Origin of the sequence: Aeromonas sp. R2-2 (genome assembly GCF_040908355.1) — a bacterium.
Taxonomy (GTDB): Bacteria; Pseudomonadota; Gammaproteobacteria; order Enterobacterales; family Aeromonadaceae; genus Aeromonas; species Aeromonas veronii.
The window spans coordinates 1-57,671 of sequence record NZ_JBFODQ010000028.1 but is presented as its reverse complement, the minus strand read 5'-3'; the positions used below and the strand labels follow the sequence as shown (position 1 = coordinate 57,671).

Below are 57,671 nucleotides of genomic sequence, written 5' to 3'. Positions count from 1 at the left end.
TGTGGCAAGTCCACCTTTTTTGCACTGGTACGGGGCGAGCTGGCCATCGACAGCGGCACCTTCAGCCTGCCCGCTGGCTGGCAGATCGCTGGTGTCGCGCAGGAGACCCCGGCGCTCGACTGCTCCGCGCTCGAGTACGTGATCGACGGCGACAAGGAGTTCCGTTCGCTGGAAGCCCAGCTGGCGCAAGCCGAGCAGGATGACAATGGGCTGCTGGTGGCCGAGCTGCACGGTCGCCTCGATACCATAGGCGCCTACAGCATTCGCGCCCGCGCCGCCGAACTGCTGCACGGCCTCGGTTTCAGCGACGAGCAGCTCGGCTCGCCGGTGCGCAGTTTCTCCGGTGGCTGGCGCATGCGCCTCAACCTCGCTCAGGCGCTGCTCTGCCGCTCCGATCTGCTGCTGCTCGATGAACCGACCAACCACCTGGATCTCGATGCGGTGATCTGGCTGGAGAAGTGGCTCAAGGGCTATCAGGGCACGCTGGTGCTCATCTCTCACGACCGCGATTTCCTCGATTCGGTCATCAGCCGCATCATCCATATCGAGAACGGCAAGCTCAACGAATACACCGGCGGCTACTCCGACTTCGAACTGCAGCGCGCCGAACAGCTGGCCCAGCAGCAGTCCATGTACGAGAAGCAGCAGCGGGAGATGTCCCACATGCAGGCGTATGTGGATCGCTTCCGCTACAAGGCCTCCAAAGCCCGTCAGGCCCAGAGCCGCCTGAAAGCCATGGAGCGGATGGAGAAGATTCTGCCCGCCCACGCCGACTCGGAGTTCAGCTTCGAGTTTCGCGAGCCGTCGGCCCTGCCGACCCCGCTCATCGCCATGGAGAACCTCTCTGCCGGTTACGGCGACAAGGTGATCCTGGAGAAGATCAAACTCAATCTGGTACCGGGTTCGCGCATCGGTCTGCTCGGTCGCAACGGCGCCGGTAAATCAACCTTTATCAAGATGCTGTCGGGCTCCAACCCGCCGCTCTCCGGCAAGCTCGAAGTGAGCGCCGGGGTGAGCATCGGCTACTTCGCCCAGCATCAGCTGGAGACCCTGCGTCTCGATGACTCCCCGCTCGATCATCTGGCCCGTCTCGCGCCGGACAAGACCGAGCAGGAGCTGCGCAACTATCTGGGCAGCTTCGGTTTTCACGGTGACAAGGCGCTCGACAAGGTGGCGCCCTTCTCCGGTGGCGAAAAGGCGCGGCTGGTACTGGCGCTGATCACCTGGCAAAAGCCGAACCTCCTGCTGCTGGATGAACCGACCAACCACCTGGATCTGGAGATGCGCCACGCCCTCACCATGGCGCTGCAAGGCTTCGAAGGGGCCATGGTAGTGGTCTCCCACGACCGTCACCTGCTGCGTACCACCACAGATGACTTCTATCTGGTGCACGGTGGCCGGGTCGAGCCGTTCGACGGCGACCTGGACGACTACCACAAGTGGCTCGGCGAGCAGGAGAAAGAGGCCAACGCCAAACCGGCCGATGGCCCCGTCTCTGCCAACTCGGCAGTGGCGCGCAAGGATCAGAAGCGGCGCGAGGCGGAGTTCCGCCAGCAAACCCGTCCCCTGCGCCAGAAGCTGGAAAAGCTCGAAGCGAGCATGGAGAAGCTGCAAGGCAAGCTTGGCGACATCGAGAGCCAACTGGCCGACCCCGCCATCTACGAAGAGAGCGCCAAGAACAAGCTCTCCGAACTGCTCAAATCCCAGGGCCCCCTCAAGGAGCAGCTGGAAGAGGTGGAGCTGGAGTGGATGAGCCTCTCCGAAGAGCTGGAAACCATGGAGCAAGCCTTCTTTGCGTGACGAACAGCTGATGGCCAGCGAGCGGGTCGCGGTCCACGAATTGCCGACTCCGATCGGCTTCTGGCACTGGAGCGGCAAGGTCTATGGTGAGCGCAGCCAGGATTGGCTCACCGTGCAGGAGCAGGGGGGCAACGTCAATCTGGCGCTGCTGCTGCACCGGCTCGATCAACTCGGCATCGTGGTCGATCTCACCGATCTGCAACCGGCGCTGGTGCAGACCGAGGCGGTGCTGACCCCGTGGCGCGCCCTGCGCCAGAGCGCCAAGACGCGACTCGACGAGCAGCAGTATCAGTCGATGCTGGCCCACGAGCTGGAGCTGGAGCGGCTGCAACAGGGCGTCCTGTTGCAGACCCTGCGCAGCCTCTCTCTGTTTCGCGGCAACAGCCGCAATTTGTTGAACTATCTATCGTTACTGGGTGCCCAGCAGGGCCCCCTCAGAGATCTAATATGCTGAGCTACCGCCACGCCTTTCACGCCGGCAACCATGCCGACGTGCTGAAACACGCCGTTCAGGCCCTGATCATCGAGTCCCTCAAGAAGAAGGAGAAACCCTTTATCGTGCTGGACACCCATGCCGGTGGCGGTCTTTACGACCTGCGCGGCGACTGGTCCCAGAAGAAGGCCGAGTATGCCGATGGCATCGGCCGCCTGTGGGACGAGCGGGCCCAGTGGTCTGCCATGGCCCCCTATCTCGGCGTCATCGAAGAGATGAACAGCGATGGCCAGCTGCACTACTACCCCGGCTCGCCGGAGCTCTCCCGTCGCCTCACCCGCGAGCAGGACAAGCTGGCGCTGATGGAGCTGCACAACAACGAGGTCGAAGATCTGCGCGCCAACATGGGCTATGACCCCCGCGTCGCCGTGCACCACCGTGACGGCTTCGAGGGGCTGATCGCCCTGCTGCCACCGACCCCGCGCCGCGGGCTGGTGCTCATCGACCCGCCCTATGAGCTCAAAGAAGATTACTTCGCCGTGGTCGACACCCTGAAAAAGGCACAGAAGCGCTGGGCGACCGGCATCTACGCCCTCTGGTATCCCATTCTGGGTGAAGAGGCGGACAAATCCCGCGACATGCTGCGCGCCATCAAGCGCGAGAACTTCGGCAACGTCCTAGTCGCCGAGCTGGAAGTGGCCGGTCAGACCAAGGATTGGGGCATGAATGGCTCGGGGATGCTGATCATCAGCCCGCCCTGGATGCTGGACGAGCAGATCGAAGCCTTCCTCAAACCGCTATGCGCCAAGCTGGCGCAGGGCACCGGCGCCCAGTACAAGGTGGAGTGGCTCAACAAGGTCGAAGAGTAGGCCCGCACCAACTCGCTCCGGCGCCCGGCCAACGCGCCAGCAAGTCGCTCACCCAAGCCGTTCACAGTGGCGACATGGCCAGCAAAGAGAAGCCCCGTTCAGGGGCTTCTTGTTTTTTACCCGCCAACACTTTTTATCCAGCAACACAGTGGCAGCACTTTCCACTCGCAGCACCAACCAGCCTCGATTTATTAATTGCTTGATCTGGCTCAGAAACTCCCCGCATCCCTCTTTCCCTTGGCCAAGGGGTCGGTACTATAGCCAATTGGCAACACACGCCTCGTCGGAGTCACCCCCATGAGCCATGCCAGCCACACCCCATTGGTTAAACGCAGCAGACTGGAGGCTGAAATTCAGGGGCGGTAGCCATGCCAGATGGAATAGATAAGCGAACCTTGCCCACGACTACCCAGTCAACATAGTGACGGCCCCATTTTTATTTCTGACCCGCTCACGCAGGCGTGCTTTGGCGGCACTTTCCAAGATTGCGTTGAGCACTGATTTTTCACACAGTAGTAACGATGGCGCAAAAAGAGGAAGTCAAGCGAATACGCCCAGCACGAGAAGCAAGCTGGTAATGTGTTGATTTAATGATAATTTTTACTTGGCGGCAGTGAGAATGTTACGGAGTTATATGGAATGCTCTGCTAACGGATTAATGCCGCCTTCCATCTAATTACTGTTAGCACTCTCCTACGAGGTTCCTATGCCCTTTCCTCAACCCGCAACCTGGAATCGTGACTCGGCAGATATTGCGCGCGAGAACACGAAGCGAGAGAAGAGTCCATGCTCATTCTTTTGCTCGCAGGGACGATCTCTGTGTCTTGCTGCGGAATATTTCAGCGACAACCGACTTTCAGAAGAAGCGCGTGGTGGCGTAGCTAATAAGCATCGCCACAAGAATCAACTTGCGATCTTCGGCCAACTCATGGCCGCTTTTGAATACATGCTCAAGGACTACGTTGCTAAGGCAATAGATGCCACGAGTGCGTTTGACGATAAGATCAAGACTCAGACGTGGCTAGATGTCACTACAGATCGTGTTCTGTCACAGAGGATTGCGCAATCCAGCATTGGATCAATGCTGGTACATCCCACACTCGGATGGCACTCCCCCGAGACAGTTAATGAGCGGTTCAAGAATCTATTTAATGTTTCGCCAATTAGCGGCGCAGAGATTGGAACGCTCTCAACCCTATGGATACTTCGGCATTCCGTCGCTCACAATGCTGGTTTTGTGACTGCTCACGATGCTGCTCGAATCAAACAGCCAGCACTTGCAGAAAAGGTAGTGAGCATAGATGGGCAATTCATCGCAGAGGCATTCGACTTTCTCAAGATCATAGCGGAGAGGACCGCTACGGATTGCGGTAAGAGCATTCTCAAGCGCTGGTTTGGCACAGTCAAAGAATATGGCCAGGACTTCCAGCGTGACGAGATAGCGTATGGACGAGTAAAGCATCTTGCCACTTGTGTGGTCAGCCGAACGCAGCCGCTTCCGGCAATAGCAGAGCCGATGTATCAGGCAGACTGGGCGGTTCATGCCGTATAGCGCTAACCCGGCAGTCAACCGGACCTGCGCGAAAAGCCGCGCAGGCCGGTTACTTCTACGTTATGCCTATCTAAAAAGTAAGGTAATCGATGTTAGATTTTACTGAATTGTCAGAAAACGGTCTGGATTTGGAGCAACTTACGCGTGAGTTGCTTTTTAGTCTTGGTTTGAAAGTTTATTGGAGTGGCGTCGGTCCGGACGGTGGTAAAGATCTGCTGTGTATAGAGGAGGACAATAGTCTTTTTGTTAAGTCATCCAAAAAATGGCTTGTGCAATGTAAACATAAGGCTAAATCGGGGGCTAGTGTTGGTGTAGGTGACCTAGACGATATTGTTACTAGCTGCGCTCAGTTTAATTGTACTGGCTACTTACTGGTTACATCGACTCAACCCTCTTCTAAAGTTGTCGAAAGACTTGAGGCTTTAACAAACAATGATGCCGTAAATATTTTGGCGACTTGTTGGGATAGCGTTGAAATTGAGAGAAAGTTAAGGACACCTAACCAGTGGCATATTGCCCAACGTTTTTTTCCAAAGAGCGCTTCTGGCTGGCAAATCTTCGCAAGCGAACGTCCCAACCATTGGACTGCTAATTTCAAAGGTTATTACTTTCATATCACTAATCGTATTGGCTCAAGCTGTACCATGTACCTTGACAAAATTGAATCTAAAATCAATGAGTTGGAGAGTCTTGGGCTTCCAGATGGTCACTTTTTGAGATTAAGGTCAGTTTATTACGACGATAAAGGTGGCACTTTTATGTGGTATGTCGATTACCTACACCCGTATGGCTCTGAGGCAGTCGGTGAAGCAGAGGCTTTTGAAGCTCACTTTGAAGATGAATGGTGTGACAGCTTTGATTTTAAAGTTCGCACTTACTCAGAACAAAGTGATCATTACGATAGAGATCACTACGACTTTTATGACAGGTATATGGGGCAATTTATCATGGGTATGTATCGCCCACGATAGGCATAACAAACGCTTCAAGAGGGACAGCCAACGCGCGGCATTTTTACTATACGTTGGTTTATGTGGTTACGGTGTTATGCGGAAACTTGGTAGTAGCGTTGTCTGCCCCTAAGCGGACGTTAGGCGAATAAGATAATCATTAGTTTTCGGAGTTAAATTATGCAATTACCACAAAGAGATGATAATCATCGCTTGGAAGGTATTTCAGAATTATTTTTTAGGCAAAACTTGCCCCAAACTTGGACTGCACATAAGCCGGATCCAGATTATGGTGTAGATTTGATTGTGGATATTTTTGACGGTAATAATGCGACAGGCCGTGAATTATTAATTCAATTAAAGTCGTCACAAGAATCCAATGCAACAGTTGATGGTGAATTTGAAAGGATTACCTTAAATGTATCAACCTACAATATGCTGTGGGATAAACTTCAAGTAGTTATGTTGGTTAAATATGTGGCTTCAGAAAATCAAGCATATTGGCAATTACTAAGCGAAGTTCCTGCACCAAATGAAGAGAATCAGACTATTTCCGTTAGAATACCCCGCGCTAATGTTCTGGGTAATATAGAATGGGAGCCAATTCGGAACTATGTAGAAGCTGTTCATTTAAGAAAGCTAAGAGCAAGAGATAGGTTTAGGTTTTCAGAATTCGCCTAAAAAAAATCTGGGACACCCACCTTTTTGAGCAAGGCGTAGCATAGCCCGAACCCAAAAGATGGGTGTCCAAGGTCTTCTGTACAGGGTCGAGTGGCTCAACAAGGTCTCAGAGTAGTAATAGCGACCCTGTGCCCCGGTAGACAGAAAAGCGACGCCCCGTCACGGGCCTTCCTGTTTTTATCCGGCCTGCCCGAAATGCTGGCACACCGTGAGCCTGCCTCACGGCAATGCGGAGGCACTTTTCCTTTGATAGGTTCTCTCTATTTTGGCAATAGATGAGAATAGTTTTCATTTAATCTCATTTCGGCGGATACTCTCATCATCAACAGAGGGAGCCGCCATCATGAAAAAGACCATCAGCTTTGCCATCCTGCACTTCGGTGTCGCCTTTACCGTGGCCTACCTGCTGACCGGTGAGCTGCTGACCGCCAGCCTGATCGCCCTGATCGAGCCTGCCGTCAACACGGTCGCCTTCTACTTTCATGACCTTGGCTGGCACAAGCTCAAGCCAAATCACAGCCTGCAGGCCAAGACCAGCAGCTTCGCGGTGGTCCACTTCTCGGTGGCCTTCGGGGTGGCCTTCCTGCTGAGCGGCGAGCTGCTCACCGGTGGTGTGATGGCGATGATCGAACCGGCCATCAACACCGTGGTGTTCTTCTTCCACGAGCGGCTGTGGCGCGCCCGCAGTCAGCAACTGGCGCTGGCTTGATCAACCGGGCAACCCGCCTCCCCCTTTATCGCGGCCACAAAAAAACCGACATTCCGGCCAGGAGTGTCGGGTTTTCCCGCTTGGCAGCCATTCAGCAGTGCAAGTGCGCTCGGCTCCACTGCTGCATTGCCCTGTAGAGTGTGCTGTAGTAGGCAGATATGCCCTCCTCATTGCTGGAATCTATCGATGAACAAGACCTTGCTTGCCACCCTGCTGTTTGCCCCTCTGCTCGCCAGCGCCGCAACCCCCTCCTTTGACTGCACCAAAGCCTCTGGGTCGGTCGAAACCCTGATCTGCAAGGATGCCGGACTGGCCGCCCTTGATAACGAACTGGCGGCCCTCTACCCCAAGGCGATTGCTGCGCTCTCTCCCGAACAGCTCAAGACCGAGCGCGCCATGCAGCGCGGCTGGATCAAGGGGCGTAACGATTGCTGGAAGGGGCAGGATCTGCGCCAGTGTGTGGAGGATAACTACCTGCTGCGGATCACCGAACTGCAGATCAGCGGCGGCCAGCTGATGGTGCCGGCACCGGTCAACTACCAGTGCGGCAAGAGCGTCACTCTCTCCACCTACTTCTATAACGATGCCAAGCTGCCCGCCGCGGTGATCAACCTGAGCGAGGGCGACAAGCAGCAACAAGTGCTCGCCTATGAAGCCCCCAGCGCCAGCGGCGCCCGTTATGAAGGGCAAAACCTCACCTTCTTCACCAAGGGGGACGACGCCACGCTGGAGCGTTACGGCCAGCCAACCCTCACCTGCATGGAAAATCCGACCAAGGGCTGAGGCTCATAGGGGCGGCTCGTCTTGCCGCCCCACCTTGACTAGATAGCGATATCCAGCGGTTTTCCTTCCCGCACAATTCGCAACTTGAGTGACCCCGGCTTGCTAGTGCTGAGCAGTTCACGCACCTTGTCGATCTCGAGGGGACGATAAGCCACCCCGTTGATCTGTTCCAGAATGTCACCGTTGGCCAGACCATAGGGGGCAAGATCCCGTTCGTCGCTGTAGTAGACCTGCAGATGCTCGCCATCAAAGCGCACCCCGATATTGCGCAGGACTGGCGGCACTTTGCGCGCCAGGCTGTCAGCGTCGTAGCAGAGCATCATCCGCCCGGGCATGATCGCAAAGCGATTGAAGCGGTTAACAAAATCCAGCCCCAGACCATACTGCTCATTGCTGTTTTCCGACACGCGCAGCTCACCGAGCTGGCGCTCATCAAAGTGCAGGCCGGTGAGGATATGTTCACGCCCCTCCACCATACCGCTGGCGTCCACCCCTTTGCGTGGCATCGCATCTTCGCCAGAGATCGCCTTCTGGCTCGCCATAAAGTCGATAAAGGCATGGTCGGCATAGCTCTGATCGGCCCCGGTATCCAGATACATGCGCACGCTGCTCTCGCCGTGGGTCAGATAGACTGCCGGGGAGCGGTTGTAGCTGTCTTCATAGCCGATGCAACGCTCGAACGTGGCTGCCGACGGAGCCGTCAGCGAAGCCGTGAGCTGATGCCTGTCGCGATCAAACACCCAGCTGAAACGGCGGATGGTGTCGATCCCGAGGATGCCATCGACACGACTGCCAAGAGACTGGGAGATGAGATCGAAATCAATAGTTGCCCACAGATCGCTGTCATCAATGGTGACCGACCCCAGCGAGAAGGGTTGCGGCTCAACAAAGCCAAGCTGCTCGCTGCCCAGTTGACTCGAAACGCTGTTCACAGTGGCAAAATCAGCCTGATAGGCCCTGGGCAATTCGCTTAAGGTCAGCGCCTTGAAGCGGCTGGCCAGACGACGATCGATAAAGGTGATACTGGCCCCGGTATCGAGCAAAAACTGGTACTGCTCACCGGCGATGGTGACGGGGATCAGGGGGGCACTTTCGTAATGCACTGTCAGCACTGGGCCGGGGGCATTGCGTTTGGCGGATGAATCCGGGGCTGTGCAGCCTTGGACGACGAACAGGGCCAACATGGCCAGCGCCACTTTGAACTGCGACTTCATAACTCTCCTTCCCGATAGCATATGCCCCCGCGACGCCACCGCATAATGCTATCTTGTTGATTTATAGATAAATAAGCTATTTCAGCGGGGGATGCGGACAATAACAAAGAGTTTTATGCTGGTTCAAGCCGGATATGACCATGAATATTCTATGGGGTTAGCTCAAGAATGGTTGTTCACGCTATGTCGGCGCGTCATCAATCGTAGGCGACATTTGATTAATTTATTGATCTTGCACAGAAAATCTCAATATTGAGCTTTCTCTCCACAGCACCATGGTTAATATTGCCATTTGGCAACACTTGCCTCGTCGGAGTCTCCCATGAGCCATGCCAGCCACACCTCGTTGGTTAAAATCAGCAGACTGGAGGCTGAAATTCAGGGGCGGTAGCAATTACGATGTTTAAACGCAATATTCTCTCACAGGGATATTACGTATCGATACTCCATTAAAATGGAGCCACAATAAACTAATTAATTACATAATGACACTTTAGGTTATATTAAAAACCAATCACCCACGGCACCAAGAAATTAGCCTCGGAAAATCACCGCATTAGCTAAAAACTAAAAGTTAAAAACATAATTTTAGGTACCATAGAGCTTAATAAATGAAAAGTATAAATATCTTATCTCTTATACAGGCCCACTCATCCCTTTCTTCTGATGAATACAATAGTTTTATAAAAAACTATAACATTGATATAAAAAGAAATGAGGTTGACGACCTAAAAACATTAGCAACTGAAATGTATGAAAGCCTTCCATTTGTGAGCATATTTAATAGCTTCTACATAGGATATAAAATACAACACATCAGCAAAGAATTTGACTTATTAAGGTTTGGAAGCAACTATATAATTAATGTTGAGATCAAAAAAATAAGCACAGCAGATAAAATAAAACGACAACTTCAAAGGAACAATTACTATCTTGGTCACATAAATAAAGTCATACATAACTTTTGTTTTATTTCCCAAACAAAGACCCTTTACAAGTTAAATTCTGGCGGTGAAATAGAAACTGTTGAGTTAACGCATCTAGTTAAGTTGTTAACCCAGCAAAACCTGATGAATCTAGACAATCCTGATACTTTATTCAATCCATCAGAATATCTGGTGTCACCATTCAACTCCACAGATAAATTTATAAACAATCAATACTTTTTGACGAGTCAGCAGGAGGCAATCAAAGATAAAATTATTGATGCAATAGAAAGTAATACAGCAAAATTCATGGCTATTACTGGTGGGCCAGGCACAGGAAAAACGCTATTAACATATGATATTATAAAAACCATCAGGAAGAAAAAACGCACGTTAATAGTACATTGTGGGCAATTAAACGATGGACATGTTCGATTAAGAGCAAAAGGATGGAATATTATAGCCATAAAGGAATTGAAAAATCATGATTTAAGTAGTTTAGATCTAGTTCTAATAGATGAAACACAACGGATATATATATCCCAATTTAATAAAATACTCGACGATGCCGAAACTAGTAATTTTCAATGTGTCTTTTCGTATGATAAACAACAGACTTTATCTGCATCCGAAACCAATTCAGATATTGATAGCAGAATAAACTCTATCAGAGGCATAGTTAAATATGCTCTATCAGATAAAATCAGAACAAACAAAGAGATCGCAAACTTTATTAAACTATTATTCAACAACCTGAGAAATGATGTTGTTCTATCAAGTTGTGAAAATATAAGCTTTGATTATTTTACTGATTTGGAAAATGTCAGGGACTACATTTCACTCATAAGTGATGATGGATGGGAGGTTCTGAGGTTGACCCCATCTCAATATAAGCGAGAACATCATGAATCATATTCTCACATAGAAAGCAAAACATCACACAAAGTAATTGGTCAAGAGTTTGATAATGTTGCGGTTGTTATAGATAAGCATTTTTATTACCATAAAACAGGTCGACTCCTATACAATTCAAACACCTACTACGACACCGTGAAAATGTTATTCCAGAATATAACCAGAACTCGAAAAAAACTAAAGCTAATTATCATAGATAACAAACAAGTATTGAATAGATGTTTATCCATTCTAAATTAAAATATACAGCCCATAGGTTCGATTAGCGAAGCGTAATCGGACATTCGCGAAGACAATATTTCTTGATAGTACCAGTTGTCTTTGAGACCGACTTTTATACGGTCTCTTTATCCACCTGTAGCTTTGCTGGCGTAAAACATCCAAAGGAGATTTATGAAGCCTGACTTAACCGGCACTCGGATTGTACTGCGCACCATTGGCCCGCAGGATGCTGCCGATCTGTTCGAGATTTATGGCAATCCGCTGACCATGGAGTTTGCCTCTGATCCCTGTTTTACCTCTCCCGCCATGGTGGCGCAGTTGATGGCGAGCGTGGTGCGGCTGGAGCAAATGGGGGAGTCGCTGGAGTGGGCGATTGTCGAGCGGGAGGGCAACAAGGTGATCGGCACCTGCGGCATGCACAGTTTCAGCGAGGCGGGCCACAGCTGCGAGGTAGGTTGCCTGCTCAATGCGGCCTATTGGCGCAGAGGGTTTATGTCAGAAGCGCTGGGATTGCTGTTCGCCCACGCCAGCACACTGGGAGTCACCTGCCTCACCGCAGATATCGATGCAGATAACGTCCGCTCTATCGCCCTGTTTGAAAAACTGGGCTTCAAGGCGCATGCAGGGCGCTATCAGCGCACGCTCCCCTTTGTCTGACCCGATACCAGAGGCACAACGCCCTCGCCTCTCAGGCCATTGTGGCAAGGCTCAGGCATAAAAAAACCGGAACCCAAGGGTTCCGGTTTTTTTCATTCCAGCCGAGGCTGGCAAACCAGCAAATTAAGCCTGGTTTTTAACTTCTTTCAGACCGCGGAAAGGAGCTTTGGCACCCAGAGCTTCTTCGATACGGATCAGCTGGTTGTACTTGGCAACACGGTCAGAACGGCTCATGGAACCGGTCTTGATCTGGCCAGCAGCGGTACCAACAGCCAGGTCGGCGATGGTAGCGTCTTCGGTCTCACCGGAGCGGTGGGAGATGACGGCAGTGTAGCCAGCGTCTTTGGCCATCTTGATGGCAGCCAGAGTTTCGGTCAGGGAACCGATCTGGTTGAACTTGATCAGGATGGAGTTGGCGATGCCGTTGTCGATACCGCGCTTCAGGATCTTGGTGTTGGTTACGAACAGGTCGTCACCCACGATCTGGATTTTCTTGCCCAGTTCAGCAGTCTGGTAGGCGAAACCTTCCCAGTCAGATTCGTCCAGGCCATCTTCGATGGAGACGATCGGGAACTTGGTGGTCAGGTCAGCCAGGAAGTCGGAGAAACCGTTGGAGGTGAAGACACGACCTTCGCCTTTCAGGTTGTACTCTTTCTTCTCTGCGTCGTAGAACTCGGAAGCAGCGCAGTCCATAGCCAGGGTGATGTCGGTGCCCAGTTTGTAACCGGCAGCGGCAACGGCTTCAGCGATAACTTCCAGCGCTTCGGCGTTGGATTTCAGGTTCGGAGCGAAACCACCTTCGTCACCAACTGCAGTGTTGTAGCCCTTGGACTTCAGCACTTTGGCCAGGTTGTGGAACACTTCTGCGCCCATGCGAACGGCTTCTTTCAGGGTCTTGGCGCCAACCGGCTGGATCATGAACTCCTGGATGTCGACGTTGTTGTCGGCGTGCTCACCACCGTTGATGATGTTCATCATCGGCAGCGGCATGGAGTAAACACCCGGGGTGCCGTTCAGCTCGGCGATGTGGGCGTACAGCGGCATGCCTTTGGCAGCAGCGGCAGCTTTGGCGTTAGCCAGGGAAACAGCCAGGATGGCGTTGGCGCCGAACTTGGATTTGTTCTCGGTACCGTCGAGGTCGATCATGATCTGGTCGACAGTGGCCTGGTCCTTGGCATCTTTACCCAGCAGAGCTTGAGCGATCGGGCCGTTTACAGCTTCGATGGCTTTCAGCACGCCTTTACCCAGGAAACGGCTCTTGTCGCCGTCACGCAGTTCCAGCGCTTCGCGGGAACCGGTGGACGCGCCAGACGGAGCGGCTGCCATACCAACAAAACCACCTTCCAGGTGAACTTCGGCCTCAACGGTCGGGTTACCACGGGAGTCGATGATTTCACGACCGATCACTTTAACGATCTTGGACATGTGTATTTCCTCAGGTTTCGTAAAAAAACAACAAAAATATGCCAAAAAAAGCGGCTGTGGCACAGTGCCCCAACCGCATTTATTTTCAATTACTTCAAATTACGCTTCTGATACTCGCCTGCCGCCTTCACAAAACCGGCGAACAGAGCGTGGCCATCACGAGGAGTAGAGGTGAACTCCGGGTGGAACTGCGCAGCCACGAACCAGGGGTGATCCGGGATCTCGATGATTTCCACCAACTTCTTGTCGGCGGAGAGACCGGTCACTTTCAGACCTGCCGCTTCAATCTGCGGCAGCAGCTTGTTGTTTACTTCGTAACGGTGACGGTGACGCTCGTAAATGGTCGGGCTACCGTACATCTGACGCACCTTGGAATCTTCGACCAGGTGGCAGAGCTGGGAACCCAGACGCATGGTACCGCCCAGATCAGACTTCTCGGTACGGGTCTCGACGTTACCTTCTTCATCCACCCACTCGGTGATGAGGCCGACGACCGGATACGCGCAATCTTTCTTGAATTCGGAGGAGTGAGCCCCTTCCATGCCCGCCACGTTGCGAGCGAATTCGATCATGGCAACCTGCATGCCGAGGCAGATACCCAGGTAGGGGATCTTGTTCTCGCGGGCATACTGGGCAGCCAGAATTTTGCCTTCCACACCGCGCTCACCGAAGCCACCCGGCACCAGGATCGCGTCCAGACCTTCCAGCAGCTCGGCGCCACGGGTCTCGATATCCTGAGAGTCGATGTACTTGATGTTGACGGAGTGACGGGTCTTGAGACCACCGTGCTTGAGCGCCTCGTTTACGGACTTGTAAGCGTCCGGCAGGGAGACGTACTTGCCGACCATACCGATGGTCACTTCACCAGTCGGGTTAGCCTCTTCGTAGATAACCTGTTCCCACTCGGACAAATCAGCTTCTTTGCACTCCAGACCGAAACGCTCGGTGAAGTAGGAGTCCAGATTCTGGGATTTCAGCAGTGCCGGGATCTTGTAGATGGAGTCGACGTCTTTCATGGAGATAACGGCGCGCTCGGGCACGTTGCAGAACAGGGCAATCTTGGCGCGCTCGTTGGCCGGAATGGCACGGTCGGAGCGGCAGATCAGCACATCCGGCTGGATACCGATGGAGAGCAGCTCTTTGACGGAGTGCTGGGTCGGCTTGGTCTTCACTTCACCGGCAGCAGCCAGGTAAGGAACCAGCGTCAGGTGCATGAACATGGCATTGTTGCGGCCCACTTCGGCAGCCAGCTGACGAATGGCTTCGAGGAACGGCAGGGACTCGATGTCACCTACGGTACCGCCCACTTCGACGATGGCAACCTGATGGCCTTCGGCACCGGCAATCACCCGCTCCTTGATGGCGTTGGTGATGTGCGGGATAACCTGAATGGTGGCGCCCAGATAGTCACCACGACGCTCTTTACGCAGTACGTCGGCGTAGATACGGCCGGTGGTAAAGTTGTTGCGACGGGTCATCTTGGTGCGGATGAAACGCTCGTAGTGGCCCAAATCCAGATCGGTTTCGGCCCCGTCCTCGGTTACGAACACTTCACCATGCTGGGTCGGGCTCATGGTGCCCGGATCCACGTTGATGTACGGGTCCAGTTTCATGATGGTCACATCCAGACCACGGGCTTCCAGAATGGCTGCCAGAGAAGCTGCGGCAATGCCTTTGCCGAGGGATGAAACAACGCCACCAGTAACAAAAATATATTTGGTCGTCATGCTGAACCTGAAAGAAGTTTAGGGAATTTTAAGGGGTGCTTCGGGGATGAAGCAGGACGGGGAAACAGTATACCAAAAACCCCTCTCCCAAACAATGAGCAAAAATCTATCAGGCTCACCGCCCCCCCATCTTGCGCCAAATCAACTTTGCTCGGTTTCCTTCGCCTTATCCCAGGCAGCATCGAGCTTTTCGAGGGTGCAATCGGTCATTTTCAAGCCTTCTGCGGCGATTATCTGCTCAACCTGACGAAAACGACGTTCGAACTTGGCGTTGGCGCCGCGCAGCACCTGCTCCGGATCCTTGCCCAGATGACGCACCAGATTGACGGTGGCAAACAGCAGGTCGCCGAGCTCGTCGCTCACCCGCGCCTCGTCCACATCGGCCATCAATGCCTCTTCCATCACCTCGTCGATCTCTTCGTGGATCTTGTCCACCACAGGCCCCAGCGTCTTCCAGTCAAAACCGACGGTGGCGCAGCGTTTCTGAATCTTGGCGGCGCGGGTCAGGGCAGGCAACGCCTGCGGGATGTCGTCCAGCACGCTCTCTTTGTCGAGGGCCGCCCGCTCTTTGGCCTTTTCCGCTTCCCAGTTCGCTTTTACCGCTTTCTCGTCGCCAAGGTCTGCATCGGAAAAAACGTGGGGGTGACGGCGAATGAGCTTTTCACTTACCGTATCGACGATATCGGCGAAGTCAAACAGCCCACGCTCCTTACCCAGCTGGGCGTAAAACACCACCTGAAACAGCAGGTCGCCCAGCTCCCCTTTCAGCCCCTGCCAATCTTCGGTCTCGATGGCGTCGGCCACCTCGTAGGCCTCTTCCAGGGTGTGCGGCACTATGCTCTGGAAGTCCTGTTTCAGATCCCAGGGGCAGCCGTTTTGCGGGTCACGCAAACGAGCCATGATGTCGAGCAGTTGGGGCAGATCGTAACGTTGGGACATGGGATGTTCGCTTTCTATTCGTTCAAAAAGGGTCGTAAATGCAGACCGGCCACTGGGGCCGGTCGGTTCGATATCAAAGCCGCTTGGCGCTGATCACATCGTTGAGCTGACTGAGCTTGGCCAACGCCCGGTTGAAAGCGTTGATGTTGTAAATCTCCAGCTCCATGTCGATCTCGGCGGTCTGCTCGCGCACGTTGGAGCGCGAGCGCACCCCCATCACATTGATCTTCTCGTTGGCCAGCACGGTGGTGATATCGCGCAGCAGGCCGGAGCGATCGTTGGAGATGATCCGGATGGTGAGGCCATAGCCGCCGGAGTAGTTCTCCCCCCACACCGCATCGATCAGCCGCTCGGGGTTGCGCCGTGACAACTCTTTCAACTGCTCGCAATCTTCCCGGTGAATGGATACGCCGCGCCCCATGGTAATAAAGCCCTGAATGGAGTCCCCCGGAATAGGTTGGCAGCAGCGGGCAATATGGGTCATCAGGTTGCCGACCCCTTCCACCACTATGTGGTCTTTGGGCTTGTGGCGCATCGGCGCATTGGCCTTCTGCTCCAGCTTCTCCAACAGGCGGCGATCTTCCTCTTCCGCCGTCGGCTTGTTGTAGCAGGTGTCGAGATAGTTGAGCACCTGGTTGATGCGGATGTCGCCGCTGCCGATACCGGCCAGCAGATCGTCGGTGCTCTCCAGATTGAAGCGGCGCAGCATGTTGCCCTTGTCGATCTTGGACATGCTGAGATTGTGGCGATCCAGCTCCTTCTCGAACAACTCACGACCGGCCACGATATTCTTGTCCCGATCCAGTTTTCTGAACCAGGTCGCCACCTTGGCCCGCGCCCGGCTGGAGCGCAGGAAGCCGGCGTTGGGGTTCATCCAGTCGCGGCTCGGGTTCGGCTCTTTCTGGGTGATCACCTCCACCTGATCGCCGGTCTGCAGCGCGTAGGTAAACGGCACGATGCGGCCGTCAATCTTGGCGCCGATGCAGCGGTGACCGATCATGCTGTGGACGTGATAGGCAAAATCGAGCGGGGTGGCGCCTGCCGGCAGGTCGATGACATCCCCTTTCGGGGTGAAGACGTAGACCCGGTCCTCGAACACCTGACTGCGCAGGTCTTCCAGCAGGGAGCCGCTCTCGGAGAGATCCTCCTGCCAGGCGAGCAGCTTGCGCAGCCACTCGATCTTGTCTTCGAAGGTGTTGGCCTTGCCGCCAGCCTGTGCCCCTTCCTTGTAGCGCCAGTGCGCCGCGACGCCGAGCTCGGCATCCTGATGCATCTGGTCGGTACGGATCTGGATCTCGACCGTCTTGCCCTCAGGCCCCACCACTACGGTGTGAATTGACTGGTAGCCGTTGGGTTTGGGGTTGGCGACATAGTCGTCAAACTCGCGAGGAATGTGGTGGAACTGGGTATGGACGATGCCGAGCGCCGCATAGCAATCCTGCAGCCGCTTGGTCACTACCCGCACCGCGCGCACGTCGAACAACTCGTTGAATTCGAGGTGCTTCTTCTGCATCTTGCGCCAGATGCTGTAGATGTGTTTCGGTCGGCCGTACACCTCGGCGTCAACTCCCGCCTCTTTCAACCCATTACGCAGGGATTGCACAAACTCGCGGATGTAGCGCTCGCGGTCGAGCCGCTTCTCGTCGAGCTGCTTGGCGATCTGTTTGTAGGTATCCGGGTGCAGGTAACGGAAGGCGAGATCTTCCAGCTCCCACTTGAGCTGGCCAATGCCGAGACGGTTGGCGAGCGGCGCATAGATGTTGGTGATCTCCTGGGCCATCAGCACCCGGGTCTCTTCATCTGCCGTCTTCGCTTCCCGCAGGCAGGCGATCCGCTCCGCCAGCTTGATCACCACAGCGCGCACATCCTCGACCATGGCGAGCAACATGCGACGCACATTGTCGACCTGCTCCGGCGAGGTTTCGCTGCGATGGAGGGTCTGCAGGGAGCGGATGGCCTCCATCTCCAGCACCCCTTCCACCAGCTTGGCGATCTTGGAGCCGAAGTCCTCGTCCATCCGCTCCTGGCTGATGAGACCGGCTTCGACGAAGGGGTAGATGATGGCCGCTTTGAGAGTGCCGATATCCATGCTGAGCATCTGCAGGATGCCCACCATTTCGATGCCACGCACCAGCAGCTTGCTGGTCAGCGCTTCGTCACCGAGCGTCAGACAATACTGGTAGACGGTTCGCAGCTGATCCTTTTCACTGTCACTCAAGGAGAGCGAGCTGACCCACTCTTCCAGGGTGAAGTTGTCTTTCAAATGAATATCGCGAACCGCAACCATGGTATCAATCCTTTAAATTATCGGGCCGAAAGCTGTCACTTTCTCCCCTCATGAGATTGCCTCAAATGGGGATATCCAGCGCACTTTTCAAGGCATATTGTCCAGAAAGACAATAGAGCGCGCCAACAGGCCCTGCCGAACGACGAGGGTCTAGATTACCCCAATCACACCAGCTCAAACAGCCGCAGACATGCCGGATTGCACATCCGCATCGCCGTACCGATGAGCAGGATGACTTCATATACACACCTGCTCAAAGAGTAACGAACATGCCGGATGACCTATCCGGTATCGCCGAACTGATGAGTCATTTACTCCCGTTCAAACAGCGCCATGGACTCCAGATGACCGGTGTGAGGGAACATATCGAGCATGCCGAGGCGCACCAGACGGTAACCCCCTTTCACCAGTACCTGACTGTCCCGCGCCAGGGTGACCGGGTTACAGGAGACGTAGACCACCCGCTTGGGGGAAAGTTTCACGACGTGTCCCATCACTTCCAGCGCGCCGGGACGAGCCGGATCCAGCAGCACCAGATCAAACCCTTCCCGCGCCCAAGACATGCCGACGATGTCATCGCTCAGGTCGGCCTTGTAGAAACGGGCATTGCTGATGCCGTTGCGACGGGCGTTCTCTTCGGCCCGCTGCACCATGGCCAGTTCACCTTCCACACCCACCACTTCGCGAGCCTGACGGGCCAGCGGCAGGGTGAAGTTGCCGATACCGCAGAAGAGATCGAGCACCTTGTCATCCTTGCTCGCCCCGAGCCATGTCAGCGCCTGCTCCACCATGCTCTGGTTGATGGGACCGTTGACCTGAATGAAATCACCGGGGGCAAATGCAAGAGACAGGCCATCCAGCGAATAGGATGGGGAAAATTGTTGCTGCAGCGCTTCGATGCGATCATCGGCCGCCTGCAGATAGAGGTCGATCCCCTGCACTTTTGCAAACTCCACCAGCAGGGCACGATCCGCCTCATTAGGGCGGCCGGTGTGACGCAGCAGCATCATGATCCCCTGCTCCGCCTGGATAAGCTCCGCATGGCCCAGCTCGCGCTGGCTCTTCAAGCGATTGAGGCACTCACGCAGCGGGGCAATCAGCGCAGAGAGCGGTTCGGCCAGCACAGGGCACCCTTCGATCTCCACCAGATCGTTGCTGTTGCGGCGGCGGAAACCGACCCGGGTGCAGCGACCGTTCTTGTCAAATTTGATGGCCAGACGACAGACCCGGCGATAGGCACGATCTTCACCGGTCAGTACCGGCTCCAGCGCCGGCGCCTTGATGTTGCCCAACCGCTCGAACAGGCTGACCAGTCCCGCGGCCTTGGCGGCTTGCTGATCGGCAACCGACATGTGCTGGGCACTGCAACCGCCGCACTCGCGATAGTGGCCGCAAAAGGGAGCGATACGATTGGCCACCGGGGTCACCACCTGTTGCAAGGCGGCGTGACCATACTGCTTTTTCTCTTCGGTGATGCGTGCCTTGACGGTCTCGCCGGGCAGCGCCCCTTCGACGAAGATCGCCTTGCCCTGATGGCGACCGATACCGACGCAGTGGTGATCGAGGGTGTCTATCGTAAATTCAATGCGTTGGAGCTGGGTGGACTTCTTTTGGGGCTTGAAAAACTGGGCCATAAAACTTGGTGCCTATAGGTGGCTATGTCATGATTGTGGAATCTGCTGCCGGGTATTGTCCCACAAGAATAATAGTATGACCAAATACGGCCACAGAGCCCGTGTATTGCCATCAACCCTATCGCCAACCCTGTTCACTGGTGGCCTGTTCGTATGACCAAATATGGCCTGAGAGCACGCGTTCTCGCCTTTACCATCCTGCCGACCCTGATCATCGGTGGCCTGATGGCCGGTTACTTCACCTTCCACCGCTACCAGCAGCTGGAAAACAACCTCATTGATCAGGGGATCAACATCATCGAACCGCTGGCGATCGCCAGTGAATACGGGATGACCCAGCACAGTCGCGAATCCCTCAAGCGGCTCATTGGCCTGACCCATCGCAAGAACTCCCCCTTCATCAAGTCCATCGCGGTTTTCACCCAGGACAACCAGCTGTTCGTCACCTCGAACTACCACCGGGATTTCACCCGGCTCAGGCTGCCCGATGGCGAACCCATTCCGGATTTGACCAGCGTGACGTTTCAGGGGGACGACATCATTTTGCGCACCCCGATCCAGGCTGAAACCAGTCTGGATGGCTTCCCGCTACCCAGCGATGTAGAGCCGCCGATGATCGGCTACATCTCGATGCAGATGGCGACCGATAGGGCCATGTTGCTGCAGTACCGCGACACCTTCTTTGCGGTGATCATGGTGCTCATCGGGGTGGCCTTCAGTACCCTGTTTGGCTTCCGTCTGGTCAAGAGCGTGACCCAGCCCATCACCAACATGGTGCAGGCGGTGCACAAGATCAGGGAGGGGCGGCTCGATACCCGGGTCAGCGGCCAGCTCACCGGCGAGTTGGATATGCTGAAAAACGGCATCAACGCCATGGCCAAGGCGCTTTCCGAATATCACGAAGAGATGCAGCAGAATATCGATCAGGCCACCTCTGACCTGCGTGAAACCTTGGAGCAGATCGAGATCCAGAACGTCGAACTCGACATGGCCAAGAAACGGGCGCAGGAGGCGGCGCGGGTCAAGTCGGAGTTTCTGGCCAACATGTCCCACGAGCTTCGTACACCGCTCAACGGGGTCATCGGTTTTACCCGCCAGCTGCTGAAAACCAGCCTGACCCCGAGCCAAACCGACTACATGCAGACCATCGAGAAATCGGCGCGCAACCTGCTTGGCATCATCAACGACATCCTCGACTTCTCGAAGCTGGAAGCGGGCAAGCTGCAGCTGGAGCATATCCCGTTCAGCCTGCGCGACACTCTCAACGAGACCATGCACCTGCTCGGCCCCAGCGCCCACGACAAGCAGCTGGAGCTCTCCCTGCGGGTGGATGCCGATGTGCCGGATTACCTCACCGGCGACCCCATGCGTCTGCAACAGGTGCTGACCAACCTCACCGGCAACGCCATCAAGTTCACCGAGCAGGGCAACGTGGATGTCCATATCGAGCAGACCGGCAGTGGCAACCACAAGGTGAGGCTCAACGTCCAGATCCGTGATACCGGCATCGGCATCTCCCAAGAGCAGCAACATCAGCTGTTCCAGGCCTTCAATCAGGCCGACTCCTCCATCTCCCGCCGTTATGGCGGCACGGGCCTGGGCCTCGTCATCACCCAGAAGCTGGTGCAGCAGATGGGCGGCCAGATCCGTTTCGAATCGGAGCTCGGCAAGGGCTCCATCTTCTCGTTCAGTCTGGATGTGGAGGTCTCCCCCCTGCCCCAGACCGATCAACTGCCGCTGGATCGGATCCGTGGCAAACGGCTCTGGCTGCTGGAACCGGATCCCTTCGCGCAAGCCTCCCTGCTCGCCCTGCTGGCGGAGTGGCACCTCGATGTGCACCCACTGACCAGCGATGATCCCTGGCCCGAGATGAGCGAGCAGGAGATGGTGATCATCGGCAGCAGCACCCTGCATACGCCGCAGCAGGTGCTCGGCCGTCTCGACAGACTGAACGGCCAGCAGCAGAACACCATAGTGCTGCTCAGCAGCCACGAGCCAGCGCTCTATGAAGCTATGCTGGCCCATGGCGCCCAGCACTGTCTCTCCAAACCGGTCAACCACCGCAAGCTGCTGCACGCCCTGCTCTCGCCGGAATCGAGCCGCCAGAAACTGCCCGCCCAGCCTGCTCCGCGCCAGTTGCAGCCAATCAAGGTGCTGGCGGTGGATGACAACGCCGCCAACCTCAAGCTGATCGCCGCCATGCTCAAGGAGATGGTGAGTCAGGTGGTGGTGTGCAAAAACGGCAAGGAAGCGGTCAAGCAGGCCCAGAGCCAGCCGTTCGACATCATCTTCATGGATATCCAGATGCCGATCATGGATGGCATCAGTGCCACCCAGGCTATCCGCAACCAGTCCCTCAACACCACCACCCCGATCGTGGCGGTGACCGCCCACGCCATCCCCGGAGAACGGGAGCGGCTGATCCGGCAGGGGATGGACGACTATCTGGCCAAGCCCATCGACGAGAGCATGCTGGCCCAGCTCATCACCGACTTTGCCCATCGCCGCCACCAGAATAATGGTGCCCAACAGATCGACTGGGCACTGGCGGTGCGGCAGGCGGCGGGGAAAGAGCATCTCGCCAGAGAGATGCTGACCATGCTGCTGACCAGTTTCGACGAAGTGGAACCAGTGCTGGATAGCGCGCTGGCTGGCGAAATTGAAGATAGCGAGGTGCTGGCCCAGCTCCATCGCCTCAACGGCGGCTGTGCCTATTCCGGGGTGCCGGGACTGCAACGGCTGCTCTCCCAGCTGGAGCAACAGCTGCGTGACGGCGTGCCGGTGAGCGAGCTGGAACCCGAGCTGCTGGAGCTGCAAGATGCGCTGGAACTGGTGCGCCAGGAGGCGCCCCGCTATCTCGGCAAGGCTTGATGGGCTTGACCTGAACTGTAGCGGCCCCGCTTTTTCTGACGCGAGGGCCGCCAGATGGTAAAGTTGCGCCGTTTACACAGGAGTCAGCATGACCAACAACGATATTCTGCGCCGTCTGCGCTACGCCCTCACCATCAGCAACGACCAGATGGTCGAGATGTTTGCCAAGGGCAACCTGACGGTCACTCACGCCCAGCTGCACAGCTGGTTGATGAAAGAGGCGGCGGAAGGTGAAGAGCAAGAGGCAGGCTATGTCGCCTGTCCCGACTCGGCCCTGAGCCAGTTCCTCGACGGTTTCATCATCGCCCGCCGCGGCGTGCGGGAAGATGCACCGGCCCAGGTGATCCCGAACCGGATCAACAACAACATGATCCTGCGCAAGCTGCGCATCGGTCTCAACTTCAAGGAAGAGGATATGCTCGGCACCCTCAAGCTCGCCGACTTCAACCTCTCCAAGTCCGAGCTCAGCGCCCTGTTCCGCTCCAAGGATCACAAGCACTATCAGGATTGCGGGGATCAGATCCTGCGTAACTTCCTGATCGGTCTCACAGCCAAATACCGCGGCTAACCAGCCGCGCGACTGACCAGACCGGGCCTTCGACATGTGCCAGCGACTCACTCCTCCCACGCTCAGCAGACTGACTGTGGCAGGGGGATGGCGCTGGCGCTGTCTTCTTCCCCTCTTCTGTCTGCCACTGATTCTGCTGCTGGGCGCCTGCACACCATCCGAGTACCAGCTATCTACCCGCTATCAGAGCGCCAACCAGAACGAGCGGATCGCCTTTCTGATCCTCCACTACACCGACGAAGATGATGCCAACTCCCTGCGCCTGCTGACCGAGCCGGAGCACAAGGTGAGCGCCCACTACCTGATCCCCCGCGACAGCCACGAGACCCCGCTACCGGTCTATCAGCTGGTGCCGGACAGCGCGCGCGCCTGGCATGCGGGACGCAGCCGCTGGCACCAATATGCCGGGCTCAATGCCAGCTCCCTTGGTATCGAGATCGTCAACCTTGGCTATCCACCAGAAGATGAGCCGCTGGCCCCCGATGCCCGCCGCTGGCAACCCTATACCCCGCAGCAGATTGCCGCCGTCGGCGCCCTCAGCCGGGAGCTGGTCGCCCGCTACCAGATTCCACCGACCCAGGTGCTGGGCCACAGCGATGTCGCCCCCGAGCGCAAGCAGGATCCCGGCCCACACTTCCCCTGGCGCCAGCTCTATCTGACGTACGGGGTCGGCGCCTGGCCAGATGAAGGTCGGGTGGCCGAGCTACTGGCCAGTCCCTTGCCCGATTGGGATGCGGCCATGTGGCAGCAGCAGCTGGCCCGCTATGGCTACGGCCTGTCCCAAACCGGCCAGTGGGATGAGCAGAGCCGCGCCGTCATGGGCGCCTTTCAACTCCACTTTCGCGCCAGCAAGGTCGATAGCAAACCAGACCGCGAGTGTCAGGCCATCCTGATGGCGCTGCTCGAAAAATACTTCCCCTAATCCTCATCCATTGCCCCCGTTGCTGCGTACTGTTTGATAGCCGTTAGCTATCAAACAGTTAGGCACAAGCAATTGTCCCTGCATTTTGCAAGGCGTTACTCTGAGTGCGTTCCGAAAGAGAATTTAAAACCGATTTCCAAATCTGGAGGTGAATGATGAAAAGCCCGATTGGTCTTGATACTGCTCAATCACAAGCCCTGGCAGCCGAGTTGAACAAATTGCTGGCCAGCTACCAGATCCTCTACATGAACGTGCGCGGCTTCCACTGGAATATCCGTGGCAACCAGTTCTTCGAACTGCACCTGAAATTTGAAGAGATTTACAACGACCTGCTGCTGAAAGTCGATGCTCTGGCCGAGCGGATCCTGACCCTGGATGGCGTGCCCATGCACAGCTTCAGCGACTACCTGAAAGTCTCTGCCATCCCAGAGCAAAAAGGGCTGCACGATGGCCGCGCCTGTGTCGAATCTCTGCTGGAGAGCTTCCGCGAACTGCTGGTCGCCCAGCGCCGTATTCTGGGTCAGGCCGCCGAAGCCGGTGATGAGGGCACTGCCTCCATCCTCTCCGACTATGTGCAGCAGCAGGAAAAACTGGTCTGGATGCTGCGCGCTTATCTGGCCTGATAGTGAACCAAGCCGACTACAGCGTACGTATGCTGGCTTGAGTAAGTACCGGGCCGGAAGCTCCTGACCAGACCACGGCCCAATCCATCTGATTGTTATGTTCTGTTGCAAACCTGAGTTGTCTCTCCTTTTATCCACCCGCTTGCCGTCCTGTTTGGGCGGCTTTTTTTGTTTTTGATCTGCATCAAGGGAATCTTAATTGGCAAATTGAATGCCTATTAAGTTTTTCGCGAGAGGAATAGAATCGCCACAAAACAGACAACTGAAATGTCCAATTAGGAGAGGCATGATGTTTTGTGTGCAATGTGAACAGACAATTCGTACCCCGGCTGGCAACGGCTGTGCCTACGCACAAGGTATGTGCGGCAAGACGGCGGAAACCTCGGATCTGCAGGATGTGCTGATCTACACCCTGCAGGGGCTCAGCGCCTGGGCGCTGGCCGCCCGCGAGCAGGGCATCATAGATCGCGAGATCGATGCCTTCGTGCCCAAGGCCTTCTTCGCTACCCTCACCAACGTCAACTTCGACTCCGCCCGTATTGTGGCTTACGTCAATCAGGCCATCGCTTATCGCCAGCAGTTGGCCGAGCAACTGGCCGGGATGGCGGTGCAGGTCAACGACTTGCCACACTCCGCTTACTTCGAGCCAGGTGCCGAGCTGCTGGAACAACTTGCCCATGCCGCACCAGCCGCCCCCAATCGGGGCAAGAGCGAGGTGAACGAGGACATCATGGGGCTGCGCCTACTCTGCCTTTACGGCCTCAAGGGCGCGGCCGCATATATGGAGCACGCCCGGGTGCTGGATCAGCAGAGTGACGAGGTGGCTGCCGAATTCCATCGCATCATGAGCTGGCTCAGCACAGATCCGAGCGAAATGGGTCGGCTGTTCAACTGCGCCATGGAGATCGGTCAGCTCAACTTCAAAATCATGGAGATGCTGGATTTGGGTGAAACCAGCGCCTTCGGTCATCCGGAACCGACCCAGGTACGCGTCACCCCCATCCCCGGCAAGTGCATTCTGGTCTCCGGCCACGACATGATGGATCTCAAGCTCATTCTGGAGCAGACCAAGGGGACCGGCATCCATGTCTACACCCACGGCGAGATGCTGCCCGCGCTGGCCTACCCCTTCTTCAAGCAGTACCCCCATCTGGTGGGCAACTACGGCTCCGCTTGGCAAAACCAGCAGAAGGAGTTTGCCAACTTCCCGGGCGCCGTGGTGATGACCTCCAACTGCATCATCGACCCGAATGTGGGCAACTACTCGGACCGCATCTTCACCCGCTCCATCGTCGGCTGGCCGGGCGTCACTCATCTGGAAGGGGATGATTTCTCCGCCGTGATCGCCAAGGCTCTGGCACTCGATGGCTTCAAACACACCGAGCTCGAGCACTTCATCACCATCGGCTTTGCCCGCAACGCCCTGATGCAGGCCGCACCCGCGGTGATTGAGAAGGTAAAAGCCGGGGAGATCAGCCACTTCTTCCTGGTGGGTGGCTGTGACGGCGACAAGGCCGAGCGAGCCTACTTCACCGAGTTTGCCAAGGCAGCGCCGCGCGACAGCCTGCTGCTCACCCTGGGCTGCGGCAAGTACAAGTTCAACAAGCTCGACTTTGGCGACATCGGCGGTATTCCGCGCCTGCTGGACGTGGGCCAGTGCAACGATGCCTACTCTGCCATTCAGCTGGCGCTGGCGCTCTCCGAAGCGTTCGAGTGCGGGGTCAACGATCTGCCGCTGACGCTGGTGCTTTCCTGGTTCGAGCAGAAAGCCATCGTCATTCTGCTCACCCTGCTCTCCCTTGGGGTGAAAGACATTCGTACCGGGCCGACCGCCCCCGCCTTCCTCACCCCGGCCCTGCTCAAGGTGCTGGAGGAGCAGTTTGGCCTGAAAGGGACCACCACGGCCGAGGCTGACTTGGCCGAGATCCTGGCGGCCTGATCGGCACCTCATGTTGTAAGCGTTTGGCGAGCCGCCCGGCTCGCCTTTTTTCTGGATCCGGCTTTTTCATCAGATGTTTTTCAAACCGTTTCAAACATAAGGAGCCTTGTGATGACCTCTCTCACGCTCACCTGCATTGGCCGCCAACAGAACACCCGCGACGTAGTGAGCTGGCAGCTGGTGCCGCTTTCTGGCAGCCTCCCTCCCGTACTGGCTGGCCAGTGCATCACCCTGCATACCGAGATCGACGGCCAGCCGGAGTGCCGCGCCTATACCCTCTCCTCCAGCCCGCAGGATGCGTGCTGGCAGGTGACCATCAAGGATGTGGGACGGGTCTCCCGCCATCTGCACCAGACCTTGCAGGTGGGAGACAAGATCCGGGCCGATGGCCCGTTCGGCGAGTTCAACCTGACCAACCTCCCTTGCGAGCGGCCGCTGCTGCTCAGTGCCGGTTCCGGCATCACCCCCATGTGGGCCATGCTGCGGGACGAGCTCGCCAAACGGCCGGATGCCGATATCCGCTTTATCCATAGCGCCCGCTCGCCAGCAGATGTGATCTTCGCAGATGACTTGGCTGCAGTGGCTGAGGCCCATGCCGGTATACGCCATGCCCTGATTCTGGAAGATGCCCCAGCAGATCACCCTTGGATTGGCCGACTCACCCCCGCCATGCTGGCCGAACTGGCTCCAGATCTGCGCGAACGCCATGTCTATCTCTGCGGCCCGGCCCCCTATATGGCGGCGGTCAGCGCCATGCTGGCAGAGCTGGGATTGCCGCCGGAGCAACTGCATCAGGAGTCCTTTGGACTTCCTCCCACAGAGCCCGCCGTTACCACCAGCGACCACTTCTGGCTGACCCTGAAAAAGAGCGGCAAGAAAGTGAAAATCCTGCCGGGTCAGACCCTGTTGGCGGCGCTGGAAGCGGCGGGCGAAACCATGATGGCGGCTTGTCGCGCCGGGGTATGTGGCAGCTGTCGTTGCACCACCACAGGTGACATCGAGCGCCAGAGCGTGATGACCCTGAGTGCTCAGGATCTGGAGAGCGGCGTTGCTCTGGCCTGCTCCTGCACTGCGAAAGGGGATATCGGCCTCGATTATTGAGGCGTGGTGAAGGCTTTTGTGACGTGCGGTGAAGGCGTCATCGGTATCCCAACCTTTTCCCAAGTAGACAGGGGCGCTAGACTCTGCCCCAGTTTCACCAGAACACGGGATAAAAAATGACAATACTGGTCACAGGGGGCGCTGGCTATATCGGCTCCCACACCCTGGTTGAGCTGCTGGGCGCGGGGCAGCAGGTCGTGGTACTCGACAACCTATCCAACTCCTCACCGGAGTCACTCAAGCGGGTCGAGCAGATCACCGGCAAGCCGGTCACCTTCGTCGAAGGGGATGTGCTGGACAGAGCCTGCCTGCAGCAGCTGTTTGCCAACCACCAGATCGAATCGGTGATCCACTTCGCCGGCCTCAAGGCGGTCGGAGAGTCGAGCCAGATCCCGCTCACCTACTACCAGAACAACATCAGCGGCACTCTGGTGCTGTGCGAAGAGATGGCCAAGGCTGGCGTTTTCCGGCTGGTATTCAGCTCCTCGGCCACCGTCTATGGCGATCCCGCCTCGGTACCGCTGCGGGAAGATTTCCCCACCAGCGCCACCAACCCCTACGGCCGCTCCAAGCTGATGGTGGAGGAGATCCTCCGTGATCTCGCCAAATCCGATCCCCGCTGGGCCATCGTACTGCTGCGTTACTTCAATCCGGTCGGCGCCCACGAGAGCGGCCTGATTGGTGAAGATCCCAACGGCATCCCCAACAACCTGCTGCCCTATATCAGCCAGGTGGGTGTCGGCAAGCTCAAGGAGCTGGGGGTATTTGGCAACGACTACCCGACCCCGGATGGCACCGGCGTGCGTGACTACATCCATGTGGTGGATCTGGCCATCGGCCACCTGAAAGCACTGGCGCGCATCAAAAGCGACACCGGCGTCTTCACCTACAACCTGGGCACAGGTCAAGGCTACTCGGTACTGGAGATGGTCAAGGCGTTTGAAGCGGCCAGCGGCCGCCCCATTCCCTACCAGATCAAACCCCGCCGCCCGGGCGACATCGCCGAGTGCTGGGCAGAGCCGACGCTGGCCCGTGCCGAGCTGGGCTGGCAGGCAGAACGCGGTCTGGAGCAGATGATGGTCGATACCTGGCGCTGGCAAAGCAACAACCCGAACGGCTATCAAGGCTGATCTCTCGCGGGTTGATAATAAAACGCCCCGACATTTTCATGTCGGGGCGTTTTATTTTGCGACGTTCAATCAGTGGGTCTGACTGCGCAGCAGCGGCACACGGGCCAATCGGGGGGAAATGCGCTCTATCAGCCGATCCGCCAGCGGGGTCAACAGCAGCCAAGGCAGACAGAGGGTCGCCAGCCCCAGTGCGCCGACGTAGACATCGGTAAACCAGTGGGCGCCAGCCAGAATGCGCGGCGTGGAAAAGATCGGCACCATCAGCAATGCGGTGACTCCCGCCCAGCGCGGCAGATAACGCAAGGCGTAGCCGGCGAAGATCATCAGAAACAGGGCGTGATCCCCGGGGAAGCTGTCACCGGAAGAGTCCTTGGTCGGAATAGCACTGATCTGGGTCACCCGCAGCGCATCGGCCACCATCAGAGTCGGGCTGGGTCGCGCCACCGGCAATCGGTGACCAAGCTGGTTGATCACCAGTGCGCTCAGCAACATCACTATGCCCATCGCCACCAGTTGGCGACGACCCGCCAAATCCCGGGCGAAGAAGCAGCGGGCCAGGATCAGCCCCATACAAGCCAACACCGCCAAATCGAACAGCCGGTTATTGGTGATGGCCACCAGATCGGCCCACAGAACCGACTGCCCGAGCCAGCCGTTAACGGTATGAAAAATCGCGAGGTCCCACTGATCCCAGGGACCATGAGCGGGCAGCGCAGCCCAACTGATGGCCACCAGACCACCGACCAGATAGCAAAGCAGGAACTTGCCCATGGGGACTCTCCTTTGGAAAAGGGCGATATCGTAAAACTGTAGCGTGCGTCACAAAACCGAAGAATTGTAAGAAAGTGCGACACAATATCAAGCCTCAAATAAAGCCCGACCGCCCATTCCAATCTCGCATATCCCAACAGCGCCAAGATTTCTGCCTCCGGTGCTGCATCTGTGGGCCTCTCACCATGAGTGCGGCTTGTGCCACCACCGCAACACCCCCTAGAATGCGCACTTCCCTTTACTGCGAAAGGAAGCGGTATGCATATTCACATTCTCGGGATCTGCGGCACCTTTATGGGTGGTCTGGCGGTGTTGGCAAAACAGCTTGGTTACCGGGTGACCGGTTCGGATGCCAATGTCTATCCCCCCATGAGTACCCAGCTCGAGCAACAGGGCATCGAACTGACCGAAGGCTATGACCCCTCCCAACTCGATCCGGCGCCGGATCTGGTGGTGATCGGCAACGCCATGAGCCGCGGCAACCCCTGTGTTGAATATGTGCTGGACCGCAATCTGCCCTACATCTCCGGCCCCCAGTGGCTGCTGGAGCACGTGCTGCAAGATCGCTGGGTACTGGCCGTTGCTGGCACCCATGGCAAGACCACCACCGCCAGCATGCTGGCCTGGGTGCTGGAGTACGCCAAGCTGGAGCCCGGCTTCCTCATTGGCGGCGTGCCGGGCAACTTCCCGGTCTCGGCCCGTCTCGGCTCTGCCCCCTTCTTCGTCATCGAAGCGGACGAGTATGACTGCGCCTTCTTCGACAAGCGCTCCAAATTCGTTCACTACCACCCGCGCACCCTGGTGATGAACAACCTGGAGTTCGACCACGCGGATATCTTCCCGGATCTCGCCGCGATCCAGCGCCAGTTCCACCACCTGATGCGCACCGTGCCGAGCAACGGCCGGGTGCTGTTCCCGCAAGCCGATGACAACCTCACCGCCGTACGCAAGATGGGCTGCTGGAGCGAAGTGGAGCTAGTGGGTCAGAACGACGCCAAGTGGAAGGCGGTCAAGCTGGCCGACGACGGCTCCGCCTTCGAGGTGTGGCTGGATGGCGAAAAACAGGGCGAGGTGCACTGGGAGTGCATCGGCGAACACAACGTCAACAACGGTCTGATGGCCATCGCGGCCGCCCGCCATGCCGGTGTAATGGTGGAGCACGGTATTGCGGCGCTCTGCCAATTCAAATCCCCCAAACGGCGGATGGAGCTCAAAGGCGAGGTGGCAGGCATCAGTGTCTATGACGACTTTGCCCACCACCCCACCGCCATCGAGACCACTCTCGGCGGCCTGCGCGCCAAGGTGGGAGAAGCCCGTATTCTGGCGGTGCTGGAGCCACGCTCCAACACCATGAAGCTGGGGGTTCACAAGGAGGAGCTGGCTGGCTGCTTCGATGGCGCCGACGAGGTGTTCTTCTTCCAACCCCCCAACATCGGCTGGGATCTCGGCGAGGTGACGGCCCATATGACCCGACCGGCCAAGGTATTCAACGATCTGGAGACCTTGATCAACCGGTTGGTAGCCGAGAGCCGCGATGGCGACCATATTCTGATCATGAGCAACGGCGGCTTCGGTGGCATTCATGACAAGCTGATCGCCCGCCTCAAGGATTACCACGGCGAACTATGAACAAAGCGATCACCCTGGCGCTGACCGGCGCCTCCGGCGCCCCCTACGCCCTGCGCCTGCTCCAGTGTCTGGTGCAGGCGGACTATCGGGTCTACCTGCTCGCCTCATCGGCGGCTCGTGTGGTACTCAAGACCGAACAGCAACAGGATTGGCCCGGCTCGCCGAAAGAACTGTCGGCGTACCTCTGCCGCCAATATGGCGCCAAGGAGGGGCAGATTGTCGCCTGCGGCAAGGAGGAGTGGTTCTCGCCGGTCGCCTCCGGTTCGGCCGCCCCCAAACATATGGTGGTCTGCCCCTGCTCCATGGGCACCGTCTCGGCCATTGCCAACGGCACCTCGGACAACCTGCTGGAACGGGCGGCGGATGTGGTGATCAAGGAGCGCGGCCAGCTGATCCTGGTGCCCCGCGAAACCCCCTTCTCGGCGCTCCATCTGGAGAACATGCTGAAACTGGCACGGCTCGGGGTGACCATCATGCCCGCTGCGCCCGGTTTCTATCATGAGCCGAAAGGCATCGAGGATCTGGTGGACTTTATGGTCGCCCGCATCCTCGATCATCTGGGTGTCGAGCATGAGCTGACCCGCCGCTGGGGCTATGGCCACCAGTGAGGTGACCGCCATATCCGGCCATAAAAAAACGGCGCCACTCAATGAGTGACGCCTTTTTTTCGTTAAGCCGTGTTAGCGAGCCTGAATTGGCGCCGTCACGTACTTGAACAGGAAATCAGTCACCTCTTGGCGCACCGGGCGCTGAGGTTGATTGATCATCTGCATCATAACATAGCCAAAACCGGTCAGAGAGCGGGCCAGATCCTGTGCTGACAGCACGCTGGTGATCTCCCCTGCATCCATGGCGGTTTGCAGCTCGCTGGCGATCAGCTCAAGGCACTGATCGAGCAGCCGGGTATAGCGGGGCCATACCTCTTCCCGAACCGATGAGCTCCACTCCAGCCAGATACCGGCATAATCCGGTTGATCGTAGGCGGCATCGACAGAGAGGCGTACATGACGCTGGATCTTGTCGAAAATGGAGCCCTGGTCACCGTATGCCTGCGACAGCATCTGGTTCACAAAGCGTTCGATCTCGGCCAGCACCTCATCTACCAACTCCTCGCGGGTGTTGAAATAGTTGAAGACGGTAGCCACAGAGACCTTGGCCTGTTCGGCTATCTCGGCGTGACCTGCACGGCCAATGCCGCGACGGGAGAACACCTCGATGGCACATTCCATCAATTGGGAGCGACGAGCTTCCGGCGACAGCCGGGTACGACGTCTTATTTCTGCGCGTGGTTCCATAGTTTTTATCATCTAATAGTTATTGATTATGGTGTTTATAGTATTTTAACTAATCATGCCTGAGTGCCTGCTAACTCTATCAATTAAAATAAGCCGATAAAAGCACCACGTATCTCTAGCACCCTTCAACATGAGTGGTAGAATCATCGGTTTTGATATTCATGAACGGCCAAATCCCCTTTGGCCTTATGGGAGTAAGTGATGAAACACACCGTCGAGGTGATGATCTCCGAGGCTGAAGTAGCCGCCCGGATCGCCAAATTGGGTGAAGAGATCACCGCCCGCTATCAGGGTTCTGACGAAGTCGTGATGATTGCGCTGCTGCGCGGTTCCTGCATCTTCCTGGCCGACCTCTGCCGCCAGTGCCAGCTGCCCATCACCCTGGACTTCATGACCGCCTCCAGCTACGGCTCCGGCATGCACAGCACCCGTGACGTCCGCATCCTCAAAGACCTGGACGACGACATCAAGGGCAAGGATGTGGTGATCGTGGAAGACATCATCGACACCGGTTACACCCTCAACAAGGTGCGCGAGATCCTCTCCCTGCGCGAGCCGAAATCCCTGGCCATCTGCACCCTGCTGGACAAACCCTCCCGCCGCGAAGTGCAGGTGCCGGTCGACTGGATTGGCTTCGCCATTCCGGACGAATTCGTGGTCGGCTGTGGCATCGACTACGCCCAGAAGTACCGCAACCTGCCGTTTATCGGCAAAGTGGTACCCCAGGAGTAAGCCAGGTTCAGGAATATCACGGGTGAAGCGGCCTTGTGCCCTTTACTCTGTGCAGGCGGCCTTGGCCGCCTTTTCTGTATCGAGCCGGATTCAACCATCACAGAGGTTGCAATGAACGCACTGGAAATCAGCGGCCTGAAAAAGACCTATCAGGGGGGCGTCGAAGCCCTTAAAGGCATCGATCTTACCGTCAGGCAGGGGGATTTCTTCGCCCTGCTCGGCCCGAACGGCGCGGGCAAGTCCACCACCATCGGCGTCATCAGCTCGCTGGTGAACAAGAGCGCCGGCAAGGTGAAGGTGTTTGGCTACGACATCGACAGCGATCTGGAACAGGCCAAGGCCCAGCTCGGGCTGGTGCCACAGGAGTTCAACTTCAGCCAGTTCGAGAAGGTGATCCAGATTGTCACCCATCAGGCCGGTTTCTACGGCGTGCCCAAGGCAGAAGCCAAGATCCGTGCAGAGAAGTACCTGCGCCAGCTCGATCTGTGGGAGAAGCGCGACATGCCTGCCCGCACTCTCTCCGGCGGCATGAAGCGTCGCCTGATGATCGCCCGCGCCCTGATGCACGAGCCCAAGCTGCTGATCCTCGATGAACCGACCGCCGGGGTCGATATCGAGATCCGCCGCTCCATGTGGACCTTCCTCAAAGAGCTCAACGAACAGGGCGTCACCATTATTCTCACCACCCACTATCTGGAAGAGGCCGAGATGCTCTGCCGCAACATCGGCATCATCGACAAGGGTCGGCTGATCGAGAACACCAGCATGAAGAATCTGCTGGGCAAGCTGGGTCGCGAGACCTTCCTGCTCGACCTTGCGCCAGGTTCTGCCGTACCTGAGGTGCCAGAGTTCAACGGCCGCATGCCGGATGAACGCACCCTCGAGGTAGATCTCGACAAGAGCCAGTCACTCAACAGCCTGTTCGAGCAGCTGTCCAACCAGCAGGTGCAGGTCGTGAGCATGCGCAACAAGGCCAACCGGCTGGAAGAGCTGTTCGTCAATCTGGTCGAAGAGGGGAGAAAAGCATGAATCTGGCCATCTATTACATCGCCTTCAAGAGCATTCTGGCCAAGGAGGTGAGCCGCTTCACCCGGATCTGGATCCAGACCCTGGTGCCACCGGCCATCACCATGAGCCTCTACTTCGTCATCTTCGGCAACCTGATCGGTTCGCGCATCGGTGACATGGGCGGCTTCACCTACATGGAGTTCATCGTGCCCGGCCTCATCATGATGTCGGTGATCACCAACTCCTACTCCAACGTTGCCTCCTCCTTCTTCAGCGCCAAGTTCCAGCGCAATATCGAGGAGATGCTGGTCGCACCGGTGCCCAACTACGTCATCATCGCCGGTTACGTGGGCGGGGGCGTGGCACGCGGCCTCTGCGTCGGCCTTATCGTCACCCTGGTGTCGCTGTTCTTCGTGCCGCTGCAGATCCACCACCTGTTCAGCGTCTGCTTCACCGTGCTGCTGACCGCCATCCTCTTCTCGCTGGGTGGCCTCATCAACGCGGTGTTTGCCAAGACCTTCGACGACATCAGCATCATCCCCACCTTCGTGCTGACGCCGCTCACCTATCTGGGCGGGGTGTTCTACTCCATCAGCCTGCTGCCCCCCTTCTGGCAGGGTGTCTCCCAGGTGAACCCCATCATCTACATGGTGAACGCGTTCCGTTACGGTTTCCTCGGTATCTCCGACGTGCCACTCGGCACCGCCTACCTCATCATCATCGGCTTTATCGTGGCCCTCTACGGTATCGCCTGGTGGCTTATCTCCCGCGGCACCGGCCTGCGCCACTGATTGCCAAAACGGGCACCTCGCGGTGCCCGTTTTCATTGTCCTGCCAGCCTCGGGATGACTTAGACCCGGATGGCGTGATCCTTTAGCAGCCGGGCGGTGAGCTCAAGCTTCTCGTTGCGCTCGGCGGCCCGCTCGGGAACCGTGACGCCCCCCTGCTCATCGACCCGCTCCTGACCGAAGGCATCGTCGATAGCCTGCGCCATGGCGGTGCGACCAGCCGCGAGATCGGGATCGATCAGGCTCTCCTGCATCCGGATCCGGTTCTCGCTGGCCGCCAGCTGCAGTTCCTCCAACTGGGTGGCGAGGGTAGCAATCCGGTTATCGACCCGCTGGGCCAGTTCGAAGAGACGGTTTTCATTCCCTGCCGCCATCGCCAGTCCATCTAGCAGCTCCCCTTTGCGCTGATCAAAGTTGCTTACCGCACGAGCAGCCAGCTCCAGTGCATACGCCTTGGTAGCCATGGCGTTGACTCCGCCCTCCCAACCGACATCTGACCCCACCCCCAGTGTCACGCCAAGGGTAGTATGAAACTTGGCTCCCTGTGGCCCGAAAGCCGCAGTGGCACCGGCCGATGCACCGACACCCAGATTGGCGGAGGCGCGTACTTTGGCCGAAAGGCTATAGGCATCCGCATACTGACTCTTGAGCAGGTTTAGCTGGGCACTCCCCTCTGCTTTCATACCAGCAAAGGCCGAGGCGTTGGCCGTCACGCTGACCACTGGCCCATTGGGCGTCATGATAGCCGCAGCACCGGCCTCCAGCTTGGCATTGGCGACCACCTCGGCCGAGCCTGCCAGCTTGGCGTTAAGCAGGTTGCCGATAGTCCAGCTCCCCTCCACCGACAGCCCCAGCCTGCTCACCAGCTCGGCACTGGCCCCGATGCGCAGCAGACTAAGGTCATGGGGCCCCGGGGTGTAACGCGATCCGTCGGTATCATTGACGATCTTGTTCACCGGATTGAACACCAATGAGCCCTCCGCCTTGCCAATCACCAGCTCGGCCTTGGCACTCGCCTTGTTCTCCTGGGTCAGAGCCACCTTGCCGGCAAACTCTCCTACCGGCGTGTCGCGACGCCCCTCCCACTTGCCAATCTCGATCTTGGCGAAAGCCTCCACCAGCGCACTGGCACTGACCAGCCCGAGCCCGCCAAAGGCCTTCTGGCTCACGGGCTCACCCGGTTTCAGCTCCTTGCTGGCCGCAGAGAGAGGGCTCTTTAGCTCGGCCCGCACACCACTCTGATAGTGCTTGCCTGATGCGGCCTCTCCCTGCCAGAGCGCCTTCTCCTGCGCCTCGCGCTCAAGCCAGGGCTCATTCAGTCCATCCACCAGCGCGGTCAGCAGCTCGGTCCTGAGCAGGCCAATCTCCCCCTGCTTGCTCACCTGCTGCTGAATGCTGAGATCCAGAACCTCCTTGAGGTGGCCCAGCTCCAGCAACTGACTGTGGGTCAGCAGGATATCGCGACCATTCTCCTCGGCAGTGGCTTGCGGCTTGAGCTCGCCCAGTGCCGGCAGAGCCTGACGCAAGGTCCCGCAAAACAGCTGCCACTCGTGGCTTGCTGCGACCTCTTCACGGGTCGGCGCCCGCTCCAACCGTCGCGCCATCATCCCCTCACTCACCCCGAACATCAGGTCTAGCCCCCCTTGCAGCTCCCGCTTGAACAAGTCGTTGGCCCCCTCCTGTTGCAGGCGAGCCAACTCGCTGCACCACTGGCGGATCTGCTGGTTACTCTCGATAGGCTGATTGACTCTCCCCTGCTCGTTGCAGACCCACGCCAACTGAAATGAGGGAGGCTTGCCACCCTGCGCCAACGCCTGACGGCGGACAGCGATGTCATCGACCAGTTTTTGCAACACGGGATCCTGCTGACGAGAGCGGTTCTTGCCCGAGTCGATCCAGAACTGCAGCGCCTGTTCAATCTTCGCCAGCCCGGCCAGTGAAGGCGTTGGCTGGGCCTGATAGTGCCGCACTGCCTGCTTGACCGCCTTGAGTTCCAGGCTCTGCCGATGGCCAATACCACGGCGGATCCCCCTCTCGAACTCCCGGTTACCGGCATCCAGCAGCCGTAGTCTGGCGTTGCCAAGGCGAGCAGTAGCAGGAGGTGTAGCATCAGAGCTTGTCTGCTGATGACGGCTTACATCGATATCCGGGGAGGCAATTTTCATGGCAAGAAACCTGCGTTGATGAGAGAGAAGATCCTCAGCGTACGCCGCCCCCCCTTGTCACCCTGTCAGCGACGGCCCCGCTTTTTTAGGATTCAGACTGACCCGTAAAAGATGTCTGTCAGCTCACAATTTCGGCACAATCACCCGACCCGCCGACCAAAAACGCTAAAAAAATGACGACAAGTGATAAGCAGCCACCGATCAGCCGCATAGGGTGTCACTCTCTCCCTGCCAGAGGTTTGGCCATGTATCACGCTCTCATCACCGCCCTGTACACACAACTTGGACTTCCGCTTCCGATGGCCGGACAGACAGCCACCACCCTCGCCATCAACGACGAACTGGTGCTAACGCTGGCAGAGGATGAGGGCCATCTGGTGATCTACCTGCTGCTACCGGGCCACGCCATGCCCAACACGCCCCTGCTCAACCACCTTGGCGACGAGCCAGTGTTTCTGCTGGATCAGACCGAGCAGGGAGAGACCCTGATCTGGGCCCGCGAGTGGCTCGATCATCTGACGGTCGACAGCCTGCTGCTACTGCTCGAGCGGGCCATCGAGCTGGCTGCCGAACTGCTGACCCACCAGCACGACCGGGAGCAATCGACACAGCCACAGCATCCCGCCTCCACAACCGCCACCATCAGGGTCTAGCGCCCCCATTCTGGTCACTGCCCCGCAAAATCTAGATTTATCTTGTCCGGCATGGGTTTAGTCATTGCGGCTCAATCGGGAATTGTTAGAATTTACCCCCTCTCTATAAAGAGGTAGAATATGCCTGCGTTGTTGCGCATGCTGGCCAATCTGGCACTCGGGGGATTTTTCCTCGCCTCCGCCGGGTTCAAGCTGGTATCCCCCGCCCTGTTCATCGAGCAGATCGGCGCCTTTGGCCTGATCTGGCCGCCGCTGATCCCGTTCGCGGCCTGGGGGCTGATCGCGCTGGAGCTCTGTGCTGGGCTTGCGGTCATCGCCAACCGGCGCTGGGGACTCTGGCTGGTGATCGGGCTGCTCACCCTGTTTATTCCGGTGTTGGGCTATGGCGTTGCCATCGGGCTCGACATCTCTTGCGGCTGTCTGGGCAGGGCTGATCTCGGCTCGTTGCCGGAGGCCATTGTGCGGGATCTGCTGCTACTGACGCTTGCGGGCGCCCTGCTGCGAACTTCCCGCCCCGTTTTTCCCGTTCTAAAGGAGTAGTGACATGATGACATTGCGATCCCGCACTCTGCTGGCCTCGCTGATCGCCGCCAGCTTTGCCCTCGCGGGCTGTGGCGACAACCAGTTCGAGCAGGAGGTGAAGCTGGAGCAGTTGGCGGTGCAGCTGGCACAGGAGGCGCAGCAGGGGGGCTATCAGCTGCTGACCGTAGCCGAGCTGAAGACCCGGATGGACAAGGGCGAAGAGCTGGTGATCATCGACACCATGCCCTATGAGGACTCCTACAAGAAGGAGCACATTCCGGGCGCCAAAAACTTTGTCTTCGTGAAAGAGGCCAAGGCCGGTGACAACTGGAGCGAAATCGTCGAGGGGAGCGGTACACCTGAGCAGTTCCAGGCGCTGCTGGGTGAAGACAAGTCCCGCCCTGTGGTGATCTACTGCGGCTTCGTCAAGTGCGGCCGCAGCCACAACGCTGCCGCCTGGGCGGTGACTCAGGGCTATCAACAGGTCTATCGGGTGCCGGGCGGCATCTTCGCCTGGAAAGGAGCTGGTTACCCCGTCTCTGCCGAATAACCGCGTTTGCCCACAAGGCAACACAGTCGACATAAAGAAGCCCGCAACTGCGGGCTTCTTTATATTGGGTAACGCTCGGGGTTAGCTGGCGGCCTGCGTCTGCATCGTCTCCACGTTGGCCAGCTGCTGCTTGCCCAGCAACCGCTTGGTGATCATGGCCGCCATGATGGAGCCGTTGACGTTGAGAGCAGTACGGTCCATGTCCACCAGCGGCTCGATGGCGATCATCACCCCCACCAGCGCGATGGGGAAGTTGAGGGTGGAGAGCACGATCAGCGCGGCGAAGGTGCCGCCACCGCCGACGCCGGCCACCCCGATGGAGCCCAGCGCAATGACCGGCAGCAGAGTCAGCAGGAACAGGGGTTCAAACGGGTTGATACCGAGCATGGGGGCAATCATCGCCACCATCATGGCCGGATAGATGCCGGCACAGCCGTTCTGGCCGAGGTTGGCACCGAACGAGGCGGCAAAGTTGGCGATGCTGGAGGGCACGCCAAGACGTTGCTGGGTCTCGATGCTGAGCGGGATGGAAGCCGCGCTGCTGCGGGAGATAAAGGCAAAGGTGAGCACACCCCACACTTCCCGCAGGTAGTGCAGCGGGTTCTGGCCGATCAGCAACAGGATCACCATGTGTACCGCAAACATCGCCAGAATGGCGACGTAGCAGACCAGGATAAAGCCGAGCAGGCTGAGGATCTCGCTCAGGGGATAGTGAGCCACCACCCGGGCGATCAGCGCCATCACGCCATAGGGGGTGAGCGCAATCACCACCCGCACCATCTTCATCACCCACAGTTGCAGAGTGTCGATGGCCACGGCGGCGCGAGCACCGGCCTCCGGGTGCTCCGCCTTCATCTGCAGCAGGGCAACCCCCGCCAGCACGGTGAAGATCACCACCCCGATCACCGAGAGGCCGCGGCTACCCGCCATATCGGCGGCAAAGTTGGTAGGCACCAGCGAGAGCAGCAGGGCAGGCAGGGTCTGGGCACTGTCGATGGTGCTCATGCTCTGTTGCAGCGCAGCGCTGTCGCTGCCGTGGCTCAACAGCCCCTCGGCAGTGAGACCACTCAGATGGGTCACCGTCATCCCCACCACACCGGCGATCATCACCAGGGTCAGCATGGAGCCGATCAGCACGGCGCTGATCTTGCCGAGGGACTGGGCCTGCTCCAGCTTGTTGATGGCAGAGAGGATCGAGGTGAACACCAGCGGCATCATCACTACCTTGAGCAGGCTGACATAGCCGCCGCCGATGATATTGACCCACTCCAGGGTCTGCTGGACGCCGGCATCATCGGCACCCCAGCCCAGTTGCAGAGCCAGCCCGAACAGGGCACCGAGCAGCAGACCCGCAAGCACCTTGCGCGAGAGCGGCACCGAAGCGGGCAGCCGGGTCAGGGCAAAACAGAGCAGACAGAAGAGCAACGAAGCAAACAAGGTAAACATAAATAAACACCTGTAGCGGCCATCAGGGCCGATTGTGGAGAGAGAAAACAGCGGGTGCGAGCAGAGTCGCGAGGGAAAACGCCAAATGGCAGGCGTGAAAAAGCAGCGGACGCCCGGGAAGGCGTCCGCTGACAATCGGGGGAATTACTTCTTTACGGTGACGACGCGGTTGTCGATAAGGCGGGCCTTGCCAAGATAAGCGGCCATCAGGATCACCAGCTGTGCGCTCTCGTCAGTGGCGGATTCGAGGGTGGCGGCATCGACGATGTCGATGGCATCGGTACGAAAACCGGCATTGTCGAGGCGCTGGCTGGCCTGCGCCACCAGCGACGGCAGGTGGTGGTCACCCGCTTCAATCTGCTCGGCGATCCAGTTCATGGTGCGCGCCAGCTCGGGGGCGATGGCCCGCTCGGCAGCTGTCAGGTAGCCGTTACGCGAAGAGAGCGCCAGCCCGTCTTCGGCCCGCACGGTCGGCACGCCGACGATCTCGATGGGCATCGCCATGTCGGCCACCATCTTTCGAATAAGCGCCAACTGCTGGTAATCCTTCTGGCCAAAGCAGGCCACATCCGGCTGTACCAGATTGAACAGCTTGGTAACGACTGTGCTGACCCCACGGAAGTGACCCGGACGCAGCGCCCCCTCCAGCAGATTGGAGAGACCCGGCACCTCGACGAAGGTCTGGCTGGCCAGCCCCTGCGGATACATGATCTCCGGAGTCGGGGTGAACACCATATCGACGCCGGCTGCTTCCAGCGCAGCGCAATCCTGCTCCAGAGTTCGCGGGTAGTTGGCAAGATCCTCGGCCTTGTCGAACTGCATCGGGTTGACGAAGATGCTGACCACCACCTTCTCGGCGTGGCTGTGCGCCTCTTTCACCAGCGTCAGGTGGCCCTGATGCAGGTTGCCCATGGTGGGCACAAATGCGATGGCACGCCCTTCACGGCGCCATAGGCTGATCTGCTCACGCAGAACGACGGGATTATTTACGACCAACATCAGCAGTTCACCTTCCGATAAATCAAAAAGAGAGACGGGTTGCATCCACAGATAGCGCTCGGGCGGGATGGGGCACGAACATGGCTATCAGCAGTTCACCTTTAGATGAATCAATAAGATACGGATTAGCTATACGGATTAACTGTGCGAGGCTGAGAAGCAGAGACGGGGGCCGCAGCCCCCATCATGCAACTGCCAGGATCAGTTAAAGCAGTGCTCCGGGCCGGGGAAGCTCCCCTCGCTCACCTGCTGGACATAGAGGCGGATGGCGGCACGCACATCGCCGGTCTCGGCCAGGAAGTTCTTGGTGAACTTGGGCACATAGCCGGAGGTGACGCCAAAGGCATCGTGCATCACCAAAATCTGACCGTCGGTCGCGGGGCCGGCACCAATGCCGATCACCGGGATGCGAAGCGCCTTGGTGATGCGCTCGGCCAGCGCAGTGGGCACACACTCGAGCACCAGCAGCTGGATACCGGCCGCTTGCAGTTCGAGGGCCTGACGGTAGATCTCCTGGGCTTGAAACTCATCGCGCCCCTGCACCTTGAAGCCGCCAAAGACATGAACGGATTGCGGAGTGAGGCCGAGGTGACCGCACACCGGCACCCCGTTGCGGGTGAGGTGGCGGATGGAGTCACAGAGCCAGTCGCCCCCTTCCATCTTCACCATGCGGGCACCGGCCGCCATCAGGCGGGCAGCGTTCTGGTAAGTCTGCTCGGGGGTAGCATAGCTCATGAACGGCATGTCGGCGACCACCAGTGCCTTGCTGGCACCGCGCGCCACACAGCGGGTGTGATAGACCATCTCATCCATGTTGACCGCCAGGGTATCCTGCCCCCCTTGCAGCACCATGCCCAGCGAATCGCCGATGAGCAGCACGTGGGCGCCCTCGTCGTCGAACAGCTTGGCAAAGGTGGCATCATAGGCGGTGATGGCGGTGAACTTTTGACCTTCCTGCTTCATCTTCAGCAGGCTGGCGGTGGTGATCTTGCTCATAGAGGCTCCTGTACGTCTGCACGCGGGGCAATGATGGCCAAATCATTGTGCGGGCAGCGGGCAACCAGTCGGGCGAGCGGGGCGCCGCAGGGCAGCACCAGAGCAGGCGCAATTTCGGCAAGGGGCAGCAGCACGAACTCCCGCTCCTTCATGCCGTAGTGGGGTACGATCAGGCGCTCATGGTTGATCACCTGATCCCCATAGAGCAGCAGATCGAGATCCAGAGTTCTCGGCCCCCACCGCTCATCTTTGCGCACACGTCCCTGTTCCAGCTCGATTTTTTGTAATTGATCCAGCAGCGCAAGGGGCGCGAGCCGGGTATTGAGCCGGGCCACGGCATTGACGTAGTCCGGTTGGTCAGCAGGCCCCATGGGGCGGCTGCTGTAAAACGACGAGGCCTCCACCAGCACAGATTCCGGCAACCTTGCCAAGGCGGCAACGGCGCGACGAGCCTGACCCAGCGGATCAGACAAGTTGGAACCAATGGCGATGAAGACCTCGGTCATCACGTCTGTTGTCACTCAGCCACTTTCGGTTTGCGGCGACGGGGGCGACGGCGGTTACGGCTATTGCTGCTGCGCTTCTCGCCATCGTGGCTGCGAGCCTCGCCGCGCTCACCGCTGGCCGGGCGACGGGTCGCTTCACGCTGCAATTGCGGGCGCACATCCGGATTGGAGGCAACATAGCGCTCCCACCAGCTGGCCAGCTCGCCGAGACCGCGCTCGACCCGGTTGCGCAGCAACAGGAAGTCGAACGCCGCGCGGAACTTGGGATGCTCCATGGCGCGCTCGGGATGTTTGCCCTGACGACGGGTCAGCCGCTGTTGCAGTGCCCAGATGTCGCGGACATCTGTGGTGAAACGGCGGGGAACGGCGATGATCCGCACCTGATTGTCCAGCACCTCGTTGATCGCCAGCATGAAGGCGTCATACCAGGGCAGGCCGCTCTCGTTCTCCAGCACCCGACCACGGGCCTCGACGCAGCCCCACAGCAGGGTGGCGTAGAGGAAGGCGGGAGTGACGCGCTTGTCTTCGCGGACGCGGGTGTCGGTATCGATCAGCGCCTGCTCGATAAACTGCTCATAGGGCGAGTTGCCGTGCGGGGTAAACAGCGCAGCCACTTGCGGGAACAGCTGCTGGAACAGACCATACTCGCGCAGCAACTTGTAGGTCGCCAGACCTTCGCCAGCCAGGAACAGTTTGAGGGTCTCCTCAAACAGGCGGGCAGCCGGGATGTCTTGCAGCAGTGGCGCCAGCTCCTTGATGGGGGCGGCGGTACGCGGGCTGATGGTCATATCCAGCTTGGCTGCGAAGCGCACGGCGCGCAGCATCCGCACCGGATCTTCACGATAACGGGTCTCGGGATCGCCGATCAGCTCAAGCTTGCGCTCGGCCAGATCTTCCAGACCCCCTTCGAAATCGTGCAGGGTGAAATCTTTGGCGCTGTAGTAGAGGGCGTTGACGGTAAAGTCGCGGCGCTCGGCATCCTCTTCGATGGTGCCGTAGACATTGTCGCGCAGCAGCATGCCTTCATCAGACTGGGCCGACACATGTTTGCTGGTATTGACCTGATGGTGGTGACCCCGGAAGGTGGCCACTTCGATCACGTCACGACCAAAGACAATGTGGGCCAGGCGGAAACGACGGCCAATCAGGCGGCAGTTGCTGAACAGCGCCTTGATCTGCTCCGGCGTCGCATCGGTTGCGATGTCGAAATCCTTGGGCGTCTTCCCGAGCAGCAGATCCCGGACTCCGCCGCCGACCAGGTAGGCCTCATAGCCCCCTTTGTTCAGGCGATAGAGCACCTTGAGTGCATTCTCGCTGATCTCTTTGCGCGAAATAGGGTGCTGATCACGGCTTAAGGTACGACGTTGACCGGCGACACGGGCTGGAATGGGGGATTCCACCGACTGCTCGCCGTCTTCCTTGCCGAGCACCTTGCGGCAAAAGTTTGCGATCTGGGAAAAAATGGTACACCTCTTCATGACTTCTAAATTGACGGGAGGCCAAAAAATAGCGGCCTATCATAGCTCACGCCTAACCAAATGAAAAACCGTGCTGACAATTGATCCCGCATGAAACCGTCTGCCAGCGAAAATAGCGGTCTATCAGCGCCCAGCTCACGTCCTATTACACGAAAACCGGCTCTCTTTACTCAATGTCCAGCGGGATCTTCTCGCTGGCTGGCACCCGTTCTAGCTGCCAGTTAGCGATGCCCCATTCGATGATCTCGTCGATCCGGCTCGCCATCAGCTCGGGCGGCGGGCACTGGCCGAGGAAGTGCAGCGCCTGCCACAAGGCTGGTCGCACCTCATCAAGCGCGAGGGCCGGCGCATGGTTCTGCTTGGAGAGCTTGTTGCCATCTGCCAGCACCGCCAGCGGCAGGTGCACCCAGTCGGGCACCGGCGCCCCCAGGGTCTGGTAGAGGGCAATCTGGCGCACCGTGGGCTCCAGCAGATCGGCACCGCGCACTATCTCGGTGATGCCGCTGTCCATATCATCTACCACCACCGCCAGGTTGTAGGCGTAGAGCCCGTCGCGGCGACGGATAATGAAATCCTCCTCGGCGAGCGCCGCCGGTACCGCGATATGGCCCTGCAAGCGATCGTCGAAGTGGTAGACCGGATGGTGCTGGCGCAGCCGGGCAGCGCAACCTTCGGCCGCAAGCCCCAGCGTGCGGCAGTGGCCGCTGTAGAGACCGCCCGCGGCCATAATTTCGCGCCGGGTGCAACGGCACCAGTAGAGGTCCCCCGCCCGATAGAGCTGGTCGATGATCTCGTCATAACGGCCGTGGCGCGCGCTCTGGAACATCACCTCCCCATCCCACTCGAGGCCATATGCCTCAAGAGTCTTGAGGATCAGGTGCGCTGCCCCTGCCATCTCCCGCGGCGGATCGATATCTTCGATGCGCACCAGCCAGCGCCCCTGCTGCGCTCTGGCCTGCAAAAAGCTGCCGAGGGCGGCGATCAGCGAACCGAAATGAAGCGGGCCTGAGGGGGAGGGGGCAAAGCGGCCGACATAGGGGCGCACAAGGGGTGAGGATGGGGAATTCACTGGCATGACTATTCGGATAAGCGATTCATTGAGGCTGCATTCTGGGGCGCGACCGCCAAAAGCTCAATAAAAAAGGGAGCCCGCGAGCTCCCTTTTTCATATACCAGAGGGTCGGGATCAACCGGCCATCTGTTTTTCCTTGATCTCGGCCAGCGTCTTGCAATCGACACAGAGGTCGGCAGTCGGACGGGCTTCCAGACGACGGATACCGATCTCGATACCGCAATGTTCGCAGTAACCGAAATCATCGTCTTCAAGCAGCTGCAAGGTCTTCTCGATCTTCTTGATCAGCTTGCGTTCACGGTCGCGGGTACGCAGTTCAAGAGCGAACTCTTCTTCTTGCGCGGCACGATCCACGGGATCCGGGAAGTTGGCAGCCTCGTCTTTCATATGGTCGACTGTACGATCAACTTCCTGCATCAGTTGGTTGCGCCAGGCACCCAGGATCTTGCGAAAATGCGCCTTTTGTTGGTCATTCATGTACTCCTCACCCGGCTTTTCCTGGTAAGGCGCGACACCCGCAATGGCCAGGGGGCCCAGAGATTTCCTGTTTTCGCCTGTTGGCATGCCCTGTCTCCTAATTCAGCACGCTACCCGTGCCATCCATAAATTGAGGGCGACATCTATAGCAGAAGGGTAACGGGTAAGCAAACGAGCCGTACCAATAATGTTACCCACTCCAATATTTATGCACTCCCCTCGGGTAACAGGTGACCAGATTCAAACGGGATAAACCCTTGAGCCACCATGCCTTGCACCCCAACATGGGGCCGATAGCATAAAATTTCAACCCCCGCCGCGATTGCCTGCTCAATTAGCAGACTATAGTGCGGATCTATATGGGTTGCAGGGCGCATCCGGCTTATTCCGGAGTGCAACACCATAAATAGCAGCACGGCCCTGTGGCCCGCAGCTTTCATCGCCATCAACTCGCGCAAATGCTTGGCACCACGGGCGGTGACTGCATCGGGGAAGTAGCCCATACCCGGATGTTCACGTTCGTCGAGCAGGGTGACTGATTTTACCTCGATGTAACAATTGCCCTTCTCGTCATCTTCCAGCAACAGATCGATGCGACTGTTCTCTTCGCCATACTTCACCTCGGTGCGCAAGCGGCTGTAACCCGCCAGCGGAGCGATAGCCTCCTGCTCGATCAACTCCCGGGCGATCTGGTTGGCGCGCGCCGTGTTGACGCAGATAAAGTGGCCCGCCGGGCTCTCGGCGATCTCCCAGCTGTTGGGCAGCTTGCGCTTGGGGTTATCGGAGGTGGAGTACCAGACCCGGGTGCCCGGATCGGCACAACCGGTCATGGCACCGGTATTGGCGCAATGGATGGTAATGACCTCGCCGTTATCGAGTTGCACATCGGTCAGAAAGCGCTTGTAGCGGGCCACCAGCTGGCCCGATTGTAGGGGGGGATCAAAGATCACGGGTTAGCCCTCCGCGCGTCTTCTTTTACCCGGGCGCGCAGCGGCCAGCAGGCAAGCGGCTCGTAGCGTCCCCCGTCCGGAGTCGAGATGGATTGATAGAGGCAGAACTCATCGGCCTGCAGCAGAAAATTTGGGGCAGGCAGGATGGCCGGAGCCTCACCCGCCTTGCGCGACAGGGTGACATGGGGGCGATAACCCTGCTCGCCATTGCCAAGACGCAACTTCTCGCCGTGGCGGCGCAGCGCCTTTGCCAGCACGGTCAGCTCGTTGGGCCACTCCTTCGGGCCAATCCAGGCAGCCTTGGCCCGGCTGAACCAGCCGGTCTCATCCAACCTGATGGAGAGCGGCGGACAGTGCTGACGCTCCACGGCGGCGATCAGGCGGCGGGTGGTCAACTCGTCCGCCTCACCCAGAAAGGCTAGGGTCAGGTGGAGGTTGGCTTGCGGCACCGGCTGACCGGGCCAGGGCTGCTGATCGCGCCAGGCGATGAGCTCGGGGGCGAGCTCCTTGACGGGCAGGGCAAAGAAGAGTTTGGCCATGTGGTGATAATGCCTTTTTCACGCTCATTGGATGGGCCCATTCTATGGCAGCCATCCGGCCATGTCTCGCCACCCTCCCACCCGAGTGGCCATATCCGCACATCCACTCACGGTGGCGCGGGTGGCTGTGGCAGAATAGGCGCCGTTTTACCGGTTGCTACAGAAGGTGCTCATCGCTTTGTCCCAGCTCCCCATCGTTTCGGTATTGCCCGAACTCTTTGCCGCCCTCGACAGCCACACCTGCGTGCTCCTGCAGGCGCCACCCGGCGCGGGCAAATCGACTCTGCTGCCGCTGGAGCTGGTGCGTCAGAACCGGCTGCCCGGCCGCATCATCATGCTGGAACCAAGTCGCCTGGCTGCGCGCAATATCGCCACTTTTCTGGCCCGTCAGCTGGGGGAGAAGGTGAGCGAGCGCATCGGCCTGCGGGTGCGTGGCGAGAGCCGCACCAGCTCAGCGACCCGGCTCGAGATCGTCACCGAAGGGGTGCTGACCCGGATGTTGCAGCAGGACCCTGAGCTGACTGGCGTCTCGCTGGTGATCTTCGATGAGTTCCACGAACGCAGTCTGCACGCCGATACCGCGCTGGCCTTCGCCATCGAGAGCCAGCAGGGATTGCGCGATGATCTCAAGCTCCTGGTGATGTCCGCAACCCTGGATGGCATGGCACTCGAGACCTTGTTGCCGGATGCCCCTGTGGTTCGCTCCGAGGGGCGCGGTTTTCCCATCGACTATCACTACCGCCCCGCCAATCGCCAGCAGTGGCTGGAGCCGCAGGTCGGCGCCGTGGTACTCGAAGCGCTGGCCGAGCAAGATGGCAGCCTGCTGGTCTTTCTGCCGGGACAGGGTGAGATCGAGCGACTGGCGCAATGGTTGGCAGACAAACTGCCGGACGACGTGACCCTCGCCCCCCTCTACGGCCGCCTCGATATGGCAGCCCAGCAGGCGGCTATCGAACCGGCGCCTGCGGGCCGCCGTAAGCTGGTGCTCACCACCAATGTGGCTGAGACCTCCCTCACTATTGAGGGGATTTCGGTGGTGATCGACAGCGGGCTGGAACGACGGGCCTCCTATGATCTGAAAAGCGGTGTCACCCGGCTGGAAACCCGCCAGATAGCCAAATCCTCCGCCACCCAGCGGGCAGGCCGCGCTGGCCGTCTCGGCCCCGGCGTCTGCTACCGGCTCTGGAGCAGCGAGGTGCAGGAGCGACTCGCCGAGCAGAGCCCGCCAGATATCCTCACTCAGGAGCTGACCGGCCTGCTGCTGGACGCCGCCCAGTGGGGGGCAAAGGTGGCAGATCTGCCGCTGCTGGACATGCCCCCAGCCGCTGCGGTGGCCAGCGCCCAGCGGCTACTGGTGGCTCTTGGCGCCATGAAGCCGGAGGGTGAGCAACAACTCACTCCCGCTGGCCGTGCCATGGCCGCCTTCGGTACCCACCCTCGCCTCGCCCGCATGCTGCTGCGCGCCCGCGAGCTGGAGTCCGAGGGTCTGACAGGGATTGTCGCCGATGCTGCTTATCTGGTGGCGTTGCAGGAAGAAGATCTGCGAGGATCGGAGCGCCTCTCTGTGCTGTTCCTCCGCCGTCAAAACGCCCTGCGCCAGAGCGCGGCCCGCTGGTTTGAACGGCTTGGCGCCCGCCCTGCCAGTGCGCAGGGTCAGTGGCTGGGGCTGCTCTGCGCCCTCGCCTGGCCGGATCGCATCGGCAAACTGCGCAGCGGCAGTCGCTATCAACTCAGTGGTGGGGTGAGCTGCGATCTGGTAGAAGGTCATCCCTGTCAGGGACAAGGGGCCCTTATCGCTATCGAGATGGGGCAGAACGATCGCGGCAACCGCATCTTTATCGCCGAACCGGTCGATCTGGACGAGCTGGTGCGCCTGCTGCCGGAACTGGTGAGCGAACGGCAGTGGTTCGACTGGGATGAGCGGGAAGAGCGGGTGCGCGCCGAACGCCAGCAGGTGATCGGCGAGCTGGTGCTGAGCCAGCGACCGCTGACCGAACTCTCTGACGAGCAGAAAGGGCGCTGCCTGCTGCAAGGCATTCGCCGCAAGGGGCTGCATGTGCTGCCGTGGGACGAGAGCAGCGAAGGGCTGCTGGCCCGCCTGCGCTGCGCCCGCGACTGGCTGCCCGATGAGGGGTGGCCCGCGATGGATGACGAGAGCCTGCTGGCCACGCTGGAACAGTGGTTGCTGCCAGCGGTGAGCGGCATGACCCGGCTGGAGCAGCTGAAGAGGCTCAATATGAGCGACATCCTGCGCCAATCCCTGCCCTGGCCACTGCCCAAACGGCTGGACGAGGCACTGCCGAGCCACTTTGCGGCACCGACCGGCAGCCGGGTACGGATCCGCTATCAGCCGGGGCAGGCACCGGTGATCCCGGTACGCATTCAGGAGATGTTCGGGCAAGGCTCGACCCCCTGCGTGGTCGATGGCCGGGTGCCGCTGGTGGTGGAGCTGCTCTCCCCCGCCCAGCGACCGCTGCAGATCACTGCCGATCTGGCCGCCTTTTGGGCTGGCTCTTACGAGCAGGTGAAGAAAGAGATGAAGGGGCGCTATCCCCGCCACTACTGGCCGGATAATCCGCTGGAAGCGATGCCGACCAAAGTCACCAAAAAGAAGATGGGCATCTAGGTTCGGCGGGTTAATCCCGCTCGAACGTTCGCGAATGCGACATAACAAGTAGAAAGGAAAGCAAAGAGGATTTATGGCAACCCAACGACGCAAGCGTGCCCCCAAGAAGGCAGCGCCCAAACGCACCATCTGGCGCAAGCTGTTCTGGCTTGGCTTCAAGCTCTCGCTGGTGGTGGCGGCCTTTATGGTGGTGTTTGGCATCTACCTCGATACCAAGGTGCGCGAGCGCTTCGATGGCGAGAAGTGGCAGCTGCCGGTGATGGTCTATAGCCGCCCGCTGGAGCTCTACCCCAGCCAGCGCCTGTCGCGGGACCAGATGCTGCGCGAGCTCAACATGCTGAGCTACAAGCAGGTGCGCCAGCCTCACACGCCGGGTGAATACACCATCAACGGCAATCGCATCGAGCTGATTCGCCGTCCCTTCGAGTTCTATGACGGCGCCGACGGAGCCCGTGGCCTGCGCCTCACCTTCAACGGCCCGCGCCTTGAGGGGATCCAGTCGCTGGAGAACCAGCGCCAGCTCGGTTACGCCCAGATGGACCCGGTGCTGCTCGATCGCCTCAATACCGAAGATCGGGAAGATCGCCTGCTGGTGCGTATCGCCGAAGTGCCCGACAGCCTGCTGGTGACCCTGCTCACCACCGAAGATCGCGACTTCTACCAGCATGGCGGCGTCTCGCCGGTCGCCATCATGCGGGCCATGTTCGCCAACCTGATCGCGGGTCGTACCGTGCAGGGGGGCAGTACCCTGACCCAGCAGCTGGCCAAAAACTTCTTCCTGACCCGCGAGCGCAGCCTGTGGCGAAAACTGCAGGAAGCCTACATGGCGGTACTGATCGACTATCGCTACAGCAAGGACGAGATCCTGGAGTCCTACCTCAACGAGGTCTATCTGGGGCAGAACTTCTCGCAAGGGGTCTACGGCTTCGGCCTCGCCTCCTACTTCTACTTCGGCATTCCGGTCAACGAGCTGGATATCGATCAGGTGGCCCTGCTGGTCGGTCTGGTGAAAGGCCCCTCCTATTACGACCCATGGCGCTTCCCGGAGCGGGCCAAGACTCGCCGGGATCTGGTACTGAAGCTGCTGATGGATCACGGCAGCCTGACCCAGGCCGAATATGAGCTGGCCAGCCGCCAACCCCTCGGCATCATCGCCCGTGGCCAGATGAGCTATGGTCGCACCCCGGCCTTTATGGGACTGCTCAAGCGAGAGATCCAGAGCCGCTTCGGCGCCGATCTGCTCAAGCAGTCCGGCCTCAAGATCTTCACCAGCCTCGACCCCATCGCCCAGCACGCGGCCGAGCGGGCGGTCGAATCGGGCCTCGCCGATATCGAGAAACTGCGCGGCAAGAAGAAGCTGGAGGCGGCCATGGTGGTCTCCGACTGGCACAAGGGCGAAGTAGTCGCACTGGTGGGTGGCCGCGATCCCCGCTACGCAGGGTTCAACCGGGCGCTGGATGCCCGCCGCCAGATCGGCTCGCTAGTGAAACCGGCGGTCTACCTCACCGGTCTCTCCAACGGCCTGACGCTCGCGACCCCACTCAAAGATCAGCCGATCCGTATTCGCGGTCAGGATGGCCAGGTCTGGACACCGCAAAACTACGATCGCAAGTTCCGCCAGAGCGTGCCGCTAATGGATGCGCTGGCCAGCTCACTCAACGTGCCGACAGTCAATCTGGGTCTGCAGGTGGGGCTGGAGAAGGTGGTCGATACCCTGCACAAACTGGGAGTCCAGCAGGAGATCCAGCCCTATCCGTCGCTGGTGCTGGGGGCGGTGGCCCTCTCCCCGCTGGAGGTGAACCAGATGTATCTGCCCATCGCCAATCAGGGGCTGACCCAGCCGCTATCGGCCATTCGCGCCGTGGTGAACGGGGATGGCAGCCTGCTCTATCAGCATGATCAGACCGCCAAGCGAGTCACCGACCAGCAAGCAAGCTGGCTAACCCTGTTCGCCATGACCAAGACGGTGAGTCAGGGTACGGCCCGCGCGCTCAGTGCCAAGTTCCCGGGCGCCACCATGGCGGCCAAGACCGGCACCACCAACGAGCTGCGCGACTCCTGGTTTGCCGGGATGGACAACAACGAACTGGTCAGTATCTGGGTCGGTCGCGACGACAATACCCCGGCAGGTTTGACCGGTGCCAGCGGTGCCCTGCAGCTCTTTAGCGGCTACATGAGCCAGCGCGGCGTCAACAGTCTGGGACTGAAGATGCCGGAAGGGGTCACCTGGGCCAACTTCTCCCGCGCCAGCGGCACCCGCGTCGCCAGCGACTGCCCGGGCAGCCTGCAGGTGCCGGCCAAAGCCTCCACCATGGGCTCCCCGGCCGGCTGCGCCAGCAGCGCGACGCCGCGCAGTGCGCTGGATGACTGGTTCGGCGGTTTCTTTAACTAGATCAACGACACGGGCAGCGCAGGCTGCCCGTTCACTATGCTGCTGACAAGGAAACACCATGACCTTTCCGCTGTTTGACGCCATCCACCATGTGGCCATCATCGCCAGCGATTACCCACGCTCGCGCCACTTCTACCACGAGGTGCTGGGGCTACCCATTATCGCCGAGACCCTGCGCGAGGCGCGCCAGTCATGGAAACTGGATCTGGCCCTGCCGGACGGCAGCCAGCTGGAGCTGTTCAGCTTCCCCTCGCCTCCCGAGCGCCCCTCCCGCCCCGAGGCGTGCGGCCTGCGCCATCTCGCCTTTCGGGTCAGCGACCTTGACCGGGTCATCGCCCACCTGCTGGCCCATCGGGTCGAGGTAGAGCCGGTACGGGTGGACGAGCTGACCGGCAAGCGCTTTACCTTCTTCGCCGACCCCGACGGCCTGCCGCTGGAGCTCTACGAAGCGCCGCGCTGAGCCTGCATCGACCAAGCAATCAGCCAAACAAAAGCCGCCCGGTTGCAACCGGGCGGCTTTTCTTATTGCTTCAGGTTATCAGGCGGTAGTCAGCATAACGACAGCCAGCGCCATCACCATCATGCCAGCCCAGCCGATGGGCTTGAGCCGCTCACCGAAGAAGAGCAAACCGCCCAGCGCCGTACCGACGATGCCGATAGCCCCCCAGGTGGCGTAGGCAACAGCCAGGTCAATCTGGCAGCCACTTACCGCTTCCGAGAGCAGGGTAAAGGCGCCGAGTACCAGCATGATCCCCAGGAATCCCCACCCCTTGTAACGAAACCCGTTGGAGCGGTTGATGGCCATGTTGGCGCCGATATCGATCAGTGCGGCACCCAGTACAATCACAAACGGACTCATGCTGTGGCCTCCGCTTCTACTGACTTGTCTGCGGGCTCATCATGGGTCTCCCCCATGGTCACCATAACAATCCCCACTATCGCGAGAGCAAGGCCAATCAGCTCCTGAACGGTCACATCGTAACCAAGGAACATGACCGACACTATGGTGATCAAGGTGATCCCGAGCCCCTCCCAGAGCGCAAACGCAATACCAATGGAGATTGTTTTGGCGGCTTTCGCCAGCAACCAGTACGAGAAACCGATCAACAGCCACATCGGGATGTAATTCATCCAGCCAGCCCCCTGCTCGGGGATCATGGCCATGCTGGAGGTACCGGCGACCTCGGTCACGATGGCGCCGGTCAAAAACAGCCGGGCCAGAAACATACGACTTAATAACATATAAGATGCCTTTGTTGCTTCGACGGGAGAGATGGTAAACGGGGAGAAGCAACTCGCGACAATCGCTCAGCGTCGATTATCCCGACGCTACAGGTTTGCCTTGCCTTGGTTTGGCACGCTAAGGTGATGGTGAAAAACTCCGCCACAGCCTGTAAAACATGAAGCTATATCAGATAGAACTCTTTGTAGAGTCAGCCAATAGCGGCTCTATTGCCAATACCGCCCGTCGCCTCGGCAAAAGCCGCAGCGCCGTCAGCACCGCCATCGCGGCGCTGGAAGTTGAGCTTGGCGTCGAACTTTTTGAACGAGGTGCCAATCAGAGTCGCCTGACCGAAATCGGCGAGCTGGTGCTGGATGATTGCACCCGCCTGCTGCAGGCAGCCAACAGCCTGCAGCAGAAGTGCAAACATTACGCCTCGGGGGCCGAAGTGGCGCTGCGGGTCGCCCGCGATGACGCGATTCCCGAGCCGGTGTGGCGCGAGATGCTGACCAGCCTGCACAATCAATTTCCCGGCACCAGTATCTCACTGGTGCTCGCCTCTCCGCCCGAACTGCCGGCGCTGGTGGAAGAGGGATTCGTCGATGCCGCTTTTGGCCTTATTACCGAAGATCAGGAGCGCAGCGGCCTCAATATCGACGTGCTCAACCCGATCCGCACCCTGATGGTGGTGGCACCCAGCCATCCGCTGGCCGGACTGAAGCGGGTCAAACAGCAGGATCTGACCGATCACACCCAGGTCACCCTCTCGTATGTAGATGAATTTTCGGTAAAAAGCCTGTTGCCAGTAGGGGGCCAGCATATCGGCCTCTCCAGCTTCGAGTTGATGCGCAATGCGGTGCTGGACGGGCTGGGCTGGGCAGTGCTCCCCTCGCCGCTGATCCAGAGTCAGCTGCGACAAGGCTCCCTGCTGACTCTGAAACACAAGTTCAGCCTGCAGTGGCGAGATTACGGGGTCTATCTGGCGGAAAACGCCTATCACGGCAAGGTGTTGGCCTGGTTGAAGAAGTCGATCCGGGGGTATCTGGAACCTTTCGAGTAGCGATAAAGAGGCGGAGCCAGCTCACGATATCTACTTATCCTGATGATCCGAGCGGGTGTGATCGTGCATACTGTTCACATACTCATTGAGCGCCGGAGGCGTAACCGATATGAGCAGTGCCCAAGACAAGGACGATATCTTGCTGGACGACGACATCATCGAACTCGATGATGAGGAGGTCGTGGTCCCCAAGGCACTCAACCCATGGCAAGTGCTGATCGTGGATGATGAGCCGGATATCCATCATGCCACCCGCCTGGCCCTCTCCAACATTCACTACAAATCCCGTCCGCTGGAGCTGCTCAATGCCTACAGCGGCGCCGAAGCTGGCCGCATGCTGGAGGCCAATCCCAGGATTGCGCTGATCCTGCTCGATGTGGTGATGGAGACCGAAGATGCAGGTCTGCGGCTGGTGCACCGGATCCGCAACGAAATGCACAACTCGCTGGTACGGATCGTGCTGCGTACCGGCCAACCCGGCCAAGCCCCCGAGCAGCGGGTGATCCTCGATTACGACATCAATGACTACAAGACCAAGACCGAGCTGACGGTACAAAAGCTCTACACCACTGTCATCGCATCCCTGCGTTCATACGAAACCCTCAGTGCCATCGACAAGAGCCGGCAGGGGCTCGGCAAAATTCTGGAAGGGGCGGGCGATCTCTACCATCTTCATTCACTCAAGGAGTTTGCCTCCGGCGTGCTGAAACAGATCAGCGCCATTCTCGATGTGGGCACCGAAGGGGCTATCTGCGCCGAGCGCCGTCCCGGCGAACAGGGGCTGGAGATCCTCGCCGCCACCGGCGACTACGAGACTCTGCTGGATGATGGCAAGATCACCGACTTTCCCACCCTCAATGACTCGGTCATGAAGGCTCTGGCGGCGCGCTGCAACCGCTTTGAACACCCACAGGACTCCCTCTATATCGCCGCCCAGAATGGTCGCGAGTTCGTGTTGAGTTTTACCCCGACCCAGCCCCTCGATCCCCTCGAGTGCGATCTGCTGGATGTCTTCTGTCAGCGCATCTCGGCGGCCTACGACAACCTCTATCTCTACAATCAGTTGCTGCGCGCCCAGGAGGCCACAGTGGTGGCACTGGCGGCGCTGGCGGAGTTTCGCGACTCCGATACCGGCGAGCATGTCTTGCGGGTGCAGAAACTCTCGGATGCCATCGTGGCCGAATTGAAGCAGATGACGGCCTATCCCGAGCAGCTGACCCCGGAGTTTGTCGAGATGATCGGCATGGCCTCCATCCTGCACGATGTGGGCAAGGTGGGCACCCCGGATCATATCCTGCACAAGCCCGGCCGTTTCGACCCGGAAGAGCGGGCCATCATGGAGCAGCATGCCGGCATCGGCGCCAATATCCTGCACAAGGCGGGTGAAATGGTGGAGGGAACCAGCTACCTCTCGCTAGGGGCAGAGATCGCCCGGGGCCACCACGAGCACTTCGATGGCAAGGGCTACCCGCAGCAGCTGTCTGGTCAGCAGATCCCCCTGTCGGCGAGGATTGTGGCGGTAGTCGATGTATTCGATGCCCTGCTCAGCAAACGCCCCTACAAAGAACCCTGGACGCTGGCACAGACCATGGAGTATATCCAGTCCCGCTCCGGCACCCAGTTTGACCCTCATGTAGTGACAGCCCTGTCGCGACTGGTCAATGAGTCGAGACTCCCCTACTCGCTCTGACCCCCTTTGTTCGCAACTCCACATGCCCTGCCGGTGACCTTGCTCACCGGCAGGGCATCAAAACAGCCGTTTTGTTGTATCCCGCACACATCAACGCGCCGCAAAGCGGAAACATCCCCCTTCTTTGTTAGCGATGTCCGCTGAAATATGGTCATTTAACATCACATCGCTATAATATCGGCCTGCAAACCTGATACTAACAACGAAGGAATTATCATGAGCCTGAACTTGGTACCGGCCGGCAAGAGCCTGCCCGACGATATCTATGTCATCATCGAAATCCCGCAGAATGCCGACCCGATCAAATACGAAGTCGACAAGGACAGCGGTGCTATTTTCGTCGATCGCTTCATGTCTACCCCGATGTTCTATCCGTGCAACTACGGCTACGTGAACGCGACTCTCTCTCTGGATGGTGACCCCGTCGACGTACTGGTTCCGACCCCCTACCCGCTGCTGGCCGGTTCCGTCATTCGCTGCCGTCCGGTTGGCGTGCTGAAGATGACCGACGAATCTGGCGAAGATGCCAAGATCGTTGCCGTACCGCACTCCAAGCTGACCAAGCAGTACGACCACATCCAGGATGTGAACGATCTGCCGGAACTGCTGAAAGCCCAGATCCAGCACTTCTTCGAGCGCTACAAAGAGCTGGAGGCGGGCAAATGGGTCAAGGTGGAAGGCTGGGGCGACAAGGCTGCTGCCGAAGCCGAGATCAAAACCTCTGCCGAGCGTTACGCTGCCAAGTAAGCGTCACCCGGTATGAAAAAGGCGCCTTATGGCTAATGCCGATCAGTTAAGGATCCATTGACCGATCCTTCTGTTGTGTGAAAATCCGAAACCTGTTGATTGGTTTCGGATTTTTTATGCGTATCGCTCACGCTCTCGACTTCCTCCACGCCAGCAATGCCGCTCAGTTTGAGTCACTTTCTGACCTCATTCCTCCCGAGCTCATCACGACGCTGCTCGCCGAAGAGGATGTCGTGACCCTGCGCCGTCGCCGCATGCCCATGGAGCGACTAGTCTGGGCCATCATCGGCATGGCCATCTTCCGCCACGTCCCCATGACCCAGCTGGTCAATCAGCTTGATATCCTGTTGCCCGGCGACCGCCCCTTCGTTGCCCCCAGCGCCTTCCTGCAAGCTCGCCAAAAACTGGGGGACAAGAGCATCGAACGCCTGTTTCACGAGACCGCTTCGCGCTGGCACCAGCAGGCCAATCATCCCGGCTG

The 57,671-nt window shown here is 58.6% G+C and carries 52 protein-coding genes (1 of these 52 running past the window's edge); 32 read left to right on the top strand and 20 right to left on the bottom strand.

Annotation, left to right across the window (positions count from 1 at the left end):
• The 8 genes from AB5Z09_RS05180 to AB5Z09_RS05145 form a co-directional block, all read left to right on the top strand.
• Positions 1 to 1,800: the 3' portion of an ABC transporter ATP-binding protein gene (locus AB5Z09_RS05180; RefSeq protein ID WP_368194780.1), read on the top strand. Its footprint begins 111 nt before the window's first position; only the last 1,800 of its 1,911 coding nucleotides appear in the window; the start codon falls outside the window, past its left edge; its stop codon occupies positions 1,798 to 1,800.
• A complete protein-coding gene (locus tag AB5Z09_RS05175) occupies positions 1,793 to 2,254 on the top strand; it encodes a DUF2390 domain-containing protein (RefSeq protein WP_005343337.1) in 462 nt (153 codons plus the stop codon). The genes AB5Z09_RS05180 and AB5Z09_RS05175 overlap by 8 nt, the downstream gene beginning before the upstream one ends.
• On the top strand, positions 2,248 to 3,102 hold the full coding sequence (locus AB5Z09_RS05170) for a 23S rRNA (adenine(2030)-N(6))-methyltransferase RlmJ (protein WP_368194779.1): 855 nt from the start codon (positions 2,248 to 2,250) through the stop codon (positions 3,100 to 3,102). Before AB5Z09_RS05175 ends, AB5Z09_RS05170 begins: the two co-directional genes overlap by 7 nt.
• A 706-nt stretch (positions 3,103 to 3,808) precedes the next feature.
• Positions 3,809 to 4,654, top strand: coding sequence for a hypothetical protein (locus tag AB5Z09_RS05165; RefSeq protein ID WP_368194778.1), 846 nt, complete (start codon positions 3,809 to 3,811; stop codon positions 4,652 to 4,654).
• A gap of 89 nt (positions 4,655 to 4,743) precedes the next feature.
• Positions 4,744 to 5,625, top strand: coding sequence for a restriction endonuclease (locus tag AB5Z09_RS05160; RefSeq protein WP_368194777.1), 882 nt, complete (start codon positions 4,744 to 4,746; stop codon positions 5,623 to 5,625).
• 159 nt (positions 5,626 to 5,784) lie between these two features.
• Entirely contained in the window at positions 5,785 to 6,285 is a 501-nt protein-coding gene (locus AB5Z09_RS05155; RefSeq protein WP_368194776.1) for a DUF4365 domain-containing protein, read from the top strand.
• Positions 6,286 to 6,628: 343 nt separating this feature from the next.
• Positions 6,629 to 6,994: a DUF2061 domain-containing protein gene (locus AB5Z09_RS05150; RefSeq protein WP_042084552.1), complete on the top strand. Its 366-nt coding sequence runs from the start codon at positions 6,629 to 6,631 to the stop codon at positions 6,992 to 6,994.
• Between the two features lie 186 nt (positions 6,995 to 7,180).
• Positions 7,181 to 7,777 (top strand): MliC family protein, encoded by a 597-nt coding sequence (locus AB5Z09_RS05145; RefSeq protein ID WP_047439463.1) that lies wholly within the window; start codon positions 7,181 to 7,183, stop codon positions 7,775 to 7,777.
• A 38-nt stretch (positions 7,778 to 7,815) separates the two neighbouring features.
• Here the strand turns inward: AB5Z09_RS05145 and AB5Z09_RS05140 are convergent, their stop codons facing one another.
• Entirely contained in the window at positions 7,816 to 8,991 is a 1,176-nt protein-coding gene (locus AB5Z09_RS05140) for an aspartyl protease family protein (protein WP_368194775.1), read from the bottom strand.
• Between the two features lie 611 nt (positions 8,992 to 9,602).
• On the opposite strand from AB5Z09_RS05140, the gene AB5Z09_RS05135 reads away from it, so the two are divergent.
• Complete coding sequence (locus AB5Z09_RS05135; protein WP_319919641.1) at positions 9,603 to 11,072, top strand: DNA/RNA helicase domain-containing protein; 1,470 nt, start codon at positions 9,603 to 9,605, stop codon at positions 11,070 to 11,072.
• Positions 11,073 to 11,225: 153 nt separating this feature from the next.
• A complete protein-coding gene (locus AB5Z09_RS05130) occupies positions 11,226 to 11,711 on the top strand; it encodes a GNAT family N-acetyltransferase (RefSeq protein ID WP_368194774.1) in 486 nt (161 codons plus the stop codon).
• A gap of 123 nt (positions 11,712 to 11,834) precedes the next feature.
• Here AB5Z09_RS05130 and eno read toward each other — a convergent pair whose 3' ends face one another.
• From eno to rlmD, 5 genes are all read right to left on the bottom strand, one after another.
• On the bottom strand, positions 11,835 to 13,136 hold the full coding sequence (gene eno, locus AB5Z09_RS05125; RefSeq protein ID WP_005335583.1) for a phosphopyruvate hydratase: 1,302 nt from the start codon (positions 13,134 to 13,136) through the stop codon (positions 11,835 to 11,837).
• An 89-nt stretch (positions 13,137 to 13,225) separates the two neighbouring features.
• Positions 13,226 to 14,863, bottom strand: coding sequence for a glutamine hydrolyzing CTP synthase (gene pyrG, locus AB5Z09_RS05120; RefSeq protein ID WP_005335584.1), 1,638 nt, complete (start codon positions 14,861 to 14,863; stop codon positions 13,226 to 13,228).
• 141 nt (positions 14,864 to 15,004) lie between these two features.
• Positions 15,005 to 15,802, bottom strand: coding sequence for a nucleoside triphosphate pyrophosphohydrolase (gene mazG, locus AB5Z09_RS05115; protein WP_107682713.1), 798 nt, complete (start codon positions 15,800 to 15,802; stop codon positions 15,005 to 15,007).
• A gap of 73 nt (positions 15,803 to 15,875) precedes the next feature.
• Positions 15,876 to 18,089 (bottom strand): GTP diphosphokinase, encoded by a 2,214-nt coding sequence (gene relA / locus AB5Z09_RS05110; protein WP_005335588.1) that lies wholly within the window; start codon positions 18,087 to 18,089, stop codon positions 15,876 to 15,878.
• A 311-nt stretch (positions 18,090 to 18,400) separates the two neighbouring features.
• The gene (rlmD, locus tag AB5Z09_RS05105) at positions 18,401 to 19,723 is read right to left on the bottom strand and encodes a 23S rRNA (uracil(1939)-C(5))-methyltransferase RlmD (protein ID WP_368194773.1); all 1,323 of its coding nucleotides are present in this window, start codon (positions 19,721 to 19,723) and stop codon (positions 18,401 to 18,403) included.
• A 153-nt stretch (positions 19,724 to 19,876) separates the two neighbouring features.
• Between rlmD and barA the strand changes: the two genes are divergently transcribed.
• From barA to galE, 7 genes are all read left to right on the top strand, one after another.
• Positions 19,877 to 22,594 carry a two-component sensor histidine kinase BarA gene (barA, locus tag AB5Z09_RS05100; RefSeq protein WP_368194772.1) on the top strand — a complete coding sequence of 906 codons (2,718 nt, stop codon included), beginning with the start codon at positions 19,877 to 19,879 and terminating at the stop codon, positions 22,592 to 22,594.
• Positions 22,595 to 22,682: 88 nt separating this feature from the next.
• Positions 22,683 to 23,162 (top strand): DUF1456 family protein, encoded by a 480-nt coding sequence (locus AB5Z09_RS05095; protein ID WP_005335594.1) that lies wholly within the window; start codon positions 22,683 to 22,685, stop codon positions 23,160 to 23,162.
• A 34-nt stretch (positions 23,163 to 23,196) separates the two neighbouring features.
• Positions 23,197 to 24,084, top strand: coding sequence for an N-acetylmuramoyl-L-alanine amidase (locus tag AB5Z09_RS05090; RefSeq protein ID WP_368194771.1), 888 nt, complete (start codon positions 23,197 to 23,199; stop codon positions 24,082 to 24,084).
• 155 nt (positions 24,085 to 24,239) lie between these two features.
• Positions 24,240 to 24,707 (top strand): Dps family protein, encoded by a 468-nt coding sequence (locus AB5Z09_RS05085; RefSeq protein ID WP_021229540.1) that lies wholly within the window; start codon positions 24,240 to 24,242, stop codon positions 24,705 to 24,707.
• 289 nt (positions 24,708 to 24,996) lie between these two features.
• Positions 24,997 to 26,646, top strand: a complete 1,650-nt coding sequence (gene hcp / locus AB5Z09_RS05080) for a hydroxylamine reductase (protein WP_368194794.1) — start codon at positions 24,997 to 24,999, stop codon at positions 26,644 to 26,646.
• A gap of 111 nt (positions 26,647 to 26,757) precedes the next feature.
• Positions 26,758 to 27,747, top strand: coding sequence for an FAD-binding oxidoreductase (locus AB5Z09_RS05075; RefSeq protein ID WP_368194770.1), 990 nt, complete (start codon positions 26,758 to 26,760; stop codon positions 27,745 to 27,747).
• A gap of 116 nt (positions 27,748 to 27,863) precedes the next feature.
• Positions 27,864 to 28,877: a UDP-glucose 4-epimerase GalE gene (gene galE, locus AB5Z09_RS05070; protein WP_005335608.1), complete on the top strand. Its 1,014-nt coding sequence runs from the start codon at positions 27,864 to 27,866 to the stop codon at positions 28,875 to 28,877.
• A 69-nt stretch (positions 28,878 to 28,946) separates the two neighbouring features.
• Here galE and AB5Z09_RS05065 read toward each other — a convergent pair whose 3' ends face one another.
• Positions 28,947 to 29,648 carry a phosphatase PAP2 family protein gene (locus AB5Z09_RS05065; protein ID WP_368194769.1) on the bottom strand — a complete coding sequence of 234 codons (702 nt, stop codon included), beginning with the start codon at positions 29,646 to 29,648 and terminating at the stop codon, positions 28,947 to 28,949.
• A 258-nt stretch (positions 29,649 to 29,906) separates the two neighbouring features.
• Here AB5Z09_RS05065 and mpl point away from each other — a divergent pair, with 258 nt between their 5' ends.
• Positions 29,907 to 31,277, top strand: a complete 1,371-nt coding sequence (gene mpl, locus AB5Z09_RS05060; RefSeq protein WP_118854605.1) for a UDP-N-acetylmuramate:L-alanyl-gamma-D-glutamyl-meso-diaminopimelate ligase — start codon at positions 29,907 to 29,909, stop codon at positions 31,275 to 31,277.
• On the top strand, positions 31,274 to 31,885 hold the full coding sequence (locus AB5Z09_RS05055) for a flavin prenyltransferase UbiX (protein WP_368194768.1): 612 nt from the start codon (positions 31,274 to 31,276) through the stop codon (positions 31,883 to 31,885). The genes mpl and AB5Z09_RS05055 overlap by 4 nt, the downstream gene beginning before the upstream one ends.
• A 72-nt stretch (positions 31,886 to 31,957) precedes the next feature.
• Here the strand turns inward: AB5Z09_RS05055 and AB5Z09_RS05050 are convergent, their stop codons facing one another.
• Positions 31,958 to 32,572, bottom strand: a complete 615-nt coding sequence (locus tag AB5Z09_RS05050; RefSeq protein ID WP_005335617.1) for a TetR/AcrR family transcriptional regulator — start codon at positions 32,570 to 32,572, stop codon at positions 31,958 to 31,960.
• 201 nt (positions 32,573 to 32,773) lie between these two features.
• Here AB5Z09_RS05050 and hpt point away from each other — a divergent pair, with 201 nt between their 5' ends.
• From hpt to AB5Z09_RS05035, 3 genes are all read left to right on the top strand, one after another.
• A complete protein-coding gene (gene hpt, locus AB5Z09_RS05045) occupies positions 32,774 to 33,304 on the top strand; it encodes a hypoxanthine phosphoribosyltransferase (protein ID WP_005335618.1) in 531 nt (176 codons plus the stop codon).
• Positions 33,305 to 33,415: 111 nt separating this feature from the next.
• Positions 33,416 to 34,333 carry an ABC transporter ATP-binding protein gene (locus AB5Z09_RS05040; protein ID WP_042063102.1) on the top strand — a complete coding sequence of 306 codons (918 nt, stop codon included), beginning with the start codon at positions 33,416 to 33,418 and terminating at the stop codon, positions 34,331 to 34,333.
• Complete coding sequence (locus AB5Z09_RS05035; protein ID WP_019445351.1) at positions 34,330 to 35,103, top strand: ABC transporter permease; 774 nt, start codon at positions 34,330 to 34,332, stop codon at positions 35,101 to 35,103. The genes AB5Z09_RS05040 and AB5Z09_RS05035 overlap by 4 nt, the downstream gene beginning before the upstream one ends.
• Before the next feature lie 59 nt (positions 35,104 to 35,162).
• Here AB5Z09_RS05035 and AB5Z09_RS05030 read toward each other — a convergent pair whose 3' ends face one another.
• Positions 35,163 to 37,265, bottom strand: coding sequence for a hypothetical protein (locus tag AB5Z09_RS05030; RefSeq protein ID WP_368194767.1), 2,103 nt, complete (start codon positions 37,263 to 37,265; stop codon positions 35,163 to 35,165).
• Positions 37,266 to 37,564: 299 nt separating this feature from the next.
• Here AB5Z09_RS05030 and AB5Z09_RS05025 point away from each other — a divergent pair, with 299 nt between their 5' ends.
• From AB5Z09_RS05025 to AB5Z09_RS05015, 3 genes are all read left to right on the top strand, one after another.
• The gene (locus AB5Z09_RS05025) at positions 37,565 to 37,918 is read left to right on the top strand and encodes a hypothetical protein (protein ID WP_239686305.1); all 354 of its coding nucleotides are present in this window, start codon (positions 37,565 to 37,567) and stop codon (positions 37,916 to 37,918) included.
• Positions 37,919 to 38,038: 120 nt separating this feature from the next.
• Complete coding sequence (locus AB5Z09_RS05020; RefSeq protein ID WP_368194766.1) at positions 38,039 to 38,458, top strand: MauE/DoxX family redox-associated membrane protein; 420 nt, start codon at positions 38,039 to 38,041, stop codon at positions 38,456 to 38,458.
• 4 nt (positions 38,459 to 38,462) lie between these two features.
• Positions 38,463 to 38,990: a rhodanese-like domain-containing protein gene (locus tag AB5Z09_RS05015; protein WP_368194765.1), complete on the top strand. Its 528-nt coding sequence runs from the start codon at positions 38,463 to 38,465 to the stop codon at positions 38,988 to 38,990.
• An 81-nt stretch (positions 38,991 to 39,071) separates the two neighbouring features.
• On the opposite strand, the gene AB5Z09_RS05010 is transcribed toward AB5Z09_RS05015, so the two are convergent.
• The 9 genes from AB5Z09_RS05010 to thpR form a co-directional block, all read right to left on the bottom strand.
• The gene (locus AB5Z09_RS05010) at positions 39,072 to 40,436 is read right to left on the bottom strand and encodes a cation:dicarboxylase symporter family transporter (RefSeq protein WP_368194764.1); all 1,365 of its coding nucleotides are present in this window, start codon (positions 40,434 to 40,436) and stop codon (positions 39,072 to 39,074) included.
• Between the two features lie 144 nt (positions 40,437 to 40,580).
• Positions 40,581 to 41,435, bottom strand: coding sequence for a pantoate--beta-alanine ligase (gene panC, locus AB5Z09_RS05005; RefSeq protein WP_319889011.1), 855 nt, complete (start codon positions 41,433 to 41,435; stop codon positions 40,581 to 40,583).
• Positions 41,436 to 41,636: 201 nt separating this feature from the next.
• Positions 41,637 to 42,431, bottom strand: coding sequence for a 3-methyl-2-oxobutanoate hydroxymethyltransferase (panB, locus tag AB5Z09_RS05000; protein ID WP_005335640.1), 795 nt, complete (start codon positions 42,429 to 42,431; stop codon positions 41,637 to 41,639).
• Positions 42,428 to 42,937, bottom strand: coding sequence for a 2-amino-4-hydroxy-6-hydroxymethyldihydropteridine diphosphokinase (gene folK / locus AB5Z09_RS04995; protein WP_368194793.1), 510 nt, complete (start codon positions 42,935 to 42,937; stop codon positions 42,428 to 42,430). Before folK ends, panB begins: the two co-directional genes overlap by 4 nt.
• Positions 42,938 to 42,948: 11 nt before the next feature.
• Positions 42,949 to 44,415, bottom strand: coding sequence for a polynucleotide adenylyltransferase PcnB (gene pcnB / locus AB5Z09_RS04990; protein ID WP_368194763.1), 1,467 nt, complete (start codon positions 44,413 to 44,415; stop codon positions 42,949 to 42,951).
• Positions 44,416 to 44,581: 166 nt separating this feature from the next.
• On the bottom strand, positions 44,582 to 45,490 hold the full coding sequence (gene gluQRS / locus AB5Z09_RS04985; RefSeq protein WP_216956307.1) for a tRNA glutamyl-Q(34) synthetase GluQRS: 909 nt from the start codon (positions 45,488 to 45,490) through the stop codon (positions 44,582 to 44,584).
• A 111-nt stretch (positions 45,491 to 45,601) separates the two neighbouring features.
• Complete coding sequence (gene dksA, locus AB5Z09_RS04980; protein WP_005335644.1) at positions 45,602 to 46,051, bottom strand: RNA polymerase-binding protein DksA; 450 nt, start codon at positions 46,049 to 46,051, stop codon at positions 45,602 to 45,604.
• A 119-nt stretch (positions 46,052 to 46,170) separates the two neighbouring features.
• Positions 46,171 to 46,914 (bottom strand): DNA/RNA nuclease SfsA, encoded by a 744-nt coding sequence (gene sfsA, locus AB5Z09_RS04975; RefSeq protein WP_047437797.1) that lies wholly within the window; start codon positions 46,912 to 46,914, stop codon positions 46,171 to 46,173.
• Positions 46,911 to 47,453 (bottom strand): RNA 2',3'-cyclic phosphodiesterase, encoded by a 543-nt coding sequence (thpR, locus tag AB5Z09_RS04970; RefSeq protein WP_216956310.1) that lies wholly within the window; start codon positions 47,451 to 47,453, stop codon positions 46,911 to 46,913. Before thpR ends, sfsA begins: the two co-directional genes overlap by 4 nt.
• A gap of 178 nt (positions 47,454 to 47,631) precedes the next feature.
• Between thpR and hrpB the strand changes: the two genes are divergently transcribed.
• The 3 genes from hrpB to AB5Z09_RS04955 all read left to right on the top strand — a co-directional run bounded on the left by hrpB (position 47,632) and on the right by AB5Z09_RS04955 (position 52,931).
• Positions 47,632 to 50,079, top strand: a complete 2,448-nt coding sequence (gene hrpB / locus AB5Z09_RS04965) for an ATP-dependent helicase HrpB (protein WP_368194762.1) — start codon at positions 47,632 to 47,634, stop codon at positions 50,077 to 50,079.
• 73 nt (positions 50,080 to 50,152) lie between these two features.
• Entirely contained in the window at positions 50,153 to 52,471 is a 2,319-nt protein-coding gene (gene mrcB / locus AB5Z09_RS04960) for a penicillin-binding protein 1B (protein WP_100652841.1), read from the top strand.
• A gap of 58 nt (positions 52,472 to 52,529) precedes the next feature.
• Positions 52,530 to 52,931 (top strand): VOC family protein, encoded by a 402-nt coding sequence (locus AB5Z09_RS04955; RefSeq protein WP_005362902.1) that lies wholly within the window; start codon positions 52,530 to 52,532, stop codon positions 52,929 to 52,931.
• Between the two features lie 78 nt (positions 52,932 to 53,009).
• Here the strand turns inward: AB5Z09_RS04955 and AB5Z09_RS04950 are convergent, their stop codons facing one another.
• Entirely contained in the window at positions 53,010 to 53,330 is a 321-nt protein-coding gene (locus tag AB5Z09_RS04950; protein WP_368194761.1) for an SMR family transporter, read from the bottom strand.
• On the bottom strand, positions 53,327 to 53,713 hold the full coding sequence (locus tag AB5Z09_RS04945) for a multidrug efflux SMR transporter (RefSeq protein WP_005335660.1): 387 nt from the start codon (positions 53,711 to 53,713) through the stop codon (positions 53,327 to 53,329). The genes AB5Z09_RS04950 and AB5Z09_RS04945 overlap by 4 nt, the downstream gene beginning before the upstream one ends.
• Positions 53,714 to 53,871: 158 nt before the next feature.
• On the opposite strand from AB5Z09_RS04945, the gene AB5Z09_RS04940 reads away from it, so the two are divergent.
• The 4 genes from AB5Z09_RS04940 to AB5Z09_RS04925 all read left to right on the top strand — a co-directional run.
• Positions 53,872 to 54,753, top strand: a complete 882-nt coding sequence (locus AB5Z09_RS04940; protein WP_368194760.1) for a LysR family transcriptional regulator — start codon at positions 53,872 to 53,874, stop codon at positions 54,751 to 54,753.
• A 109-nt stretch (positions 54,754 to 54,862) separates the two neighbouring features.
• A complete protein-coding gene (locus tag AB5Z09_RS04935; RefSeq protein ID WP_323888569.1) occupies positions 54,863 to 56,443 on the top strand; it encodes a DUF3369 domain-containing protein in 1,581 nt (526 codons plus the stop codon).
• Between the two features lie 216 nt (positions 56,444 to 56,659).
• Positions 56,660 to 57,190, top strand: a complete 531-nt coding sequence (gene ppa / locus AB5Z09_RS04930; protein WP_005335667.1) for an inorganic diphosphatase — start codon at positions 56,660 to 56,662, stop codon at positions 57,188 to 57,190.
• A 116-nt stretch (positions 57,191 to 57,306) separates the two neighbouring features.
• On the top strand, positions 57,307 to 57,671 hold a 365-nt coding region (locus AB5Z09_RS04925), incomplete at its 3' end, for a transposase domain-containing protein (RefSeq protein WP_368194749.1).

Coding starts and splice junctions, on each gene's coding strand:
- AB5Z09_RS05130 (WP_368194774.1), top strand. CDS start 11,226: ATGAAGCCTGACTTAACCGGCACTCGGATTGTACTGCGCACCATTGGC.
- AB5Z09_RS05025 (WP_239686305.1), top strand. CDS start 37,565: ATGGCCGGACAGACAGCCACCACCCTCGCCATCAACGACGAACTGGTG.
- AB5Z09_RS05050 (WP_005335617.1), bottom strand. CDS start 32,572: ATGGAACCACGCGCAGAAATAAGACGTCGTACCCGGCTGTCGCCGGAA.
- AB5Z09_RS04945 (WP_005335660.1), bottom strand. CDS start 53,713: ATGTTATTAAGTCGTATGTTTCTGGCCCGGCTGTTTTTGACCGGCGCC.
- folK (WP_368194793.1), bottom strand. CDS start 42,937: ATGACCGAGGTCTTCATCGCCATTGGTTCCAACTTGTCTGATCCGCTG.
- AB5Z09_RS05160 (WP_368194777.1), top strand. CDS start 4,744: ATGTTAGATTTTACTGAATTGTCAGAAAACGGTCTGGATTTGGAGCAA.
- AB5Z09_RS04955 (WP_005362902.1), top strand. CDS start 52,530: ATGACCTTTCCGCTGTTTGACGCCATCCACCATGTGGCCATCATCGCC.
- AB5Z09_RS05035 (WP_019445351.1), top strand. CDS start 34,330: ATGAATCTGGCCATCTATTACATCGCCTTCAAGAGCATTCTGGCCAAG.
- AB5Z09_RS05155 (WP_368194776.1), top strand. CDS start 5,785: ATGCAATTACCACAAAGAGATGATAATCATCGCTTGGAAGGTATTTCA.
- relA (WP_005335588.1), bottom strand. CDS start 18,089: ATGGTTGCGGTTCGCGATATTCATTTGAAAGACAACTTCACCCTGGAA.
- hpt (WP_005335618.1), top strand. CDS start 32,774: ATGAAACACACCGTCGAGGTGATGATCTCCGAGGCTGAAGTAGCCGCC.
- AB5Z09_RS05090 (WP_368194771.1), top strand. CDS start 23,197: ATGTGCCAGCGACTCACTCCTCCCACGCTCAGCAGACTGACTGTGGCA.
- AB5Z09_RS05075 (WP_368194770.1), top strand. CDS start 26,758: ATGACCTCTCTCACGCTCACCTGCATTGGCCGCCAACAGAACACCCGC.
- dksA (WP_005335644.1), bottom strand. CDS start 46,051: ATGCCAACAGGCGAAAACAGGAAATCTCTGGGCCCCCTGGCCATTGCG.
- AB5Z09_RS04950 (WP_368194761.1), bottom strand. CDS start 53,330: ATGAGTCCGTTTGTGATTGTACTGGGTGCCGCACTGATCGATATCGGC.
- AB5Z09_RS04935 (WP_323888569.1), top strand. CDS start 54,863: ATGAGCAGTGCCCAAGACAAGGACGATATCTTGCTGGACGACGACATC.
- mazG (WP_107682713.1), bottom strand. CDS start 15,802: ATGTCCCAACGTTACGATCTGCCCCAACTGCTCGACATCATGGCTCGT.
- AB5Z09_RS05085 (WP_021229540.1), top strand. CDS start 24,240: ATGAAAAGCCCGATTGGTCTTGATACTGCTCAATCACAAGCCCTGGCA.
- mrcB (WP_100652841.1), top strand. CDS start 50,153: ATGGCAACCCAACGACGCAAGCGTGCCCCCAAGAAGGCAGCGCCCAAA.
- AB5Z09_RS05030 (WP_368194767.1), bottom strand. CDS start 37,265: ATGAAAATTGCCTCCCCGGATATCGATGTAAGCCGTCATCAGCAGACA.
- AB5Z09_RS05040 (WP_042063102.1), top strand. CDS start 33,416: ATGAACGCACTGGAAATCAGCGGCCTGAAAAAGACCTATCAGGGGGGC.
- pcnB (WP_368194763.1), bottom strand. CDS start 44,415: ATGAAGAGGTGTACCATTTTTTCCCAGATCGCAAACTTTTGCCGCAAG.
- galE (WP_005335608.1), top strand. CDS start 27,864: ATGACAATACTGGTCACAGGGGGCGCTGGCTATATCGGCTCCCACACC.
- AB5Z09_RS05020 (WP_368194766.1), top strand. CDS start 38,039: ATGCCTGCGTTGTTGCGCATGCTGGCCAATCTGGCACTCGGGGGATTT.
- barA (WP_368194772.1), top strand. CDS start 19,877: ATGACCAAATATGGCCTGAGAGCACGCGTTCTCGCCTTTACCATCCTG.
- AB5Z09_RS05095 (WP_005335594.1), top strand. CDS start 22,683: ATGACCAACAACGATATTCTGCGCCGTCTGCGCTACGCCCTCACCATC.
- AB5Z09_RS05150 (WP_042084552.1), top strand. CDS start 6,629: ATGAAAAAGACCATCAGCTTTGCCATCCTGCACTTCGGTGTCGCCTTT.
- thpR (WP_216956310.1), bottom strand. CDS start 47,453: ATGGCCAAACTCTTCTTTGCCCTGCCCGTCAAGGAGCTCGCCCCCGAG.
- AB5Z09_RS05135 (WP_319919641.1), top strand. CDS start 9,603: ATGAAAAGTATAAATATCTTATCTCTTATACAGGCCCACTCATCCCTT.
- AB5Z09_RS05065 (WP_368194769.1), bottom strand. CDS start 29,648: ATGGGCAAGTTCCTGCTTTGCTATCTGGTCGGTGGTCTGGTGGCCATC.
- mpl (WP_118854605.1), top strand. CDS start 29,907: ATGCATATTCACATTCTCGGGATCTGCGGCACCTTTATGGGTGGTCTG.
- rlmD (WP_368194773.1), bottom strand. CDS start 19,723: ATGGCCCAGTTTTTCAAGCCCCAAAAGAAGTCCACCCAGCTCCAACGC.
- AB5Z09_RS05145 (WP_047439463.1), top strand. CDS start 7,181: ATGAACAAGACCTTGCTTGCCACCCTGCTGTTTGCCCCTCTGCTCGCC.
- AB5Z09_RS05010 (WP_368194764.1), bottom strand. CDS start 40,436: ATGTTTACCTTGTTTGCTTCGTTGCTCTTCTGTCTGCTCTGTTTTGCC.
- gluQRS (WP_216956307.1), bottom strand. CDS start 45,490: ATGCCAGTGAATTCCCCATCCTCACCCCTTGTGCGCCCCTATGTCGGC.
- AB5Z09_RS05140 (WP_368194775.1), bottom strand. CDS start 8,991: ATGAAGTCGCAGTTCAAAGTGGCGCTGGCCATGTTGGCCCTGTTCGTC.
- AB5Z09_RS05015 (WP_368194765.1), top strand. CDS start 38,463: ATGATGACATTGCGATCCCGCACTCTGCTGGCCTCGCTGATCGCCGCC.
- hcp (WP_368194794.1), top strand. CDS start 24,997: ATGTTTTGTGTGCAATGTGAACAGACAATTCGTACCCCGGCTGGCAAC.
- AB5Z09_RS04940 (WP_368194760.1), top strand. CDS start 53,872: ATGAAGCTATATCAGATAGAACTCTTTGTAGAGTCAGCCAATAGCGGC.
- panC (WP_319889011.1), bottom strand. CDS start 41,435: ATGTTGGTCGTAAATAATCCCGTCGTTCTGCGTGAGCAGATCAGCCTA.
- AB5Z09_RS05165 (WP_368194778.1), top strand. CDS start 3,809: ATGCCCTTTCCTCAACCCGCAACCTGGAATCGTGACTCGGCAGATATT.
- eno (WP_005335583.1), bottom strand. CDS start 13,136: ATGTCCAAGATCGTTAAAGTGATCGGTCGTGAAATCATCGACTCCCGT.
- AB5Z09_RS05055 (WP_368194768.1), top strand. CDS start 31,274: ATGAACAAAGCGATCACCCTGGCGCTGACCGGCGCCTCCGGCGCCCCC.
- panB (WP_005335640.1), bottom strand. CDS start 42,431: ATGAGCAAGATCACCACCGCCAGCCTGCTGAAGATGAAGCAGGAAGGT.
- ppa (WP_005335667.1), top strand. CDS start 56,660: ATGAGCCTGAACTTGGTACCGGCCGGCAAGAGCCTGCCCGACGATATC.
- pyrG (WP_005335584.1), bottom strand. CDS start 14,863: ATGACGACCAAATATATTTTTGTTACTGGTGGCGTTGTTTCATCCCTC.
- AB5Z09_RS05170 (WP_368194779.1), top strand. CDS start 2,248: ATGCTGAGCTACCGCCACGCCTTTCACGCCGGCAACCATGCCGACGTG.